55 protein-coding genes and 1 pseudogene (1 of these 56 running past the window's edge) are annotated in these 57,671 nt (G+C 29.2%); 39 read left to right on the top strand and 17 right to left on the bottom strand.

Features of this window, described 5'->3' with window-relative positions:
* From rseP to RDK80_RS04015, 33 genes are all read left to right on the top strand, one after another.
* On the top strand, positions 1-283 hold the 3' portion of the coding sequence (rseP, locus tag RDK80_RS04175; RefSeq protein WP_308523569.1) for an RIP metalloprotease RseP. Its footprint begins 725 nt before the window's first position; 283 of the gene's 1,008 nt are visible here — the last part of the coding sequence; the start codon falls outside the window, past its left edge; its stop codon occupies positions 281-283.
* A 12-nt stretch (positions 284-295) separates the two neighbouring features.
* Positions 296-1,345 (top strand): flavodoxin-dependent (E)-4-hydroxy-3-methylbut-2-enyl-diphosphate synthase, encoded by a 1,050-nt coding sequence (ispG, locus tag RDK80_RS04170; protein WP_094900113.1) that lies wholly within the window; start codon positions 296-298, stop codon positions 1,343-1,345.
* A 40-nt stretch (positions 1,346-1,385) separates the two neighbouring features.
* The gene (locus RDK80_RS04165) at positions 1,386-5,660 is read left to right on the top strand and encodes a PolC-type DNA polymerase III (RefSeq protein WP_308523568.1); all 4,275 of its coding nucleotides are present in this window, start codon (positions 1,386-1,388) and stop codon (positions 5,658-5,660) included.
* A gap of 136 nt (positions 5,661-5,796) precedes the next feature.
* Positions 5,797-6,261, top strand: coding sequence for a ribosome maturation factor RimP (gene rimP, locus RDK80_RS04160; protein ID WP_256310221.1), 465 nt, complete (start codon positions 5,797-5,799; stop codon positions 6,259-6,261).
* A gap of 13 nt (positions 6,262-6,274) precedes the next feature.
* Positions 6,275-7,321 carry a transcription termination factor NusA gene (gene nusA, locus RDK80_RS04155; RefSeq protein ID WP_094900116.1) on the top strand — a complete coding sequence of 349 codons (1,047 nt, stop codon included), beginning with the start codon at positions 6,275-6,277 and terminating at the stop codon, positions 7,319-7,321.
* An 11-nt stretch (positions 7,322-7,332) separates the two neighbouring features.
* On the top strand, positions 7,333-7,608 hold the full coding sequence (rnpM, locus tag RDK80_RS04150; RefSeq protein WP_094900117.1) for an RNase P modulator RnpM: 276 nt from the start codon (positions 7,333-7,335) through the stop codon (positions 7,606-7,608).
* Between the two features lie 37 nt (positions 7,609-7,645).
* Complete coding sequence (infB, locus tag RDK80_RS04145; RefSeq protein WP_308523567.1) at positions 7,646-9,793, top strand: translation initiation factor IF-2; 2,148 nt, start codon at positions 7,646-7,648, stop codon at positions 9,791-9,793.
* A 10-nt stretch (positions 9,794-9,803) separates the two neighbouring features.
* Positions 9,804-10,184 (top strand): 30S ribosome-binding factor RbfA, encoded by a 381-nt coding sequence (gene rbfA, locus RDK80_RS04140; RefSeq protein ID WP_094900119.1) that lies wholly within the window; start codon positions 9,804-9,806, stop codon positions 10,182-10,184.
* Positions 10,174-11,145, top strand: coding sequence for a bifunctional oligoribonuclease/PAP phosphatase NrnA (locus RDK80_RS04135; protein WP_308523566.1), 972 nt, complete (start codon positions 10,174-10,176; stop codon positions 11,143-11,145). The genes rbfA and RDK80_RS04135 overlap by 11 nt, the downstream gene beginning before the upstream one ends.
* A gap of 8 nt (positions 11,146-11,153) precedes the next feature.
* Positions 11,154-12,044 carry a tRNA pseudouridine(55) synthase TruB gene (gene truB, locus RDK80_RS04130; RefSeq protein ID WP_308523565.1) on the top strand — a complete coding sequence of 297 codons (891 nt, stop codon included), beginning with the start codon at positions 11,154-11,156 and terminating at the stop codon, positions 12,042-12,044.
* A gap of 10 nt (positions 12,045-12,054) precedes the next feature.
* Positions 12,055-12,969: a bifunctional riboflavin kinase/FAD synthetase gene (locus RDK80_RS04125; protein WP_308523564.1), complete on the top strand. Its 915-nt coding sequence runs from the start codon at positions 12,055-12,057 to the stop codon at positions 12,967-12,969.
* A gap of 124 nt (positions 12,970-13,093) precedes the next feature.
* Entirely contained in the window at positions 13,094-13,360 is a 267-nt protein-coding gene (rpsO, locus tag RDK80_RS04120; protein WP_072972299.1) for a 30S ribosomal protein S15, read from the top strand.
* A 238-nt stretch (positions 13,361-13,598) separates the two neighbouring features.
* Positions 13,599-15,695: a polyribonucleotide nucleotidyltransferase gene (locus RDK80_RS04115; RefSeq protein ID WP_308523563.1), complete on the top strand. Its 2,097-nt coding sequence runs from the start codon at positions 13,599-13,601 to the stop codon at positions 15,693-15,695.
* 103 nt (positions 15,696-15,798) lie between these two features.
* Positions 15,799-16,515, top strand: a complete 717-nt coding sequence (locus tag RDK80_RS04110) for a polysaccharide deacetylase family protein (RefSeq protein ID WP_308523562.1) — start codon at positions 15,799-15,801, stop codon at positions 16,513-16,515.
* Positions 16,516-16,653: 138 nt separating this feature from the next.
* A complete protein-coding gene (locus RDK80_RS04105) occupies positions 16,654-17,925 on the top strand; it encodes a pitrilysin family protein (protein WP_308523561.1) in 1,272 nt (423 codons plus the stop codon).
* A gap of 15 nt (positions 17,926-17,940) precedes the next feature.
* Positions 17,941-18,372, top strand: a complete 432-nt coding sequence (gene dut, locus RDK80_RS04100) for a dUTP diphosphatase (protein ID WP_094900125.1) — start codon at positions 17,941-17,943, stop codon at positions 18,370-18,372.
* Between the two features lie 87 nt (positions 18,373-18,459).
* Positions 18,460-18,699, top strand: coding sequence for a YlmC/YmxH family sporulation protein (locus RDK80_RS04095; protein WP_094900126.1), 240 nt, complete (start codon positions 18,460-18,462; stop codon positions 18,697-18,699).
* Positions 18,700-18,957: 258 nt separating this feature from the next.
* Positions 18,958-19,650: an ATP-dependent Clp protease proteolytic subunit gene (locus tag RDK80_RS04090; RefSeq protein ID WP_308523560.1), complete on the top strand. Its 693-nt coding sequence runs from the start codon at positions 18,958-18,960 to the stop codon at positions 19,648-19,650.
* A 217-nt stretch (positions 19,651-19,867) separates the two neighbouring features.
* Entirely contained in the window at positions 19,868-22,000 is a 2,133-nt protein-coding gene (locus RDK80_RS04085; protein ID WP_374041664.1) for a DNA translocase FtsK, read from the top strand.
* Between the two features lie 11 nt (positions 22,001-22,011).
* Positions 22,012-23,337, top strand: coding sequence for a 30S ribosomal protein S12 methylthiotransferase RimO (gene rimO / locus RDK80_RS04080; protein ID WP_308523558.1), 1,326 nt, complete (start codon positions 22,012-22,014; stop codon positions 23,335-23,337).
* Entirely contained in the window at positions 23,337-23,882 is a 546-nt protein-coding gene (gene pgsA / locus RDK80_RS04075; protein ID WP_308523557.1) for a CDP-diacylglycerol--glycerol-3-phosphate 3-phosphatidyltransferase, read from the top strand. The genes rimO and pgsA overlap by 1 nt, the downstream gene beginning before the upstream one ends.
* A 14-nt stretch (positions 23,883-23,896) precedes the next feature.
* Positions 23,897-25,126 (top strand): competence/damage-inducible protein A, encoded by a 1,230-nt coding sequence (locus RDK80_RS04070; RefSeq protein ID WP_308523556.1) that lies wholly within the window; start codon positions 23,897-23,899, stop codon positions 25,124-25,126.
* 88 nt (positions 25,127-25,214) lie between these two features.
* Positions 25,215-26,258 (top strand): recombinase RecA, encoded by a 1,044-nt coding sequence (gene recA, locus RDK80_RS04065; protein WP_308523555.1) that lies wholly within the window; start codon positions 25,215-25,217, stop codon positions 26,256-26,258.
* 41 nt (positions 26,259-26,299) lie between these two features.
* A complete protein-coding gene (locus tag RDK80_RS04060) occupies positions 26,300-27,298 on the top strand; it encodes a metallophosphoesterase (protein ID WP_308523554.1) in 999 nt (332 codons plus the stop codon).
* 1 nt (position 27,299) lies between these two features.
* Positions 27,300-28,742, top strand: a complete 1,443-nt coding sequence (locus RDK80_RS04055; RefSeq protein WP_308523553.1) for an AAA family ATPase — start codon at positions 27,300-27,302, stop codon at positions 28,740-28,742.
* 12 nt (positions 28,743-28,754) lie between these two features.
* Positions 28,755-29,003, top strand: coding sequence for a hypothetical protein (locus RDK80_RS04050; protein ID WP_094900134.1), 249 nt, complete (start codon positions 28,755-28,757; stop codon positions 29,001-29,003).
* Between the two features lie 4 nt (positions 29,004-29,007).
* Positions 29,008-29,661, top strand: coding sequence for an ATPase (locus RDK80_RS04045; RefSeq protein ID WP_308523552.1), 654 nt, complete (start codon positions 29,008-29,010; stop codon positions 29,659-29,661).
* 93 nt (positions 29,662-29,754) lie between these two features.
* Complete coding sequence (gene rny, locus RDK80_RS04040) at positions 29,755-31,356, top strand: ribonuclease Y (protein WP_308523551.1); 1,602 nt, start codon at positions 29,755-29,757, stop codon at positions 31,354-31,356.
* Between the two features lie 76 nt (positions 31,357-31,432).
* Complete coding sequence (locus tag RDK80_RS04035) at positions 31,433-31,693, top strand: stage V sporulation protein S (RefSeq protein ID WP_094900137.1); 261 nt, start codon at positions 31,433-31,435, stop codon at positions 31,691-31,693.
* A gap of 119 nt (positions 31,694-31,812) precedes the next feature.
* On the top strand, positions 31,813-32,628 hold the full coding sequence (locus tag RDK80_RS04030; RefSeq protein ID WP_308523550.1) for a PHP domain-containing protein: 816 nt from the start codon (positions 31,813-31,815) through the stop codon (positions 32,626-32,628).
* On the top strand, positions 32,629-33,012 hold the full coding sequence (locus RDK80_RS04025; RefSeq protein ID WP_094900139.1) for a PadR family transcriptional regulator: 384 nt from the start codon (positions 32,629-32,631) through the stop codon (positions 33,010-33,012).
* 40 nt (positions 33,013-33,052) lie between these two features.
* Positions 33,053-34,246: a pyridoxal phosphate-dependent aminotransferase gene (locus RDK80_RS04020; RefSeq protein WP_308523549.1), complete on the top strand. Its 1,194-nt coding sequence runs from the start codon at positions 33,053-33,055 to the stop codon at positions 34,244-34,246.
* A 643-nt stretch (positions 34,247-34,889) separates the two neighbouring features.
* Positions 34,890-35,864, top strand: coding sequence for a tyrosine recombinase XerC (locus RDK80_RS04015; RefSeq protein WP_094900141.1), 975 nt, complete (start codon positions 34,890-34,892; stop codon positions 35,862-35,864).
* Between the two features lie 74 nt (positions 35,865-35,938).
* Here RDK80_RS04015 and RDK80_RS04010 read toward each other — a convergent pair whose 3' ends face one another.
* Positions 35,939-36,247, bottom strand: a complete 309-nt coding sequence (locus tag RDK80_RS04010) for a LysM peptidoglycan-binding domain-containing protein (protein WP_308523548.1) — start codon at positions 36,245-36,247, stop codon at positions 35,939-35,941.
* Between the two features lie 181 nt (positions 36,248-36,428).
* Between RDK80_RS04010 and lexA the strand changes: the two genes are divergently transcribed.
* A complete protein-coding gene (gene lexA / locus RDK80_RS04005) occupies positions 36,429-37,046 on the top strand; it encodes a transcriptional repressor LexA (protein WP_308523547.1) in 618 nt (205 codons plus the stop codon).
* Between the two features lie 29 nt (positions 37,047-37,075).
* On the opposite strand, the gene RDK80_RS04000 is transcribed toward lexA, so the two are convergent.
* The 9 genes from RDK80_RS04000 to RDK80_RS03960 all read right to left on the bottom strand — a co-directional run bounded on the left by RDK80_RS04000 (position 37,076) and on the right by RDK80_RS03960 (position 47,389).
* Positions 37,076-38,380 carry a methionine gamma-lyase family protein gene (locus RDK80_RS04000; protein ID WP_308523546.1) on the bottom strand — a complete coding sequence of 435 codons (1,305 nt, stop codon included), beginning with the start codon at positions 38,378-38,380 and terminating at the stop codon, positions 37,076-37,078.
* 209 nt (positions 38,381-38,589) lie between these two features.
* Complete coding sequence (gene hfq / locus RDK80_RS03995) at positions 38,590-38,811, bottom strand: RNA chaperone Hfq (RefSeq protein ID WP_094900145.1); 222 nt, start codon at positions 38,809-38,811, stop codon at positions 38,590-38,592.
* A 13-nt stretch (positions 38,812-38,824) separates the two neighbouring features.
* Positions 38,825-39,778: a tRNA (adenosine(37)-N6)-dimethylallyltransferase MiaA gene (miaA, locus tag RDK80_RS03990; RefSeq protein WP_308523545.1), complete on the bottom strand. Its 954-nt coding sequence runs from the start codon at positions 39,776-39,778 to the stop codon at positions 38,825-38,827.
* A gap of 12 nt (positions 39,779-39,790) precedes the next feature.
* On the bottom strand, positions 39,791-41,677 hold the full coding sequence (gene mutL, locus RDK80_RS03985; protein ID WP_308523544.1) for a DNA mismatch repair endonuclease MutL: 1,887 nt from the start codon (positions 41,675-41,677) through the stop codon (positions 39,791-39,793).
* Entirely contained in the window at positions 41,670-44,291 is a 2,622-nt protein-coding gene (gene mutS / locus RDK80_RS03980; protein ID WP_308523543.1) for a DNA mismatch repair protein MutS, read from the bottom strand. The genes mutL and mutS overlap by 8 nt, the downstream gene beginning before the upstream one ends.
* 30 nt (positions 44,292-44,321) lie before the next feature.
* Positions 44,322-45,650: a tRNA (N6-isopentenyl adenosine(37)-C2)-methylthiotransferase MiaB gene (gene miaB, locus RDK80_RS03975; protein WP_094900149.1), complete on the bottom strand. Its 1,329-nt coding sequence runs from the start codon at positions 45,648-45,650 to the stop codon at positions 44,322-44,324.
* 559 nt (positions 45,651-46,209) lie between these two features.
* Positions 46,210-46,473 carry a hypothetical protein gene (locus tag RDK80_RS03970; protein ID WP_094900150.1) on the bottom strand — a complete coding sequence of 88 codons (264 nt, stop codon included), beginning with the start codon at positions 46,471-46,473 and terminating at the stop codon, positions 46,210-46,212.
* A 363-nt stretch (positions 46,474-46,836) separates the two neighbouring features.
* Positions 46,837-47,037, bottom strand: a complete 201-nt coding sequence (locus RDK80_RS03965) for a helix-turn-helix transcriptional regulator (RefSeq protein WP_094900151.1) — start codon at positions 47,035-47,037, stop codon at positions 46,837-46,839.
* Position 47,038: 1 nt separating this feature from the next.
* The gene (locus tag RDK80_RS03960) at positions 47,039-47,389 is read right to left on the bottom strand and encodes a DUF3796 domain-containing protein (protein ID WP_308523542.1); all 351 of its coding nucleotides are present in this window, start codon (positions 47,387-47,389) and stop codon (positions 47,039-47,041) included.
* 552 nt (positions 47,390-47,941) lie between these two features.
* Between RDK80_RS03960 and RDK80_RS03955 the strand changes: the two are divergent.
* A pseudogene (locus RDK80_RS03955) lies at positions 47,942-49,063 on the top strand (IS3 family transposase).
* On the opposite strand, the gene RDK80_RS03950 reads toward RDK80_RS03955, so the two are convergent.
* The 4 genes from RDK80_RS03950 to RDK80_RS03935 form a co-directional block, all read right to left on the bottom strand.
* Positions 49,047-49,418: an HIT domain-containing protein gene (locus RDK80_RS03950; protein WP_308523541.1), complete on the bottom strand. Its 372-nt coding sequence runs from the start codon at positions 49,416-49,418 to the stop codon at positions 49,047-49,049. The pseudogene RDK80_RS03955 and the gene RDK80_RS03950 overlap by 17 nt on opposite strands.
* A 988-nt stretch (positions 49,419-50,406) precedes the next feature.
* The gene (locus RDK80_RS03945; RefSeq protein ID WP_308523540.1) at positions 50,407-50,679 is read right to left on the bottom strand and encodes a hypothetical protein; all 273 of its coding nucleotides are present in this window, start codon (positions 50,677-50,679) and stop codon (positions 50,407-50,409) included.
* Positions 50,672-51,328 (bottom strand): TetR/AcrR family transcriptional regulator, encoded by a 657-nt coding sequence (locus RDK80_RS03940; RefSeq protein WP_308523539.1) that lies wholly within the window; start codon positions 51,326-51,328, stop codon positions 50,672-50,674. Before RDK80_RS03940 ends, RDK80_RS03945 begins: the two co-directional genes overlap by 8 nt.
* A gap of 296 nt (positions 51,329-51,624) precedes the next feature.
* The gene (locus RDK80_RS03935) at positions 51,625-51,981 is read right to left on the bottom strand and encodes a hypothetical protein (RefSeq protein WP_308523538.1); all 357 of its coding nucleotides are present in this window, start codon (positions 51,979-51,981) and stop codon (positions 51,625-51,627) included.
* Between the two features lie 251 nt (positions 51,982-52,232).
* Here RDK80_RS03935 and RDK80_RS03930 point away from each other — a divergent pair, with 251 nt between their 5' ends.
* Complete coding sequence (locus RDK80_RS03930; protein WP_308523536.1) at positions 52,233-52,373, top strand: hypothetical protein; 141 nt, start codon at positions 52,233-52,235, stop codon at positions 52,371-52,373.
* 862 nt (positions 52,374-53,235) lie between these two features.
* Here RDK80_RS03930 and ymfI read toward each other — a convergent pair.
* Together ymfI and RDK80_RS03920 are read right to left on the bottom strand one after the other, a co-directional pair.
* Entirely contained in the window at positions 53,236-53,976 is a 741-nt protein-coding gene (gene ymfI, locus RDK80_RS03925) for an elongation factor P 5-aminopentanone reductase (RefSeq protein ID WP_308523537.1), read from the bottom strand.
* 254 nt (positions 53,977-54,230) lie between these two features.
* Positions 54,231-54,650 carry a hypothetical protein gene (locus tag RDK80_RS03920; protein WP_201260094.1) on the bottom strand — a complete coding sequence of 140 codons (420 nt, stop codon included), beginning with the start codon at positions 54,648-54,650 and terminating at the stop codon, positions 54,231-54,233.
* A 379-nt stretch (positions 54,651-55,029) separates the two neighbouring features.
* Between RDK80_RS03920 and RDK80_RS03915 the strand changes: the two genes are divergently transcribed.
* A complete protein-coding gene (locus RDK80_RS03915) occupies positions 55,030-55,239 on the top strand; it encodes a hypothetical protein (RefSeq protein WP_094904502.1) in 210 nt (69 codons plus the stop codon).
* A 175-nt stretch (positions 55,240-55,414) separates the two neighbouring features.
* Here RDK80_RS03915 and RDK80_RS03910 read toward each other — a convergent pair whose 3' ends face one another.
* Positions 55,415-55,564 (bottom strand): hypothetical protein, encoded by a 150-nt coding sequence (locus RDK80_RS03910; RefSeq protein ID WP_158220212.1) that lies wholly within the window; start codon positions 55,562-55,564, stop codon positions 55,415-55,417.
* 523 nt (positions 55,565-56,087) lie between these two features.
* On the opposite strand from RDK80_RS03910, the gene RDK80_RS03905 reads away from it, so the two are divergent.
* Complete coding sequence (locus RDK80_RS03905) at positions 56,088-56,228, top strand: hypothetical protein (RefSeq protein WP_308523536.1); 141 nt, start codon at positions 56,088-56,090, stop codon at positions 56,226-56,228.
* A 451-nt stretch (positions 56,229-56,679) separates the two neighbouring features.
* Positions 56,680-56,847: an aspartyl-phosphate phosphatase Spo0E family protein gene (locus RDK80_RS03900; RefSeq protein WP_094904454.1), complete on the top strand. Its 168-nt coding sequence runs from the start codon at positions 56,680-56,682 to the stop codon at positions 56,845-56,847.
* Positions 56,848-57,671 lie beyond the last annotated feature (824 nt).

Here is a 57,671-nt window from a genome sequence, read left to right as displayed (position 1 = left end):
TCCCGTTGGTGTAATTCATGAAGTAGGAGCAGCTGCAAAACTTGGAGTATATAATCTACTCTATATCTTAGGTTTTATTAGCATTAACTTAGGCTTCTTCAATTTACTTCCTATACCAGCATTAGATGGAAGTAGGATAGTATTTTTGTTAATAGAATTGGTCAGAGGAAAACCAATAGCTCCAGAAAAAGAGGGATTCATACATTTTGTTGGCTTTGTTCTATTGATATCACTAATGTTATTAGTAACTTATAGAGATATACTCAAATTTAATATTTTTTAGTAGGTGATAAAATTGATTAGAAAAAAAACTAAGGTAATCAAAGTTGGTAATGTACTAATTGGTGGAGACAACCCTATTTCAATTCAATCTATGACTAATACATTGACAAAAGATATTGTTTCTACTATTAGTCAAATAAAAAAATTAGAGGATGCAGGTTGCGACATTATTAGATCTGCTATTACGGATTTGGAAGATGCAAAGGCTATAAAAGAGATAAAAAGACAAATTAATATTCCAATAATTGCTGATATTCAGTATGACTATAGATTAGCCTTAGAATCTATTAAGTATGGAACTGATGGACTAAGGTTAAACCCAGGAAATATAGGTTCTTTAGACAAAGTCAAAGAAGTTGTAAAAGCCTGTAAAGAAAATAATATCTCTATTAGGGTTGGAGTAAATGCTGGTTCTCTAAAGAAGGAGTTTTTAGAAAAGTATAATGGTGTAAATGAGGATTCTATGGTTTATAGCGCTTTAGAACAAATCAGATTATTAGAAGATATGGATTTCTATGATATAAAAATTTCTTTAAAAGCAAGTAACGTACCTCTTACTATTAAAGCATATGAAAAGATGTCTAATATGGTAGATTATCCGTTACATTTAGGAATAACTGAAGCTGGACCAATTTGGAGGGGAACTGTTAAATCCTCTGTTGGAATAGGTGCTTTGTTGTCAATGGGTATAGGAGATACAGTAAGAATATCTTTGACAGGTGACCCTGTAGAAGAAGTAAAAGTAGGTAGAGAAATTCTTAAATCCCTTAACCTACTGAATGAAGGCTTAGAAATAATATCATGTCCTACTTGTGGAAGAACAAATATTGATTTAATTAATATAGTAGAAGAGGCTGAAAAAAGGCTTGAAGGAATTAATAAACATATAAAAGTTGCTATAATGGGATGTGCAGTAAATGGTCCTGGAGAAGCTAGGGAAGCAGATATAGGAATAGCTGGAGGAAAAGGTGAAGGACTTATTTTTAGAAAAGGTGAAATAATAAAAAAGGTGAGAGAAGAAAATTTACTTGATGAATTATTAAAAGAAATAGAAAAGTTATAATATATTCATATCCCAGGAGGAGAAGGGGGATAAATTATACATGAAGAATAATCAACTATATCTTTCAGAATTTATTACAAAAAAAGGACTAGAGGATATTAGGAACTTAAAAATTATCATTAATAAAATTCAGATATTAAAAAAAACAATGACCTTAATAGTATACCTTGAATCTTCTATCTTAATTAATAATATAATATCTAATAAAATAAATAAAGTTTTCAAAGATAAGTTTACTCAATTTAAAGTACAGATAAGATTTAGATATAATGTCATAGGAAGCATTGAAGACAAGATAAAGTTTTATGAAGACAATATTCTAGAAATTATTAAATTGGAAATTGAGTCTAGTAATTCTTGGATTAAAGGTTTAAAATGGGAGATCATTAATGACTCCCTTGTAATTTTTCCGCCGAATGAGGTAGCATATCACTCACTAGAAAAAAATGAAATTATAGAAAAAATTAAAAATGCAATTTTAGAAGAAATAGATTTAAATATAGACATCAAAATTTCTGAGCATCAATTTATGGAAGCGGAAGGCTTTCTTGATCAAAAGAGTGTTGAAGAAAAAGAAATTGCAAAGGATGCTATTATCAATATAGCTGAAAGTTCTAAAACCAATTCCTTTAATAATAGCTCAAACAGGCCTAATAAGTATTATATCTATGGAAAAGAAATAAAAGATTCACCTATTAAAGTAAGAGATATTAATATGAAAACTGGCTCTTGTGTAATAGAAGGTATAGTTTTTCAACTTGAAACCAGAGAAATTAGAGACAATAAGACCCTAGTCACATTCTATGTCTCAGATCTTACAGACTCTATTACTGTGAAAGTATTTTTATCAGAAGAACAAACATCTGAGTTTCTTATAAATGTAGCAAATGATTCTCATATAAAAATTGAAGGAGATGTAATGTTTGATAACTACTCTAAGAGTACAGTAATAATACTGAAATCACTTAATAAAATTGATAAATCCGGAAAAAAAGATAATACAGAGGAAAAAAGAGTGGAATTACATCTTCATACACAAATGAGTTCGATGGATGGAGTTACGCCACTGAAAAAAATCGCAACTAGAGCTAAAGAATGGGGACATAAAGCGTTGGCTATAACTGATCATGGTATTGTTCAAAGCTTTCCAGAAGCCATGGTTCTGAGTAAATCATTAGGTATAAAAATGATATATGGTATGGAAGGCTATTTAATAAATGATAAGAAAGAAATAATAACCAATTTTGATGAAAATAAAGATTATTCAACTTATATAGTTTTTGATATAGAGACTACTGGATTATCTGCTATAAATGATATGATAACGGAGATTGGTGCTGTTAAAATTAGAGATGGAGAAATTATAGATACTTATAGTCAGTTAATAAATCCTGAAAGACCAATACCAGAATTAATTATCAACATTACAGGTATTACAGATAATATGGTAAAAGACAAGCCAATTATTAAAGATGTAATTTTAGATTTTGTAAAATTTATTGGAGACGATGTTTTAGTTGCACATAACGCTTCTTTTGATATGGGATTCATTAGAGAAAAGATGAAGCTGGTCAATATAGAACTAAACAATCCAGTACTAGATACATTGGAGTTATCTAGAGCGGTGTTTCCATCTTTGAAGAGCCATAAATTGAATCTTGTGGCTAAACACCTGAATGTAGATTTAGTTAATCATCATAGGGCTGTAGATGATGCTACTGCTACAGCTAAAATATTTCTTAAGATATTAGATATTTTAAAAGAAAGAAATATAATAAACTTTAGACAGATAAATACTTTAAATTCTAGAAAGGATTTTTCAAAGGATGAAAGCTTTCATATAATTATATTAGCTAAAAATTTAATTGGTCTTAAAAATTTATATAAATTAGTATCAGAGTCACATATAAACTATTTCCATAGAAGACCGAGAATTCCAAAATCTCTTATAGAAGCAAATAGAGAAGGTCTAATAATTGGTAGTGCATGTGAGGCAGGAGAATTATATAAAGCAATAATAAAAAATAGAAGCCTAAATGAAATAAGAAAAATTGTAAAGTTTTATGATTATTTAGAAATTCAACCAATTGAAAATAATATGTATTTAGTTAGGGAAGGAATAGTAAAAGATAAGAATCAGTTGAGAGAAATAAATAAAAAAATATATAAATTGGGAAAAGAGAATAAAAAGCCTGTTGTAGCAACTGGAGATGTACATTTTCTAGATCCAGAAGATGAGATATATAGAAGAATACTAATGTCAGGTCAAAAATTTCAAGATGCAGATATTCAGCCGCCTTTATATTTTAGAACCACCGAAGAGATGCTAGAAGAATTTTCATACTTTGGTAAGGAAATTGCAGAAGAAGTAGTTATAAAAAACACTAATTTGATAAATGATATGATAGAGGAAATATTACCAATCCCAGAAGGAACTTTTCCACCAGTCATTGAAGGTGCTGAAGAAGAATTAAGAAGGATAACATATGATAAAGCAGTAGAAGTATACGGCAATCCTTTGCCAGAAATTGTGGAAAAACGTTTGGAAAGGGAACTTGGTTCTATAATGAAAAATGGTTATGCTGTTATGTATATAATTGCACAGAAACTTGTTTGGAAATCTTTAGAAGATGGATATTTAGTAGGTTCTAGGGGCTCAGTAGGCTCATCTTTTGTAGCTACAATGAGTGGTATTACAGAAGTAAATCCATTGGTTCCACATTATGTCTGTCCTAATTGTAAATATAGTGAATTTTTTAATGATGGATCTATAGCTTCTGGTGCAGATCTTCCACATAAAATCTGTCCTAAATGCCAAGTTAAATTGAACAAAGATGGTCATGATATTCCATTTGAAGTCTTTTTAGGATTTGAAGGTGATAAAGAGCCAGATATTGACTTAAATTTTGCAGGAGAATATCAGTCTGTAGCACATAAGTACACTGAAGAACTTTTCGGAGAAGGTTATGTTTTTAGAGCAGGAACTATTGGAACAATTGCTGAAAAAACTGCATATGGATTTGTTAAAAAATATTTTGAAGAAAGAGATATAAGTGTCAATGTGGCCGAGATTAATAGACTAGTTCAAGGGTGTACTGGAATCAAAAGGACTTCAGGTCAACATCCTGGTGGAGTTATGATTGTTCCAAAATATAAGGATATTTTGGATTTCACTCCCATTCAATATCCTGCAGATGATAAAAAGTCAGGTGTAATAACAACTCATTTTGATTATAATGCTATTAGTGGAAGAATATTAAAGTTAGATATTCTTGGGCACGATGTGCCTACTATAATCAGAATGCTCGGTGACCTAACGGGAGTTGATCCTACTAAAATCCCTCTAGACGAGCCAAAGACTATGAAGTTGTTTACCAGTACTGAATCATTAGGAATAACTAAAGATGATATAAATTGTGAAGTAGGAACTTTAGGAATACCTGAATTCGGTACAAAATTTTTAAGACAAATGCTTATTGATACCAAGCCTAGTACCTTTTCCGAACTAGTAAGAATTAGTGGATTATCTCATGGTACAGATGTATGGATAAATAATGCTCAAAGCCTTGTTAAAGAAAATATTGCACCATTAAGCAAGGTAATTTCTACTAGAGAAGATATAATGTTAAACTTAATTAACTCAGGGATGGATAAGAAGAAATCCTTTAAAATCATGGAAAAGGTTAGAAAAGGGAAAGGCTTATCTAAGGAAGATGAAGAGGAAATGAGAAGTTTAAATGTGCCGGAATGGTACATAGAGTCTTGTAATAAAATTAAATATATGTTTCCCAAAGCTCATGCTGCTGCTTATGTTATGATGTCTTTTAGAATAGCCTATTTTAAAGTATATTTTCCTGAAACGTTTTATGCCACTTACTTTACTATTAAGGCCAATGATTTCGATGCAGATTTAGTTATTAAAGGTAAAGAAACTGTTAAAAACAAGATTCAGGAATTAGAAAAACTAGGAAATAATATGACCGCAAAGGAAAAGAATTTACTAACAGTTCTAGAAGTTGTTTTAGAAATGTATGCAAGGGGTTATAATATCCAAAATGTAGATATTTACAAATCAGATAGTGATAGATTTATAATTGATGAAAATGGGATTCTACCACCACTTAAAAGCCTAGAAGGTCTTGGTGAAAATGTAGCCAGAAAAATTGTCGAAGAAAGAAATATCTCTAGATTTATATCTATAGAAGACTTAGTTAATCGTGGCAAAGTAAGTAAACCTGTATTAGAAGTATTAACTAATCATGGTTGTTTAGGTGATTTGCCATTAAGTAATCAAATAAGCCTTTTTAATATTTGATTTTTCCTTAATTTATGATATAATTAATTTGACAAAAATGAATTTTTTCTGGGAAAGAGTGGGTTAACCCACTCTTGATTTTTTATTGATATTGTTCTTGCATAATATTAAGTAAACATTTATGGAGGTGAATTGATTGAATAGAAAAGGCATAATAAGTATTGTCAAAGAAATATGTGAGCAGTTAGCAGATGAGTTAGGATATGAGTTAGTAGATGTAGAATTTTTAAAAGAGGGTTCAAATTATTTTCTAAGAGTATATCTTGATAAGCCAGGCGGAATAAACTTAGATGATTGTCAAAAGGTAAGTCAATTATTAAGTGATAAACTAGACGAGAAAGATCCTATCACTACGCCATATTATTTAGAGGTTTCATCTCCAGGATTAGATAGACCTCTAAAGAATGATAAGGATTTGAAAAGAAATCTAGGAAAAGAAATTGAAATAAAATTATATGAGCCACTGAAGGGTAAAAAGATAATAGAAGGTATTCTAGAGGATTATGAGGAAAAAACAATTGTAATAAGAACAGAGATTAATGAAATTGTTACAATACCTAAGGAAGGCATTGCTTTAATTAAATTGGCAGTTAAATTTTAAGGAGGTTTAATGAATGAATGGAGATTTTATTGATGCCCTTCGTGAAATTGAAAAAGAGAAGGGCATTTCTAAAGATGTAATATTTGATGCTCTTGAGTCGGCACTTATCTCTAGCTATAAGAAAAACTTCAATGCATCCCAAAATGTTGAAGTTGAAATGGATAGAGAAACTGGGAAGGTAAAAGTGTTGGCATTAAAAGAAGTAGTGGATATAGTAGAAAATGAATACCTTGAAATAAGCTTAGAAGATGCAAAAGAAATTGATGATAGATTTCAGACTGGAGATATTTTAAAAGTAGAAATCACCCCAAAGGATTTCGGCAGGATAGCAGCTCAAACTGCTAAACAAGTAGTTATTCAAAGAATAAGAGATGCAGAAAGAGATGTAATTTATGATGAATTTATAAATAGAGAGAATGAGATAATTACTGGATTAGTTCAGCGAATTAGTAAAAATAATGTATATATAGATTTAGGAAAGACTGAGGGGATATTGCCACCTTCTGAGCAAATGGAAGGTGAAGAGTATAATCAAGGAGATAGGTTAAAATTACTTATATCAGAGGTCAAAAAGACAACGAAAGGACCTCAGATAATATTATCTAGATCACATCCTAATCTTGTGAAGAGACTATTTGAGTTAGAGGTTCCAGAAATCAATGATGGAATAGTTGAAATATATTCTATATCTAGAGAAGCCGGTTCTAGAACAAAGATTTCAGTTTTCTCTAAAGATTCCAATGTAGATCCTCTTGGCTCATGTGTAGGTTTTAAAGGAAGTAGAGTAAAAGTAATAGTAGATGAATTAAAAGGTGAAAAAATAGATATTGTAATTTGGAGTAAAGATATAGGAGAATTTATTGCAAACAGTTTAAGTCCTTCTAAAGTATTAAATGTTATAACTAATGAAAAAGAAAAGTCCGCTGTTGTAGTAGTACCAGATTATCAACTTTCCTTAGCTATAGGTAAAGAAGGTCAAAATGCAAGATTAGCAGCAAAATTAACAAATTGGAAAATAGATATAAAATCTGAGTCACAATATAATCAAGAAAATCAATAAGAGGTGATTATTTGAAAAAGAAAAAGATTCCTCTAAGAAAATGCATTGCTTGTGGTGAAGGCAAACCAAAGAAAGAATTAATAAGAGTTGTAAGAAATAATGAAAAAGAAGTAAGTATTGATATAACTGGTAAAATGAATGGACGTGGAGCATATATATGCTCCAATCTTGAGTGTTTAGAACTTGCACAGAAAGGTAAAAAACTATCTAGAACTTTAGAAGTTGAAGTACCAAACGATGTATATGAAAGTTTAAAAGATATAATTCAATCAAAATTGGGAAAATAAGAAATATCACCTTTTAATATGATAGGGGGTATATAATATGAAAAAAATTAGAGTATATGAATTGGCTAGGGAATTAGGAATTAGCAGCAAAGATTTAATTGAAAAAATTGCTAGTTTAGACATAACTGTAAGCAATCATATGAGTGCTTTAGAAGATGAAGATGCAAGGATAATAAAATCATTATTATCAGAGGAAGAAGAGGAAAACATAGTTGGTGAAAAGTTTGATGATATTGATGAAAATATAAAAGATAGTAACAAGATTAGCAGTAAAAGAGATGTCGAAGAAGATGAAAAAATTGTTAAAGAAATAGAAAATAGGGATAATACAAAACAAAGGAATAAGAAACAAAGAAATAAAAATAAAGTGAAGAATAATAGTATGGGTAAAGAAAATACTATAATTAGTAAAGAAGGGAATGAGGTTGTTATAGAAATCGAAGATAATATCATTGTAAAAGATTTAGCTGATAAAATAGGTGTAAGTCCATCACAAATAATTTCTAAATTAATAGGGTTAGGAGTAATGGTAAACCAAAATCAATCAATAGATTCTGATATAGCGATTATAGTTGCTGAAGAATTTGGTATTGAGTTAACGATAAAAGAAGCTTCTAAAGAAAGTCAAGAATTAATAGAAGATGAATTTAATTTAGATTATGAAGATAATCCAGAAGATTTAAAATCTAGAGCTCCTATAGTAACGGTAATGGGACACGTAGACCATGGTAAAACCTCTTTACTAGATGCTATTAAAGAAACTAGTGTTACAAAATCTGAAGCTGGAGGAATTACACAGCATATAGGTGCTTATGCTGTGAATATTAATAACAGAAAAATATGTTTCTTAGATACACCAGGTCACGAAGCTTTTACGTCTATGCGTGCTAGAGGTGCACAAGTGACAGACATTGCCATATTAGTCGTAGCAGCTGATGATGGAGTTATGCCTCAAACCATAGAAGCAATAAATCATGCTAAGGCTGCTAAGGTTCCAATAATCGTAGCAATTAATAAAATGGATAAACCTACAGCCAATATAGATAGAATCAAACAAGAATTAGTAGAGAATGCTTTAGTTCCAGAGGATTGGGGCGGGGACACCATAACAGTGCCAGTATCAGCCAAAAATCGTCAAGGAATAGAAGAGTTGCTTGAAATGATATTACTTGTTGCAGAAATGCAAGAGTTAAAAGCTAATCCAAATAGGAATGCAGTGGGTACAATTGTAGAAGCTCAACTTGATAAAGGAAAAGGACCATTAGCTACTGTATTAGTTCAAAAAGGAACTTTGGAAGTTGGAGATATGGTTGTTTCTGGTTCTTCCTTTGGTAGAGTGAGAGCAATGCTTGATGATAAAGGCAAGAGAGTTAAAAAAGCTGGTCCATCAACGCCTGTAGTAATACTCGGATTATCTGAGGTTCCAAATGCAGGAGATTTATTGTATGCAGTAAATGATGAAAAAACTGCTAGATCATTAGGTGAGAAACATAAGGAAATCGTGCGAGCAGAACAAATGAAATCTGACCAAAAAGTATCTTTAGATGATTTATTTGAAAGAATAAAATTAGGTGAGATTAAAGATTTAAATATTATTATAAAAGGCGACGTTAGAGGTTCTATTGAAGCATTAAGGCAGTCCCTTGAAAAACTTAATACTGATGAAGTTAAAACTAATATTATCCATGGTGGTGTAGGAGGAATTACTGAATCTGATATTATGCTTGCCTCTGCATCTAATGCTATTGTTGTTGGCTTTAATGTTAGACCTAATTTAAACGCTATAGAAGTAGCTAAAAGAGAAAAAGTAGATGTTAGAACATATAGAGTAATTTATGAGGCAATCGAAGATATTCAAGCCGCAATTAAAGGTATGCATGCACCAAAAATTGTTGAAGAAGTAATAGGAAGAGCTGAGGTTAGGGCTACATTTAGATTACCTAATGGAAGCACTATAGCTGGTATTTATGTATTAGATGGAAAAATAGCTAGAAATGGGAAGATAAGACTTCTTAGAAATGATATTGTTATATTTGAAGGTGGGGTATCATCTTTAAAAAGATTTAAAGATGATGCAAGAGAAGTACTATCAGGATATGAAGCAGGATTAGGATTAGAAAATTATAATGATATAAAAGAAGGAGACTTATTAGAAGCTTACGTTCTAAAAGAAGTCGAGAAATAGAGGTGAAAAAATGAACAATAAAAGACTCAATCGAATTTCCGAAGAAGTAAAAAGGGTGGTTTCAGAACTGATTTATAATGGACTTAAAGATCCAAGAGTTAATTCCATGACAACTATAACAAAGGTGGAAGTAACTAGAGATTTAAGATACGCAAAGATTTATGTCTCAGTATTTGGAAATAAAGAAGAAAAAGAAAACACTCTATTGGGACTAGAAAGTGCAAAAGGATTTATTAGAAAAGAAATAAGTAGTAGAATAGATTTAAGATATGCTCCTGAGCCAATCTTTGTTTTAGATGAGTCTATAGAGCAAGGTATTTATATGTCTAAATTAATTGAAGAAGTAAATAAGGACTCTAATGTATATGAGGAAGAGAAATATGATGAATAATATTGAAAATTTATTTGATTTAGCAATCAAACAAATTCAAGAAAGTGAAAATATTTATATTGTTTCACATGTTCAGCCAGATGGTGATAATATAGGCTCAATACTTGCCTTATGGATGGCCCTCAAATATATAAAAGAAAGAGTTTTTATACTTAAAACTGATGAGATTCCCTCGGATTTTTTATTTCTTCCAAATATAAATATAATTAATGAGTATAACCATGATGATAATATAGATCTTTTGATTACTCTAGATACTAGTGATGAAAGTAGATTAGGAAAAAATAAAGATTTATTGAATCAAGCTAAAACAATTATTAATATTGATCATCATATTAGCAATATTAATTTTGGACATATAAATATTGTAGATAGCAATGCAGCTGCAACTGGTGAATTAGTATATAAACTAATAAATAGACTAAAAATTCCTATTAATAAAGATATAGCTTCTTGTATTTATACTGCAATAAGCTCAGATACTGGTAGTTTTATGTATGATAATACTAGTGCAGAAACTCATGAAATTGCTGCAGAATTAATAAGAACAGGAATTGACAAAGGTAATATAAATATAAATTTATACCAGAGCAGAAGTATAGAGAGAACTATGTTGTTTGCAAAAGCCCTTGAAACCTTAAAGCTATATTTTGAAAATAAGGTTGCTATAGTAAAGATAACTCGTAGTATGGTTGAAGAAGTCAATGCTAAAATGGAAGATACAGAAGGCATAGTTTCATTTATTAGGGAAATTGCTTCTGTAGAAGTTGCAACTATACTCAAAGAGTTTAATGAAGAAGAAATAAAAGTTAGTATGAGAAGTAAAAGATATGTAGATGTATCTTCCCTTTGTGCTAATTTGGGTGGTGGAGGACATATAAGAGCAGCAGGATGTACTATTAATTCTCCTATAGATATTGCCGAAGAATTGATTTTAAATGAACTAGAGAAAGTATTTTAGGTGATTATATGAATGGTATAATAAACTTTTTTAAGCCAAAGGGAATGACTTCACATGATGCCGTAAGTCTTTTAAGAAAAACATTAAAAACAAAAAAAATTGGACACACTGGAACTTTAGATCCAAATGCATCGGGAGTATTACCACTATGTATAGGAAAGGGAACTAGAATCGCAGAATATCTTCTTGATAGTGACAAGGAATATATTGGAGAATTAACATTAGGATCTAGGACAGATACTCAAGATATAGATGGTAAGATAATATCTTCTTCAAATAAAATCGTTAGTGAAGAAGATATTATCAATGCCATGTCAAGATATATAGGTGATGTATCTCAACTGCCACCTATGTATTCTGCTTTGAAGCATAAAGGTAAGAAACTTTATGAATTAGCACGTGAAGGTAAGACTATTGAACGTACTCCCAGGAATATTAGAATATATGAACAAAAAGTATTGAATATAGAAGATTGTAGAAAAATTATTTTTTATACAAAATGTTCTAGGGGTACTTATATAAGAACATTATGTGATGATATTGGTATGGATTTGGGTACATATGGTTATATGTCATATTTACTGAGAGTAGGTGCAGGAAGTTTTAAAATTGAAAGTGCTTATAGTATTGAGTATATTAGAAAATTGAATTTAGAAGAAGTTTCAAAAATCATAGTTCCTATGGATAAAGCTTTAGATCATTTAGAGGAATTTATTGTTCCAGAGGAATTATATTCTAAATTAATCAATGGTGTTGTGTTACAATTTAATCTTATAGATGAAATTAAGGTTAATAAATTGCTTAGAGTTTATTGTAAAAATATATTTATCGGAATAGGAAAGATTAGCAGAATTGACTCTCAATTTTACTTGAAAATGGACAAAGTTTTAATAATATAAGGTGGTATACATGGAAATTATCGATCTATTAAACTATAATGAAACAAGATTTAATACAGCTATTGCTTTAGGAAATTTCGATGGCATTCACATAGGTCATCAGCAATTAATAAAAACTATGATATCTAAGTCTAAGGAGTTAGGTATAAAGTCATCACTTCTATTATTTAAAAGTCATACCAAAACTATAGTAGATAATAATAGGCCAAATATGATAACCAATAATAAACAAAAATTTAAAATTGCTGAAGAATTAGGAATAGATATTATCTATCTATTAGATTTCGATGATAAGATAATGAAATTATCTGGACAAGAGTTCGTTAAAGATATCATTATAAATAAAATGAATGGAAAATTACTTGTAGTTGGATTTGATTATAGATTTGGATATAAAGCTTCGGGAGATTCTAATTACTTAATGGAGCTTGGTAAAAAATATGGTATAGACGTAATTGTATTAGACCCTGTTTATGAAAATAATGAGATTATCAGTAGTTCTAGCATAAGAGAGTTAATAGCTAATGGAAATATTATGGATGTTTTAAATATATTAGGCAGACCATATTCCATTATAGGAAAAGTTATCCCAGGAAAAAACAGAGGAAATAAATTAGGATTTCCAACAGCTAATATAGAACCTATTGATAACTATGTAATACCTAAAAATGGAGTATATATGACTAATACCATAATAGATAACAATAGATATATATCTGCTACAAATATTGGTTATAATCCTACCTTTAATGAAGATATATTGAAGGTAGAGACTTATATATTAAATTTTAAAGGAGATATATATGGTAAAACTTTAGAAATTGAGTTTTTAGAATTTTTAAGAGATGATATTAAATTTCAAACAAAAGAAGATTTGATAAAACAAATGAAAATAGATATAGAGATGATTAAATTAAGACATTAATATTTACATTTATTATTTATTATGATACTATTATATTGTTACATTACCTATGGCTATGTTTAACGTATCCTCGGCGTCTTACACAGCTATGGGAGTATATCAAAATTTTGGAGGTGTATTATTTATGTTAACAAAAGAAGTAAAAGAACAAATTATTAATGATTACAAATTGCACGAAGGTGATACAGGTTCACCAGAAGTACAAATTGCAATTTTAACACACAGAATCAATTCTGTAAACGAGCATTTAAAAGCTCATAAAAAAGATCACCATTCAAGAAGAGGATTACTTAAAATGGTAGGTCAAAGAAGAGGCCTTTTAAAATATCTACAAAATAATGATATTGAAAGATATCGTTCTTTAATTGAAAAATTAGGCATCAGAGGTTAATAAGAGCGGGGGTATCCCGCTCTATTGATTTATAACGAAGAGGAAATTTTTTAATATTATATATTACTTGACCTAAATGAGTCTTAAACAGATTGCCGAAATCTTTGATTTCGTGCAAGTTGTTTATGCAGTGGCCAAGAAAAGCTACATTTTATATTTTGTTAGAAGCTTTTCTTATTTTAGATATTTTTATTAAATAAGGATATAATAAATATATTAAAGATTAAGGAGGTATTGCATGGAAAGAAAATTCCAGTATAAATTAGCTGGTAGAGACCTCACTGTAACCATAGGCAAAGTGGCAGAACAGGCTAGTGGTGCTTGCATGGTACAATATGGAGATACAGTGGTTCTAGCGACTACTACAGCTTCTAAGGAACCAAGAGAAGGGATAGACTTTTTTCCCCTTAGTGTTGATTACGAAGAAAAACTATATTCAGTAGGGAAAATACCTGGAGGGTTTATTAAGAGAGAAGGTAGACCAAGTGAAAAAGCAATTTTAACTTCAAGGCTTATAGATAGACCCCTTAGACCATTATTTCCGGATGGATATAGAAATGATGTACAAGTTATAGCTACGGTCTTATCTGTTGATCAGGACCATTCACCAGAAATAGTTGCAATGATAGGCTCTTCTATAGCTTTATCTATATCAGATATTCCTTTTAATGGTCCTACAGGATCAGCTCTTATAGGACTAATAGATGGAAAATTTATTATTAACCCAACTAGCGAAGAAAGAGACAAATCTGAAATTCATCTTGTAGTAGCAGGAACAAAAGATGCTATAATGATGGTAGAAGCAGGTGCAAATGAAGTTACAGAGAAAGTTATGCTAGAAGGTATTTTAACGGCACATAAAGAGATTATAGAGCTATGTAATTTTATCGAGAATATTGCAAAAGAAGTAGGAAAACCTAAAAAAGAGTATAATTTATTTAAACCGAATGAAGAAATTAAAGAAAAAATCATTGACTTTGGTAGAGAAAAATTAATTGATGCTATAAGTACTTTTGAAAAACAAGAAAGATTAGATAATATTGATAAAGTAAATAAAGAAATTAAAGATGTATTTTTAGAAGAATACCCAGAATCAGAGCAGGATATAAATGAAATAATAGAAGATATGCTAAAAGAGGAAGTTAGAAGGCTAATTCTTGAAGAAGGATTGAGACCTGATAATAGAAAAGTAGATGAGATACGTCCTATTACTACTGATGTAGGCTTACTTCCAAGGACTCATGGATCTGGATTGTTCACAAGAGGTCAGACTCAAGTTCTAACAATTGCTACTTTAGGTGCTATTAGTGATGCCCAAGTTATTGATGGATTAGGAGAGGAAGAATCTAAAAGATATATGCATCATTATAATTTCCCACCATATTCAGTTGGTGATGCTAGACCTCTAAGAGGCCCAGGAAGAAGAGAAATAGGGCATGGTGCATTAGCTGAAAGGGCGCTTGAACCAGTTATACCATCAGAAGATGTTTTCCCTTATACTATTAGACTTGTATCTGAAGTTCTTAGCTCAAATGGATCTTCATCACAAGCTAGTGTTTGTGGGAGTACTCTAGCTTTATTAGATGCGGGTGTACCTATAAAATCTCCTGTAGCTGGAATAGCCATGGGATTGATAAAAGAAGATAGTAAAGTAGCTATTCTTTCTGATATACAAGGTATGGAAGATCATTTAGGAGATATGGACTTTAAAGTAGCTGGGACTAAAGATGGAATTACAGCTATACAAATGGATATAAAAATAGCTGGAATAGATAAACCAATTTTAGAGGAAGCTCTAGAAAAAGCTAGAAAGGGAAGACTTTATATTCTAGATAAAATGGCTGAAACTATTTCAATTCCAAGAGAAAATTTATCACCTTATGCACCAAAAATGTATACAATGCAAGTAAATCCAGATAAAATAAGAGATATAATCGGGCCTGGCGGTAAAATGATTAATAAGATAATCGATGAAACAGGTGTAAAAATTGATATTGACGATGATGGTAAGGTATTCATTGCTTCAGTAACTCAAGAAGATGGAGAAAAAGCAATGGATATGATAAATAAAATAGTTAAAGAAGTTGAAGTAGGAGATATTTATTTAGGTAAGGTAACACGCATAACTAGTTTTGGTGCTTTTGTAGATGTTTTAAATGGTAAGGAAGGTTTACTTCATATATCTAATATAGCTAGAGAAAGAGTAAATAAAGTAGAGGATGTATTAGCTATAGGAGATGAAATATTAGTTAAAGTCATGGAAATAGACAATCAAGGTAGAGTAAATCTATCTAGAAAAGTACTGTTACCTGAAGAAACTAAAACTGAAGAGTAATATACTAATGCATGAACCAAAATAAGGTTCATGTTTTTGTTTTTAGGATATTTTCTCAATCCCTTGAATATATATAGATATAAAAGATATTGGAGGGATATATATGAGATTAGTTGTCATAAATAAAAAGACTTTATTAACTATTTTAATTGTGTTAATATTAGCTATAATAGTCTTAGGTATTTCAGTAGTTTATAACAAATCAGAAGAAACTTTTAATTCTGACGTATATTATCAAGGAAATATTGATGACAAGATAATAGCATTTGCTTGTAATGTTGATTGGGGAAATGAGCACATTCCAAACATGTTACAAATTTTCAAGGATAATGATATTAAAATTACATATTTTGTAACAGGTCAATGGGCTGAAAAAAATAAGGATATACTAAAGACTATATATGATAATAACCATGAAATTGGGAATCATGGTTATAGCCACAAGGACTATGATAAGTTATCTTATGATAGAAACAAAGAAGAAATACTGAAAGCTCATAATATAATTAAAGAAACTCTAAATATTGATTCAAAGTATTTTGCCCCCCCATCAGGTGCTTATAATGATAATACGATAAAAGCGGCAAAGGATTTAGGGTATGAACTTATAATGTGGAGTATAGACACCATAGATTGGAGAAAGGATAGTACAAAAAATGTTATTATTGAAAGAGTTACTTCAAAAGCACATAACTCTGCAATTGTTTTAATGCATCCAACAGAGGAAACCGTTAAAGCATTGCCAGAAATAACAAAATATCTATACCAAAATGGCTATAAAATTGGTACAATAAGTGATGTAATAAAAAAAGCACCATAACTAATTGAAGATGGCTTTTTTGGCCACTGAATAAACGACTTGCATGAAATCAAAGATTTCGGCAATCTGCTTAAAACTCAATTAGGTCAAGTTCCTAATAAAGAAATAAAAAATGACTAGTAGTATTGGAGGAGAATAATGTATTTAATAGACAAACTAGATAATGGTATAAGAGTTGTCATGGAGAAGATTCCTTATGTCAACTCTGTTTCTATTGGAATTATAATCAATAATGGATCTATAAAAGAGGACAAGCATAATAATGGGATATCACATTTTATTGAACATATGTTATTTAAAGGTACAAAGAAACGAACTGCTAAAGATATAGCCGAAACAATAGATAACATAGGAGGTCAATTAAATGCCTTTACTAGTAAGGAAAGTACCTGCTATTATGCTAAGGTATTATATAATCATATAGATATTGCCATAGACGTATTAGGAGATATGTTGACTAATTCAATATTTTCAGAATCAGATATAGAAAAAGAAAAAGCAGTGATAATAGAAGAAATAAATATGTATTTAGACTCTCCAGAGGATATGGTTAATGATCTACTAAATGAGATAATGTTTGAAAACACATCCCTTGGTCGTCCAATCCTTGGTACAGAAGAAACAATTAAAAATTTAAGTAGAGAAAAAATTATTGATTATTTTATTAATAATTATAGGCCTGAAAATATAGTAATATCTTTAGCTGGTAATATTGATACCAAGGAAGTTTTTAAAATGTTAAATTATCATTTTGGGAACTTTAATAATTCAAATAAAAAGATTTATGAGATTAATAGTATTTATAATTTTACCAATAAAATGAAAGGAATTAATAAAAATACAGAGCAATTAAATTTTTGTATTGGCATGGAAGGAGTGCCAGTCACTTCTGAATATGTAGAAGGTCTATTGGTATTAAATAATATCTTTGGCGGCAGTATGAGTTCAAGGTTATTTCAAAAAATTAGAGAAGATTTAGGATTAGCTTATGCAGTGGAATCATATCCATCATCATATAAGGATATAGGTATATTAACTATATATGCTGGATTGCATCCATCTCAGTTATTAAAGACAGTAAAGCATATAGAAAATGAAATGAATGATATTAGAAATAATATAATTTCAAAAGATGAGTTAGATAAATCTAAAGAACAGCTGAAAGGTAGTTATGTTCTTGGTATGGAGGGAACTTTTAGCCGAATGTATGAAATAGGAAAATCTCTTTCTATTTTTAATATGGTTCAATCTCCTGATGAGATATTAAATAAAATAGATAAAGTGAGTATAGATAATATAAAAGAAATAATTGGTATTATATTTAATAGAGAAAAAATCAATATTGCATATGTTGGAGATATTGAAAATCAAAATATTATTGAAGATAAAATAAAAAATATATTATTTTAATGGAGTGTGATTAATTTGAAAGTAAATGTAATAAATAAATCTCAGTTTGAATTACCAAAATATGAAACGGAAGGCTCAGCGGGAATAGATTTACAGGCTAATATCGATGAGCCTATAGAGTTGAAGCCACTTGATAGAGCATTGATACCCACTGGTTTGTTTATCTCAATACCAAAGGGCTTCGAAGCTCAAATTAGAGGAAGATCAGGTTTAGCTTTAAATCATGGAATAACATTAGCAAATGGGATAGGAACAATAGACAGTGACTATAGAGGTGAAATTAAAGTTATTCTCATTAACCTTGGAAAAGAGTCTTATACAATCAATAAAGGTGATAGGATTGCACAGATGGTATTTATTAAATATGAAAAGGCCGATTTAATAGTAACTGATGAATTAGATAAAACTGCTAGAGGAAAAGGGGGTTTTGGGCATTCAGGATATTAATATCTAATAAGATGTTATCATAAATGACAACGCATAAAATAAAATTTCTAGAATATTATTTAATATATATAATTAGGAGGAGATCTTATGCGTTTACTCGAATTAGGTCAAAAAGAAATAGTAAATTTAAATAACGGAGGGAGACTTGGCTTAATAGCTGATAGTGATTTTTTAATTGATGAAGAAACTGGTAAAATTATATCCTTATTAGTTCCCGAAAAAAGATTAGGTTTCAGGCTTCTAGGATTAGAAAGCAATGGTACAGAAATACCTTGGAATACAATTAGAAAAATAGGCTATGATATGATTATAATAGAATTAGACTGATAAACGATGGCCACTATATATTTTATTACATATATTCTAAATTAGAATATATGTATTTTTTTTATATGCCTTAAAACCTTATTTACTTTTTATATAAAATCTTATAATTATTAAATTCATATAATATAGGTATTTAAACACATTGTGAAGTGTTTTACGATTTATATGGATTGACTTAGACGATAATTTATTTCTGAATAGAATATTATTATTTTTTTAAGCAAATGATATAGATATCAATTATTTTAGGAGGAAATTATGACCAAAAAAGATAACGACAAAGACTGCATGGAAAAAGAAAAATTAGAGAACATTAAAGAACTTGGAGTTGCAAATATTCCAGAGACAAAAAATAACATTCAATTTATATCTATTATTGGAGAAATAGAAGGACATACAATCTCTCCCAATGATAAAAAAGCTACAAAGTATGAGCATATTATTCCCTTGTTAATAGCTGCACAGCAAGATCCTAAAATTGAGGGAATTTTCATTATTTTAAATACTGTAGGTGGAGATGTAGAAGCTGGATTAGCTCTTGCTGAATTAATAAACTCAATTGATAAACCAAAGGTATCTTTAGTTTTAGGCGGGGGACATAGCATTGGAGTACCATTAGCCACTTCGACTGATTATTCCTTTATTGTTCCCACTGCAACTATGACCATACACCCAATTAGAACTACTGGTTTAGTTATTGGAGTACCTCAGACATTTAGGTATTTTCAAAAAATGCAGCAAAGAATAATAAACTTTATTCTAAGAACTTCGGAAATAGGTAATAAAATATTAACTGAGTTAATGTATTCAACAGATGAAATAGCCAATGATGTAGGAACAATATTAGTAGGAGAAGAAGCCGTTAAATATAAACTAATCAATGAAGTAGGCGGATTTTCCACAGCTTTAAAAAAACTTAATGATATCATAGAAAGTAAAAAAAGTCTCTAATAAAGCATTATAATATATAATTTTGAAACTCATATAAAAAAGATTCCATTAAAATCGAGAACTTTACTATGAGTTATAAAAATAAATAGAATAGAATTCCAAATTATGCTATAATAACTACAGTATGTACTTTAAAGGGGGGTATCTTAGGTACTACATAGTTAAAGAATTTGAGGTGACTTAATTGAATAAAAGTAGAAAGAAAACTACAAAGAAAATGGAAGACAAGAATAAATATAATAAGGATATTATGGGAGTCATTATTGTTGCAATAGGTATACTATCTATGATAAGTCTATTTAGTTTTAAAATGGGAATAATAGGCTCTATAATTAGAGGTACCACTTTTTCATTTATGGGCTTTGGATCTTACCTTTTCCCTTTAATTATAGTGGGATCAGGCATGGTTTTTATCTTGGATAAATTTAATCATCAAGAAGGAAAAATAATTTTATCTATGGGGTTTATACTTTTAAGTATATTAATTATACTTGACGGAATAAATCCTTTTGATTATACATTTTATGATAGAATTAGTAATTCTATTGCTTTAAGTAAAATTGGAAAAGGCGGAGGAATTATAGGTAGCTTTTTTGGATTCTTCTTCTACAAATTATTTGGTTCCATAGGCTCTTATTTAATTTTAGGACTTATTATATTAATAAATATACTCCTAATAACAAATATTAGAGTGAAGGATATTGTCTCCATATTTAAAAAGGAGTCGAAACCGGAAATTAATAAATCAGTTAAACCTAAGGTGATAAATAACTTAGCTAATGATATAAAGCAAGAAGTAAATAAAGAGGATATTAAGATATTAGACTATACGAAAAATTCTATTGCTAAGGATTCTCCAAAGGAGATAAAGATTAAAGAAGAAATAAATAGTATAGATACTGAAATTAAAATTAAACAAAGTAAAAACCATGTTTCTACATATAGTATTCCTTCATTATCATTACTAAAGTCACCAGCACCTAATCAGGATATAAACGATAAGAAGGAAATACTAAACAATGCTAAAATAATTGAAGAAACCATGAAAAACTTTGGAATAGATGCTATAATTACTCAAATTAATAAAGGTCCTACTATTACTTGCTATGAACTTCAACCTTCTCCAGGTATTAAACTAAGTCGAATAGTATCCTTGTCAGATAATATAGCTTTAAGTTTAGCATCCTCTGACATTAGAATTGAAGCTCCTATACCTGGAAAGGCTGCTGTAGGAATTGAGGTTCCAAATAAAGTAAAGAGTAGTGTATTATTTAAGGAGCTAATTACTTCTGAAGAATATAATAATATTAATTCATCCGTACCTCTAGCTTTGGGAAAAGATGTATCGGGTAATGTAATTGTATCTACTATAGATAAAATGCCACATTTACTTATAGCAGGAGCTACCGGCTCAGGAAAATCTGTTTGTATTAATACCATTATCATGAGCATTTTATATAAATCATCACCTGAGGATGTTAAGCTCCTATTGATAGATCCTAAAATGGTAGAATTAAGTATATATAATGGTATTCCACATTTATTAATTCCAGTTGTTACTGATGCAAAAAAAGCTGCTTTTGCACTTAATTGGGCTGTCGATGAAATGGAAAAAAGGTATAAGCTCTTTGCTCAAAACAATGTTAGAGATATGAATTCTTATAATAGCAAGGTAAAAGCTAGTAATGGAGAAGAACTTCCTACGATAGTTATAATTATCGATGAATTAGCTGATTTAATGATGGTTTCAGCTCAAGAAATAGAAGATTATATTTGTAGACTTGCTCAGATGGCCAGAGCAGCAGGAATGTATCTTATCGTAGCCACTCAGAGACCTTCTGTAGATGTTATAACTGGCACCATAAAAGCTAATATACCTTCGAGAATATCCTTTGCTGTATCTTCTCAGGTAGATTCCAGAACTATTTTAGATATGGCGGGAGCTGAGAAGCTTCTAGGAAAGGGAGATATGCTATTCTATCCTTCTTTCTATTCAAAGCCCTCTAGGTTACAAGGTGCTTTTATATCCGATGAAGAGGTAGAGGCTGTTGTTAACTCTCTCAAGGCTCAAGATATAACTGATTATAATGAAGATATTATTGAAATAGTTGAGAGTCCAAGAGAAATGCAGTTCAATGATAGTGACGATCTTCTGCCCACTGCTATAGAGCTAGTGGTTGGGGAAGGACAGGCTTCAATATCACTATTACAAAGAAGATTGAAAATTGGTTATGCAAGGGCGGCAAGAATAATAGATGAAATGGAAGAGAGAGGTGTAATAGGAGGCTATGAAGGGAGCAAACCTAGAAAAGTCCTATTATCACCTGAAGATTTAGATTCAATACTTTAAGGAGAGATAAGATGGAGTCAAGAAAAGTTTATATTATCACTTTAGGATGTTCAAAAAATGAAATAGATTCGGAATTAATGATAAGTATAATGAAGGACAATAACTATGAGGTAGCTGATACATCAGATGAGGCTGATATCATTATTGTTAATACCTGTGGATTTATAGAGAAAGCAAAGGAAGAATCCATAGAAACAATTTGGGAAATGACTAGATATAAAAATGAAGGTAATTGTAAATACTTAATATTAGCCGGCTGTTTAGCACAAAGATATTCCCAGGAGCTAATGGATGAAATCCCTGATATTGATGCAATAATAGGCACAGGAAATATTAGAGACATATCTTCTGTAGTCAAAGAACTAGATTTGAAGTCTGAGAAAATTAAAAAGATAGATAATATTGATACAGATTATCTAGAAGATATCAAAAGAATTAATTTTAATACTACTGAATATGTAAGAATATCTGAGGGTTGCGATAATTTCTGCACCTATTGTATTATTCCTAAGTTAAGAGGAAAACATAGGAGTAGGCAAATAGAGGATATAATAAAAGAAGTAAAATATTTAGCTGCAAACGGTGTAAAAGAAGTTATCTTAATTGGACAAAATACTTCTGATTATGGAATTGATTTATATGGTGAATATTCTTTATATAAATTATTAGATGAATTGAATTCTATAGATAGTATTTCTTGGATTAGGATACTATATTTATATCCTGACAATTTTAATGATAATCTAATTAACTCAATAAAAAATAATCAAAAGGTAGTTAAATATGTAGATATTCCTTTACAACATATAAATGATAATGTTTTAAAGAAGATGAACAGAAGAACAAGTAAAGAGGATATTACATCTTTAATCAATAAATTGAGAAAGGAAATACCTGAAATAGTCATTAGAACAACCTTTATTGTTGGTTTTCCTGGAGAAACTGATGATGATTTTAATGAACTCTTAAGTTTTATTAAGGATATAAGATTTGAAAGATTAGGAGTCTTTACTTATTCTAAGGAAGAAGATACACCTGCTTATAGCTTTCCTGATCAAGTTCCAGAAGAAATAAAAGAATACAGAAGAGATAAAATTATGGAGGCTCAGAAGGATATATCAGAGGATATAATGATGAGTAAAGTTGGTAAAGTATTTGATGTTTTAGTGGAAGAATATAGTGAAGGTCATACCTACATTGGCAGGGCATACATGGATAGTCCCGAAATAGACGGTGTGGTTTATATTAACTCTATGGAAGAAATAGAATTAGGTAGCTTTGCTGAAGTTAAAATTACAGATTATTTGGAGTATGACTTGATAGGGGAGGTAATCTAATGAATCTAGCTAACAAAATAACCATTTTAAGAGTATTTCTAGTACCAATATTCATGATTGTATTATATTCCAATATACCATATAGTACTTATGTAGCAGCAGGAATTTTTATTATTGCATCCTTAACAGATACTTTAGATGGATACATTGCTAGAAGTAGAAATATGATTACTAACTTTGGAAAGTTTGTAGACCCTTTGGCTGATAAAGTTTTAGTATCAGCTGCTTTGATCTCCCTTGTTGAGTTAGGTAAAGTTCCTGGTTGGGTTGTAGTATTGATTATTGCAAGAGAGTTTACTATTACTGGATTTAGAGTAATTGCAGCATCTGAAGGTGTAACTATAGCAGCAAGCCCATTAGGTAAAATAAAAACTATTACACAACTGATAGCTATAATTGCATTATTGCTTAATAATTTTCCTTTTAACCTAATTAATTTACCTTTTGCAAATATTATGTTATATATTTCCTTGTTTTTTACAATAATATCTGGAGTAGACTATATATATAAAAATAAATCTGCCCTTAAAATGGGGATTAAATAAAAGGTGATTATACTATGATAGCAGAAATTATTACAATAGGATCTGAAATTACTACGGGTAGTATTTTAAATACTCATAGTAAGTACATTTCAAGTAAATTGTTAGAACTAGGTATAGAAACTTATTATCATACATCAGTTGATGATAATAAACAAAGGGTAAGTGATATCATAAACATAGCATTAAATAGAGCTGATATTATTATTACCACTGGAGGATTAGGTCCTACTGATGATGACTTAACAAAGGAAGTTATATCTGAAACTTTAGGATTAGAATTAATAAGTGATAAAAATATTGAAGATAATATTAGAAATATATTTTCTAAATTAGACAAGACAATGCCCACTAATAATTTAAAACAAGCATTTAAACCAGAAGGAAGCCAATTCTTAAAAAATTCCATTGGTACAGCTCCTGGCATATTTTTATCTAAAGATAATAAAAAAATAATCATGCTTCCAGGCCCTTCTAAAGAAATGGAGCTAATGTTTAGCAATGAAGTAATACCTCTTATTCATGAGGATTATAATATCATAGTTAAATCTGTTAATATAATTGGTATAGGCGAGTCTCAATTAGAAATGAAAATAAAAGACCTAATAAATAAAGACTCAGATATTATAATTGCTACTTTTGCAAAAGAAGGAGAAGTTGAAGTTAAAATAATTGGTAAAGGAAAAAATAAAGACATTATTGAGAATAAAATCAATAATGTAATTAAAATACTCGAACAGAGATTTCATGAATATATATATGGATTTGATAATATTCCAATAGAAACCATTGTATTTAATTTATTAAAGGAAATAAATTATAAAATTGGATTTTGTGAGTCCTGCACAGGCGGCTTAATAAGTAGTCGTTTCAGTCGTATACCTGGTGTATCTCAAGTATTTGATAGAAGTATTGTTACCTATAGCAATAATGCAAAAATGGAGGAACTTGGGGTGAATTCTAATACATTAGAAAAATATGGTGCAGTAAGTGAGGAAACTGCCATAGAAATGGCTAATGGATTACTTAATAGAGATAACTTAGATTTATCGTTATCTGTAACAGGAATTGCTGGACCTGATGGAGGAACTGAAGAAAAACCCATTGGTTTAGTATATCTATGTATTTCTACTAAAGATCAATCTATACCTATTAAATGTAATTTTAATGGAAATAGGGAGTCTATACAAAATAAGACAGCTACAAGAGCGTTTTTTGAGTTGAGAAAATTTTTATTAAATAAATGATTGACTTAATTTAAAATATATTGTAATATAGAGTTAGAACTAACGTTCGCAAATTGAAAGGGGTGACTCCAGTTCAACTGGGATACTTATGATCGATAACATTGAGAAGAAAAAGGCTTTGGATTTAACCTTAAGTCAAATTGAAAAACAGTTTGGAAAAGGTTCTATTATGCGACTAGGTGAAGATGCAAAATTAAATATCGACGTAATACCAACTGGCTCCTTAGATCTTGATATTGCTTTAGGAATTGGTGGAGTACCACGTGGTAGGATAATTGAAATATTTGGTCCAGAATCTTCAGGTAAGACTACTGTATCTCTTCATATAATTGCAGAAGCTCAAAGGCTAGGAGGTATTGCAGCTTTTATAGATGCAGAGCATGCTCTAGACCCTGCTTATGCAAAAAAGTTAGGCGTAGATATTGAAAATTTGGTTATATCTCAACCAGATACAGGAGAACAAGCTTTAGAAATAGCTGAAGCTTTAGTACGAAGCGGTGCGATAGATATAGTTGTAGTTGACTCTGTAGCTGCTTTAGTACCTAAAGCAGAAATAGAAGGCGAGATGGGTGATAGTCATATTGGACTTCAAGCTAGACTTATGTCTCAAGCCCTCAGAAAACTAGCTGGTACAATTAATAAGTCAAATTCAACTGTGGTATTTATCAATCAGCTTAGGGAAAAAGTTGGAGTTATGTTTGGTAGTCCTGAAACAACAACAGGCGGTAGGGCATTGAAATTCTATGCTAGTATTAGACTAGATGTTAGAAGAATTGACTCAATAAAACAAGGTGATGAAATTATTGGAAATAGAACTAGAATTAAAGTTGTAAAAAATAAATTAGCACCACCTTTTAAACAAGCAGAATTTGATATTATGTATGGTACAGGTATATCTAGGGAAGGTAATATCTTAGACTCTGGTGTAGCTGCTAATATTGTCAACAAATCTGGTTCTTGGTATAGCTATAATGAACATAAGCTTGGTCAAGGTAGAGAAAATGCCAAGGATTTCCTAAAAGAAAATCCTGATGTATCATTAGAAATTGAAAATAAAGTTCGTGCGCAATTTGGTTTAATTGAAGACAATACTAACTCCATGGATATAACTAAAGATTCTGAGGAGAAATAATAATAAAGAAATATAGACCTCCTTTAATAGGAGGTCTATTTGTGAGGTGTTATATTTTGAAGCTATTATTTTTTACTGATACTCATATTAGAGGAACTACTCCTAAGAATAGAAAGGATGTATTTATAGATACCCTTGAACAAAAATTTATAGAAATTGTTAATATAGTTAAAGAAAACAATATAGATTTTGTTCTTCATGGAGGAGATTTATTTGATAGACCAGATGTATCAATAACTGTTGCCAGTAAATTTGCTATGATTTTAGACCAGATACCTGTTCCATTATATTTAATAAGTGGAAATCATGATATCTATGGCCATAATCCCGATACTATAAATAGAACTATGCTTGGATTACTAGATGTATTAGGAGTTATAAAATTAATTAAAAGTGGAGAAAAAATAATTCTTGAGAAGAATAATATTAGAGTGCAATTAACAGGGCAGCCCTATGTATATGATATTGATACTCCAAATCATTTAGATTACTATTTATTAAAAGAAAGAGATAACAATGTAAATTACTATATACATATAGTTCATGGTATGTTATTGGATAGACCCTTTATAAAAGGAATTCCTTATACCTTAATTGAAGACATAAAAGATACTTTAGCAGATATTACTCTTTCAGGTCATTATCATGGAGGGTTTAAGCTTACTAAAATTGATGAAAAATATTTTATCAACCCAGGTAGCTTAGTGAGAATAACAAATAGTTTAAAAGAGATTGAAAGAACGCCTCAGGTAATATTGATAGAGTTAGATGATAATATTACAATAAAACAACTTCCCCTAAAGACAGCATTGCCTGGAGAAGAAGTATTAGATAGAAAAGAAATTGAAAACAATCTATTTAAGAGTGAGCGAATATTTGAATTTAAGCAAACTATAGATGCTGCTTTAGATTTTGAAAAAATGGATATAAATGAAGTATTAATGGAAGTATCTACTGCAGAAAACGTAAATGACGAAGTTAAAAGAGAAGCTTTAAGGAGAATCGCTCTTATTCAAATGAAAGGCTTAACTGGTGATTAGTATGAAGTATATTGAAAAAGTAATTTTAGAAAATTTTCAATCTCATAAGAGTTCTATTATAGAATTCGATGATCAATTAAATGTTATTGTTGGTCCATCAGACAGTGGAAAAACTGCAATACTTAGAGGAATTAGATGGGCACTCTATAATGAGCCTTCAGGAGACTATTTCATCAGAGAAGGTACTGGTGAATGTAGTGTAACGGTTATATTTAATGATGGCACAAAAATAAAAAGATACCGAAATAAAAGTAAAAATATTTACTTTCTTTATGATTCTAATAATAATGAAACTAAATTTGAAGGTTTTGGTACCTCTGTTCCCCAAGAAATCATAGATGAAACTGGAATAAAAAAAATACTATTAGATAGTGATCTCTCAAATGCAATTAATTTAAGCGATCAGTTAGAAGGAGCTTTTTTACTATCAGAAAGAGCTTCAACTAGAGCAAGTTCCATTGGAAGACTTGTAGGGGTTAATATTATTGATGATGCATTACGAGAATCATTAAAAGATAGCCGTAACTTATCTAATAATAAGAAAAATACGGAAGACAATGTATTTCAACTAGAGAAAGAATTATCCGAATATAACTACTTAGACGAACTAGCCAATAGGATTAGCTATATTGAAAAAATTAAAGATGAAATACAAGAAAAAAATAAAACCATATGCAAATATCAAGATTTGTTAAACAAGTTTTTAACTATTTCACAAGAAAAAAAAGAATTAAGCTTTTATATGAAAAAACTCGAAAGTATAAATCTAGTAGATAATGTTTTAAACCTTATTTCTTCAGATATTAATAAGTTTAATTATCTAAATAAGCAGTTTAATTCAATGAATAAATTGGCTTTAAATAAAAATGAGAATGCTAAAATTATTACTTCACTAAAAAGTATTGATAAAGTTGAAAACAACATCGCTAAGATGATTTCATCATATGATTTGAGAATCAAGCTTATAGACTGTAAATCAAAGCTAGGAAATATACAATATGAAATGGATGGACTTAAAATTATATCTAGTAATTTAAGTAATCTTAATATTTTACAAAATAATATAAACATGATTTCTAACAGTATCATTGAACTTAAAAAGTTATCTGATATAAAAGATAAAGAACTTTCATTGAGAAAAAGCTTAGCTATTGGAATACGGTATGTTGAAAAATTACAGGAAATAGATTATATCTCTAAAATTCATATGGATTTACAAAAGAGGATTGTTCTCTTAAACCAATTAAAGAACTTACATGTTTCCTATAATTCCAATAAAGATGAAATTAAAAAATTGAATATATTACTACAAAGGTACAAAGATGAAGTAGATAAGCAGCTATTATATTATAAAGAACTATTATTGAAACAAGAAATTTGTCCTTTATGTTTTAGTATAATTGACAATGATAAAATTAATCATATTATAAGCCATTATAATTAGGAGGTATATTTTATGGACTATGAAAAAGAACTTAATAGCTTGAAAGAAAATCTAGAAAAAGCTAAAAATTTAAAGTATAAAGCTGAGGCAAGATTAGAACAATTAAATCAGCAAGAGGAAGAAATAATTAGAGAATTAGCAAGTCTTGGCATAAAGCCTGATGAATTAGAAAGTGAAATCAATAAGTTAACACTAGATATAGATAGATTGTTTAAAGAAGCTAATGAATTATTACCTAAAGATCTATTAGAAAAGAAGTGATGAGATGATAACAGAACTACAAGAGTTAGATAATTATTTAATTAAATCAAAGGAGTATCTTGCAAGAGAATCAGGAAAGCGAGACAAAATTAAAGAACAATTGGAAGTGCAAAAAGATGCTCTTCAAAATATTGAATATGAACTTGATTTGCTATCTAAAGTAAATATATTGTTTCAAAAAACTTCTGAATTTGCAAGAGAACAAGCTAAAAGTCAAATTGAATCTTTAGTTACTAAATGTTTACAATTTATATTTGAATCGGATATTGAATTTCTAATTGAGATTGAAGAACAAAGAGGGAAATCAAATGCCGAATTCTATGTAATTAATAAGATTGAAGATATATTGGTTAAGACTAAGCCTGAGTTATCTAGAGGTGGGGGTGTAGTCGATATAGTTTCTTTGGCTTTGAGAATTGCATTTTTGCAAATTCATAAGCCAAAAATCCAAGGTCCTCTAATTCTAGATGAGCCCGCAAAGCATGTTAGTGATGAATTTATCTTTAATGTTGCCGATTTTCTTAAGCAAACCTCTGAATTGTTTAACAGACAAATAATAATGGTAACTCACAATCATCATTTAGCTGCTATAGGTAGTAATGCTTATAGAGTGGATATAAAAGGGTCTGAAAGTACTGTAACAAGGATTACATCCTAATTACATCTTGACATTATCTAGTAAAAGTAATAGAATTGAATTATATGTATATTCTATACAGTTTATTATTTCAATTTTTTAAGCTTGTATCATATGCTTATATTTAATGAAAATGAAAATGCAGTATGGAACTTGAAAATTTTATACAATTGGAGGTGTTTAGTTATTGAAGCTTTAATTGCAATTCTAGGAGCAATTATTGGAATTCTCATTGGTTATTTTATAAGAAAGACTATTGGAGAAGGTAAGATAAATAATGCTGAAGAGTTAGCTAAAAAAATCATTGAAGATGCTGAAAAAGATGGAGAAGCTCGCAAAAAAGAGCTTTTATTAGAAGTAAAAGAAGAGATCCATAAGCTTAGAAATGAAGCAGAAAGAGAGAATCGTGAACGAAGAAACGAACTTCAAAAACTTGAAAGACGAATTCTCAATAAAGAAGAGAGTATTGATAGAAAAAGCGATGCAATCGAAAGAAAAGAAGAACTATTAGCTAAAAAACTTAAAGAAGTTGAAGATAAGGAAGCTCTGATAGATGACATTTATAAAAATCAAGTATTAGAGTTAGAAAGACTTTCTGGCTTAACATCCGAAGAAGCAAAGGAATTATTATTAGATGAAATTAGAAAAGAAATAGTTCATGAATCTGCTATTATGATTAAGGAAATGGAAAATAGAGCTAAAGAAGAAGCTGATAAAAAAGCTAGAGAAATAATATCTACAGCAATACAAAAATGTGCAGCTGATCACGTAGCTGAAACTACAGTTACAGTTGTGGCTCTTCCAAATGATGAAATGAAGGGTAGAATTATTGGAAGAGAGGGAAGAAATATTAGAACTCTCGAAACCTTAACTGGAATAGATTTAATTATTGATGATACTCCTGAAGCAGTAGTTCTGTCAGGATTTGATCCCGTAAGAAGAGAAGTTGCTAGAATTGCCTTAGAAAAACTTATAGTAGATGGCAGAATACATCCTGCTCGAATCGAAGAAATGGTGGAGAAAGCCAAAAAAGAAGTAGACAATATTATTCGCGAAGAAGGTGAACAAGCTGCTTTTGATGCAGGTGTTCATGGAATTCATCCAGAATTAATTAAGCTTCTAGGTAGATTAAAGTATAGAACAAGCTACGGACAAAATGTATTAAAGCATTCTGTTGAAGTAGCACATCTTGCAGGTATAATGGCTGCAGAACTAGGAGCTGATGTAAAAATAGCAAAAAGAGCAGGTTTACTACACGACTTAGGAAAAGCTGTGGATCATGAAGTGGAAGGTCCTCATGTTGATATTGGAGTAGACTTAGCTAGAAGATATAAAGAATCTAAAGAAGTATTACATGGTATTGCTGCTCATCATGGTGATTGTGAACCACAAACTGTCGAAGCTGTTCTAGTACAAGCAGCTGATGCTATATCTGCTGCAAGACCAGGTGCTAGAAGGGAAACACTTGAAGCTTATATAAAGAGATTACAAAAACTTGAGGAGATAGCAAATTCTTTTGATGGAGTAGAAAGATCTTATGCAATTCAAGCAGGGCGTGAAATTAGAATCTTAGTAAAACCTGATGAAATTTCAGAAAATCATATAATCCATACAGCTAGAGATATCGTAAAAAGAATTGAAGCTGAATTGGATTATCCGGGTCAGATAAAGGTAAATGTAATCCGAGAAACTAGGGCTATTGAATACGCCAAATAATAATTTTTTAAATAAACGGTAATTAAATAATATAAAAAGATATATTTAAAAAATTTAGTTAGAGGGGGCTATTTTAATGGATGTATTAAAAGTATCAGCAAAATCAAGTCCAAATTCTGTTGCAGGGGCATTAGCAGGAGTCTTAAGGGAAAAAGGTGCTGCTGAAATTCAAGCAATAGGAGCAGGTGCTTTAAATCAAGCCGTAAAAGCAGTAGCAATCGCAAGAGGATTTGTTGCTCCAAGTGGAATCGATCTTATTTGTATACCAGCCTTCACAGATATAATAATAGATGGTGAAGAAAGGACAGCTATAAAGCTAATTATTGAACCAAGATAATATTATAAAAAACCTGCCGTGCTGGCAGGTTTTTTATAATCTATACATGAAAATATTTGTATAATCTTATTCAGATATTGCAAATACTAATTCATTATATTATAAGGAGGGAGGATTTTATGATCTTTGATTTACATGTACATACAAATCATTCAGATGGACTATTTTCTCCAGAAAAAGTAATTGATCTAGCTATTGAACAAGGTTTAGATGGAGTAGCAATCACTGATCATGATACTATAACTGGAATAGAAACAGCTATTCAATCCAGTAATAGCTATGATAATTTTAGAGTTATACCAGGCATTGAATTTAGCTGCGTATTTAACAATGAAGAAGTACATATACTAGGATATTTCATAGATTACAAAGATCCAAATCTTATTAAAATAACTAATGAATTAAAACAATCTAGATTAACTAGAGGAATGGAAATGGTGAGCAAACTTAATCAACTAGGATTAGATCTTACGATAGAAGAAGTTAAAAAGTTTTCAGGTGAAAAATATATTGGTAGGCCTCATATAGCAAGAGCACTAATTAAAAGAGGTTATGTATCTGATATTTCGGAAGCGTTTTCTAAATACTTAGATAGGGGTAAACCAGCATATATTGAAAGGTATAAAATAACTATTGGCGAAACTATATCTTTGATAAAAACCATTGGTGGAATTGCAATTTTAGCTCATCCTGGTATTTTAAAAGATAAAAGTATTGTTGATTATTGTATCTCATTAGGTATAGAGGGGTTAGAATGCATACATTCAAAGCACACAAAAGATGATACTAATTCTTTGATTAGTAAAGCAAAGTCAAATAATTTGATAGTTACAGGTGGCTCAGATTTTCATGGAGACTTAATAAATAAAGACTTACTATTAGGTAAATATTTTGTTGATATCGATACTATTCCAGAGTTTAAGGAGAGGATATAAATGACTATTTATAAAGGAGAAAGGCAGAGACAATTTCCTACAAAAATAAGTACAACTTCTTTTGTAAAACTTTATATATTACATCTACTAAATGAGAAATCTTATTATGGTAATAAAATAAAAGATGAAATAAAGAGTAGGATGAGTAATAGATGGGAACCAAGCCCTGGAATGATATATCCTCTTCTTAGAGAATTAGAATCAGAAGGATATATTGAAGGATGGTGGGATGAACCCGACAAAAGATCAATAAGAAGGTATAGAATAACTGACGAAGGAATAAAACATTACAAAATATTATTGTTACAAAATAAAACTTCCTTCGAAGATTCTTTACTTATTGTTAAAAATGTGTTAAAAGATATATATGGAGAAAAAATATAATTATATAAAACAAAATACTATTGTGGAGGTATGATTATTTATGAACTTTAATCTATCAGCAAAAGGGTTAAGGATTGCCCCTTCAATTACATTGGAGATTACGGCAAAAGCAAAGGCTATGAAGGATTCTGGAATAGATGTTATTAGTTTTGGGGCTGGCGAACCAGATTTTAACACACCAGAAAATATTCAACAAGAAGGTATTAGAGCAATAAAAGAAGGTTTAACTAGGTATACTCCAGCTTCTGGAATAGTTGAATTAAAAAAAGCCGTATGTGAGAAATTTAAAATAGATAATGGTCTAGAATATAAACCAAGTAATATTATAATATCCAGTGGCGCAAAGCATTCTATACATAATGCTTTAATGGCAATATTAAATCCTGGAGATGAAGTTATATTTGCTACTCCATATTGGGTAAGCTATCCAGAGTTAGTAAGATTAGCTGATGGAGTTCCTGTTTATATAGAAACAAAGGAAGAAAATGATTTTAAATTCAATGTAGATGATTTGAATAAAGTTTTAACTGATAAAACTAAAGCAATTATATTAAATAGCCCTAGTAATCCAACAGGTTCCATTTATACTGAAGAAGAGCTAAGAGCAATAGCTGAATGGGCTGTTAAAAATAACATCTTCGTTATCTCTGATGAAATATATGAAAAATTGATATATGATGATAATAAACATGTTTGTATTGCTTCTTTTAATGAAGACATAAAGAGATTAACAATACTTATAAATGGTATGTCAAAATCCCATGCCATGACTGGATGGAGAATTGGATATGCAGCTGCTCATGAAGAAATAATTAAAGTAATGAGCAATATTCAAAGTCATGCAACATCTAATCCTTGTTCAATATCTCAATATGCCAGTGTAGTAGGTCTTACAGGAGATCAAAACAGTGTAGAAGAAATGAAAAAACATTTTGTAGAAAGAAGAAACTACATGGCTGATACAATCAATTCAATTAAAGGATTAAGCTGTAGAAAACCTCAGGGTGCTTTTTATATAATGGTTAATTTTACACAGTTATTAGGTAAGACTATTAAAGGACATGCTATAAACTCCTCTATGGATTTTGCCAATCTACTACTTGATGAAGGTAAGGTAGCAGTAGTTCCAGGAATTGCTTTCGGAGATGATAAATATGTAAGATTATCTTATGCAACATCTATGGAAAACATAAAAAATGGATTAGAAAGAATTAAACAGATAGTAGAGGAATAAAAATAAATTTAATAGAAGAGAAAAAGTTAACATAATGTATTTATGTTAACTTTTTTATTTTCTCTTCAACTTATCGAATCAAGTATACATAATTAAATTATGTATACTTGATTCGATGCTATAAAACTTTTTAAATCGCCCATGCAACAAATCGATCATCGTAATATACTCACAGTCATGGATGCATACTAACAAACAAAATAATTTTAGCAGGATAATGAATATCAAGCTCAAGTTTACATATTTAAATAAATTTTTTATACAACTTGAATTTTCGACCTCGTAGAATCGCTTTTAAGCTCTTTAAAAAGCACAACTAATGTATTTGTGTTAGCTTTAATCGAAATCAGTTATACAACCTCATTAGCAGCCTTTAGCTTTGAACTATATGTTTTACCATTCTGAATTTAATTGAACAGCTTATTTTTAGATAAAAAGCAGATTAATATATAGTTTATTTTATATTTATATATTCAGGGATAGAGATATATAAATATTTGCTTCAAAATTATATTATTTGTAGAAAAATAATTATATTATTTAAAAGGTTATTTAAATTGATTTTTGGATAATTTTGGTGTAAAATATTATTAGTCACAAAATAGTTATTTTGTGACTAATATAGTGCGAAAAGAGGGAGATAATGAAAGATATACCGTTAATCCTAGAAGATTACTTAAATTATATGGAAACCATTAAAGGGGCTTCCCCTAATACTGTAAAAGAATATTTTTTTGACTTGAGAACATTTTTTAGATTTATCAAATTGAGATATAAACTTGTTGACCATGATCAACCATTTGACGAAATTAACATCTCGGATGTCGAGCTAGATTTAATTAAAAAACTAAGCATTCAAGATCTACACGCCTATATCTCATACGCAGACAAAAAACGAGATAATAAGAACTTTACCAAATCTAGAAAGGTTGCATCCCTTAGATCTTTCTTTGATTATCTCTATTCCATAATAAACGTAATAGAGAAAAATCCTGCTGAAGCTTTAGAGTTTCCAAAAAGAGATAATAGGCATCCTGCTTATCTTACTTTAGAACAATCGGAACTACTATTAAATATAGTGTTAGAAAACAATAATGAGGAATATCGAAAAAGAGATTATGCAATAATTATGCTATTTTTAAATTGTGGCCTACGACTATCAGAATTATCTAGCATGGATATTGATAAAATTAAAGACAGTGATACTTTATCTATTATCGGAAAAGGAAACAAGGAAAGAACCATTTTCTTAAATGATGCTTGCATATCGGCCATAGAAGAATATTTAAAAGTTAGACCTAAAAATCCAATAGATGAAAAAGCTATGTTTATAAGTAAAAGAAAAAATAGAATGAGCAATCGAGCTATACAGCATATGATTGATAGATATTTGGAAAAAGCCGGATTAGATACTTCTATATATTCTACCCATAAGCTAAGACATACAGCAGCTACATTGATGTATAAATATGGCAATGTAGATATTAGAGCCCTACAAGAGATTTTAGGACATGAATCAGTATCTACAACCCAAATATATACTCATATCGATAACGAAAGGCTAAGAGATGCAGTAAAAAGCAATCCATTATCTACTAGGACTAATAAAAAGAATTGAGAATATATTCTCAATTCTTTTTTATCAAGTCATTTATTTTAAGTAAATTAACATATTATTTTTATGTCAACTCATCATTTATTTGTAATTGGAATTTTTATCATATCTCCAGGATATATGTATGAATTATCCATTTCATTAAATTCTTTAATATCATATATCATCTTCCTTATATCTGTTTTTTCCGGAAGATAGTTTAAAGCAATATTCCATAGTGTATCCCCTTCCACTACCTCAATCTCCCTATAGTTAACTCTATATACCGAACTATGAGCTTTATTATTTAATAGCAAAGTAAATAATAGGATTGATATAACTGCAAATACAGATGTAATAAAAAAGTAAAATCTTCTTCTGTTAACTATCTTATACCTCTTCTTCATAACAGCACCTCGCACATTAGTTCTGAACGACCGTTCTAAATACATTCTACACAAACATAGGTTCCTTGTCAACAGTTTTTTCCAAAAAAATCGAACCTTTGTTTGAAATATTTTTACTTATATGATATAATAAATAAAAAATCAGTATTATTATTAATTATATGAATGAGGGGTGTATTTTATGTACGAAGACTTAACTCAGAAACAAATTGAAATTTTATTATATATAAAATCAGAGGTTCAAAGGCAAGGTTACCCACCAGCTGTTAGAGATATTTGCAAAGGTGTTAATCTAAAGTCTACTTCAACGGTTCATAGTCATTTAGAAAAACTTGAAGCCAAAGGTTATATTAGAAAGGATCCTACGAAGCCAAGAGCTATCGAAATACTTGATAAAAATGATGATTTTTTACTGACTTCTAAAAAAACTGTCGATATACCTATTTTAGGAAAGGTAACTGCTGGCACTCCAATCTTAGCCGTAGAAAATATCGAAGATACTTATCCCATACCATTGGAATTGGTGGAAGGACATGATGTATTTATGCTCAAAATTCAAGGCGAAAGTATGATTGATGCAGGAATCCTAGATGGAGATCTAGTTTTAGTAAGAGAGCAGAAAGCTGCACTAAATGGCGACATTGTAGTAGCTTTGCTGGAAGACGAAGCTACAGTTAAGAGATTTTTTAAAGAAAAAGATAAAATAAGATTACAGCCTGAAAATCAATTTATGGAGCCTATATATACTAAGGATGTATCTATTTTAGGAAAAGTTATTGGATTGTTTAGAAGGATTTAAAAATAGCAGGATTAATATCCTGCTATTTTCTATTCTAATACCTTAGTCTTATCAATTAAATTTCCTCTATATAAATTATTTAAGGATTTCATGGTGCCTAGCTTGCAGTGTTCATATGTTAAACCACCTTGATAATATGCAAAATAAGGCTCCCTTATTGGTCCATCAGCACTAAGTTCAATAGATGATCCTTCTATAAAACCTCCCGCTGCCATAATAACTTTATCTTCGTATCCAGGCATATCCCAAGCTTCAGGGACAACATATGAATCTACCACAGAAGCAGCTTGAATCCCTCTACAGAACTCAATAACCCTCTCAGGACTATTTAACTGTACTCCTTGAATTATGTCAGACCTTAAATCATCAACATCAGGAACCACATTGAATCCTAATTCCTTATATACAGCTGCTACCAATAATGCCCCTTTAACCGCCTCCGATACTATATGAGGAGCTAAAAAAAGTCCTTGCAATGTAGATCTTGTAGTACCGAATGTAAGTCCACATTCTTTTCCAAGTCCTGGAGCTGTTAGTCTATTAGCCACTTGTTCTACTAAACTAGATTTACCTACAATATATCCTCCTGATAAGGCAATTCCTCCTCCTGGATTCTTTATCAAAGAGCCTGCCATAATATCAGCTCCTACCTCCGTTGGCTCTCTAAATTCAAGAAATTCTCCATAACAGTTATCAACCATAATAATCACATTTTTGTTATGCTCCCTAATACTTTTAATTGCAATTTCAATTTCTTCAATTGTTAATGCTCTTCTATCACTATATCCAGTAGACCTTTGAATCATAAGTATCTTAGTATCCGGAGATATATTTTTTATCACTTCTTCAATGTCTATAGTATTCCCTTTTAGAGGAATTTCTTTATATTTAACTCCATATTCCATTAAAGTACCAGACATATCGCCTTTAACTCCTATCACCTTTTGAAGAGTATCATAAGGAGACCCTGTTATGGCTATAAGCTCATTACCAGGTCTTAAAAGACCAGAGAGTGTTAAGGTAAGAGCATGGGTCCCTGAAGCAATAGCAGGCCTAACTAGAGCATCCTCCGTATTAAATACATTGGCATATATTTGCTCTACTTTATCTCTTCCAATATCTCCATATCCATATCCAGTTGTCCAGTTAAAGTCTGTAGATGATAATCTGCATTCTTGCATTGCATTTATAACCTTATATTGATTATATTCCTTAATCTCATCAATTTTATTAAACTTATTTAAAATTAACTTTTCTTTTTTATTAATAAATTCAATAATTTCTTTATCCAAATCAAATTGTTTACATAATCTATTTATGGTTAACTCGTTCATCTTATTTCACCTTTCTATTTTATAAAATACAAAAGCCCCTGATAAATTCAGAGACATTTGCAAAACTAAAAATATTTAAATAAAAGAGGCCTCATATGGGACCTTAATATATCTAATATATTAAGGAAGCCTTTTTTGAAATCCATATACGGAAAAATTCCAATCAAAAAACTGGTAAAAAAGAGAGCTTTCCTATGGATTATAAAAAATTAGTTATCTAAGTCTATCTGCTTCATAGGTATTATTGTTGAAATAGCATGTTTATATATTAATTGTTGTTTCTCTTCACTTTCCAAAATTATAGTGTAATTATCAAATCCTTTTACTTGACCTTTTATTTGATAACCATTAACTAAGAATATTGTTATTCCTATTCCATCTTTACGAGCCTTGTTTAAAAATACATCTTGTAAGTTTATATTTTGCTTCACCTATATCCCTCCCTTATTTATTAATTATAATCTTATCTTTAGAATAGTCAATTATATATTGAGTTAAATCATCAAGGGTAAAAAATTCATCTACATTCACCCATTTAATTCTATTATCTCTTCTAAACCATGTCAATTGTCTTTTAGCATAATTTCTTGTACCCTGTTTAATCATTTCTATAGATTTGGCCAATGAAATATTGCCTTCTAAGTACATGATAATTTCTTTATATCCAATACCTTGCATAGATACAAGTTCCTTACTATAACCCATCGATAAAAGTTTTTTTACTTCCTCCATAAGTCCTTCTTCAATCATTATATCTACTCTAAGATTTATTCTATCATATAATTCCTTCCTATCCATATTTAATCCAATCATTACTAAATTATAATCTTCTACTGGCTTTCTAAAATTCTCATTATACTCAGACATTAGCTTACCTGTTATTTCAAATATTTCTATTGCCCTGATTATTCTTTTTCTATCATTAACACTTATTTTCTCAGCGCTTTTCACATCTATTCTCTGTAGTTCTTGATGTAAATATTCATTTCCATATTTATCTCCTAGAGATTCAAGTTTATTCCTAATCTCATCATTTGGTGCCACTTGAGTGAAGTTTAGACTATACACTAGTGAATTAATATATAATCCTGTTCCACCTGCAACAATAGGAATCTTATTTCTACTATTTATATCTCTAATCAACTTAATTGCATTATCTTTAAAGTTTGCTACGGTGAAATCTTCATTGGGTAATACTATATCTATTAAATGATGAGGAATATCATCCATCTCTTCTTTAGTAATCTTAGCTGATCCTATATCCATATATTTATATATTTGCATAGAATCAGCTGAGATGATTTCTCCATTCATTTTCTTTGCTAATTCAATAGATAAAGCAGTCTTTCCAATAGCTGTTGGTCCTATTAAAATAAATAAATTATCTTTATTCTTCATTCTATCATCCTTTTACATGATCCTTAAAAACGCCTTTTCTATATCTGTCTTACTCATTTCTAGAACTGTCGGTCTGCCATGTGGGCAACTATGAGGATTATTGCACCTTTTCAGCTGCTCAAACAAACTAAACATCTCAATTTCACTCATATGATCTCCACTTTTAACAGCCTTAGTACAGGCTAATTTCATAATCTTTTCCAGCTTAGTATCATAATTACTTTTAATATTATTAATATTATCAAGTAAATCATAAAACAATTCTCTAATATTTGGCACTCCAAAGACTAAAGGAACAGATCGGATAACCACACTATTATTTCCAAACTCTTCAATGTCAAATCCCAGTTTTTTAAAAATCGATATATTTTCTAGGAAATCGCTCATTTCTGAGTTTGTTAATTCTGCAATTTCTGGAATTAAAAGTTGCTGGGCTATTATATTTTCATTGCTATATTCTTCTAAATATTTTTCATACATAACCCTTTCATGGGCTGCATGTTGATCAATAAAATATAATTTTTCATTAACTTTATCATCAGCAAGTATATAGGTGTTAAAGATTACTCCTATTGGCTCTATGTCTGAAAGAATATTTTTAATATCATCAGGACTGTCATCAACCTCTGATCTTATACTAGCTCCATGAGATTCATTTAGTTTTTCAATACTTTCGTTAGATGGAATTACCTCCCTGCCAATATCTTCCCTGATTAACAATTCATTTTCTAATCTCATACTAGATCCATGAGGTTCATTTAGCTTTTCTTCTTCAAATATTGATTTACGAGTAAAGTCCTTAACCACGATATCATCTTGTATATTAGCATTAGTATTCATAAATAATAGTGGAGGTTTTTCTTCCTTAATCTTTTCCTTAGTCTCCTTAAAACCTACTTTAGGTACAGATAATGAAGGATACAATGTGTCCTTAATAGCTTTATCTATTACTGAAAATATCTCGGATTGATTAGCAAATTTAATCTCTTGCTTAGTAGGATGTATATTTACATCTATAGTACTAGGATCTAGTTCTATAAAAAGAATAAAACAAGGAAATCTATTTAGTGGAATGAGAGATTTATAGTGATTTTCTATAGTATTCGATATATTAATATTATTTATATATCTTCCATTAATATAAATATACTGATGATTTCTATTGCTTCTATATAAATTATTATTAGATATATATCCATGGAGATGAATCCCATATTCTTCAAAATCAATTTGGACTAAATTATTAGAAAACTCCTTCCCTAAGATGCTATATATATGTGTTTTCATATCATTATTTTTTGAAGTCTTTAAAACCACTTTATCATCTCGTATAAATTTAAATGAAGTATTTAGATTTCCAAGAGCTACCTTATATACTATATCAGAAATTTGATTAGATTCAACCAAATCTGATTTTAGAAATTCTTTTCTAACTGGCAGATTGTAAAATAAATCTTTTACGATAAGTGTAGTACCTTTGGGACATCCTACAACTTCTTTAGATTTAATTTCCCCTTCTTCAACTATAGCATGAATACCTCCTACGGCATTACTGGTTTTAGTCATAACTTCCACCTTTGAAACATGAGATATGCTTGCTAAAGCTTCACCTCTAAATCCTAAAGATTTTATTCTATATAAATCCTCAATAGTAGATAGCTTTGATGTTGAATGTCTTTTAAAAGCTAAGTTCAAATCTTCGTCCTCAATACCATCTCCATCATCTGTAACTCGAATATAAGATTTTCCACCATTTTTAATTTCAATTATTATATTTTCTGAATTAGCATCTAGGGAATTCTCTATTAATTCTTTAACTATAGATAACGGTCTTTCAATAACTTCTCCTGCAGCGATCTTTTGTATAGTTATATTATCTAATAGTTTAATCTTACCCATTATTATCTCCCCTTAGTTTTTTTGCATCATCTCTTAAATTATAAAGAATGTTTAAGGCATCCCTAGGCGTGATACTATCTATATCTAAATTTAAAACCTTATCAAGATAATAATCTTTCTTATAATCTATTAAATTTAATTGTTTAGGCTCTTCTTTAGGTATATTATTAATATTAATTTGATGATTACCTTCAATCAATGACAATATCTCATTAGCTCTGTCAATAACATCTCTATTTATCCCAGCTAATTTAGCAACTTCTATCCCATAAGATCTATTAGTACTACCTTCAACTATTTTTCTTAAAAATACAATTTGATCTCCTTTTTCTTCTGCAGCTATTGTTAAATTCTTTATACCTTTATTTTTTGCTTGAAGCTGAGTTAATTCATGATAATGAGTTGCAAATAGAGTTTTTGCTTTTATAACATTAGTAATATGCTCTACTATAGCCCATGCTATACTTAAACCGTCATAGGTACTTGTTCCTCTTCCTACTTCATCTAAAATAATTAAACTATTCTTAGTAGCAGATCTTATTATATTAGACACTTCATTCATTTCAACCATAAATGTACTCTCACCTTGAGAAAGGTTATCTGCCGCTCCAATTCTAGTAAATATTCTATCTACTACGGATATATTTGCACTACTTGCTGGTACAAATGCACCTATATGAGCTAAAAGGGTAATGATAGCGACTTGTCTCATATAAGTAGATTTACCAGCCATATTTGGACCAGTAATTATCTGCACCATATTATTTTTTGTATCTAAGTAGGTATCATTAGGTATAAATAAATTATTTTCAATATTATTTTCTACTACGGGATGTCTTCCATCTACAATATGAATTATTCCCTTTTTATTGAAATTAGGTTTAACAAAATTCAATTTATATGCTACTTGAGCAAAAGCATTTAATACGTCAACTTGAGAAATTATCCTACTTGCATTTTGGATTCGTTCAATGTTTTTCTTGACTTTATTTCTAATATCACTAAAAATTTGGTATTCCAAATCTAAGGATTTAACTTCAGCACCTAATATCTTATCTTCCATATTTTTTAATTCTTCAGTATAATATCGTTCAGAATTAGTTAAGGTCTGTTTTCTAATAAAATAATCAGGAACTGAAGAAATATTAGATTTAGTAACTTCAAAATAGTATCCGTAGATTTTATTAAATCCTACTTTTAAATTCTTAATACCAGTCTTTTCTCTTTCCTTAGATTCTAAAGCTGCGAGCCATTCCTTTCCGCTTAAACAAGCTTCTCTAATTTTATCTAATTCAGAATCATAACCTTCCTTTATTAATCCACCATCTTTTAAAGATATGGGAGGATTTTCATTAATTCCCTTCTCTAATAATAAGTAAATATCCTCTAATGTATCAAGACTAATTCCCATATCACCTAATTCTATGTTATCACAGTTTTTTAATATTCTCTTAAAATCTGGTAAAACAGAAATTGAAGATTTTAAAGATATTAAATCTCTTGCATTGCAATTTCCATTAGATATTTTACTAGCCAGTCTTTCAATATCGTATATTTGCCTTAAAATTGATTTAATATCATCCATAATTACAATATTATTAAAAAAGTATTCTACAATACTATTACGCTTTTCTATTTCAGCTATATTTACTAAAGGCTGCTCTAACCACTTCTTCAAAAGTCTTCCACCCATAGATGTAGATGTTTTATCTAATAATCCAATTAAGGCACCTTTCCTATCCTTTTTTATGATTGTTTCATGAATTTCAAGATTTGCTCTAGTGCTTATATCTAATATCATATAGTTATTTGGCTTATAATAAGATATGCTGTTAATATGCTCCAGAGAAGACTTCTGAGTTTTATATAGATAATCTATTAATTTACCTGTAGCGATAATAGAATATAATCTATTATTTAATTCTATTTGCTCTAAGGTTTCAACATCAAAATGGCTCAAAACCATAGATTTCCAATCTTTCTTTGCTATCTCATCTTCTTTATAAATATTAATATATGGATTAATAGTATTTTTCAAAATCTTTAGAATCTTAGTATTTCTGCTAAATACATCATTACATATAATTTCAGATGGGAGTATTTTACCCAGTTCATCTATAAGAAAAGAATTGATTTCATCTCCTTCTCCTATAAGTTCAGTAGTATACATTTCCCCAGTTGAATTATCAACATAGGAAATTCCTAGTCCCAGATTATCCAAATAGATAGATACTAAATAATTATTAGATTTTTCATCTAGAATAGTTTGATCTGTTATAGTTCCAGGAGTAACAACCTTAATTACATCTCTTTGCACAATTCCCTTGGCTAATGCTGGATCTTCTATCTGTTCACAGATAGCTACTTTATATCCCTTTTCAACTAATCTAGATACATATGAATCCGATACATGATGAGGTACTCCACACATAGGAGCCTTTTCACTCATGCCACAGTCCCTTTGAGTTAAGGTTATTTCTAATTCTCTTGAAGCAGTCAAAGCATCATCAAAGAACATTTCATAAAAATCGCCTAATCTAAAGAAGAGTATACAATCTTCATATTGTTTTTTTATACTCATATATTGTTGCATCATTGGTGTTAAATTTTCCAAAAATTTTCCTCCTTTTTAAAGAGAACCATATTAAACTAAACTGCCCTCAAGTGTAAAAGTTTTAACATTTTCAATTTTTACACTCACTATAGAACCTATGAGATCCTCATTTCCTTTAAAATGCACAAGCTTATTGTTTCTTGATCTTCCTGTTAAGACTTCAGTATTATTTTTACTTACTTCTTCTACTAGCACTTCTAATGTTTCACCAACTAGTTTTTGATTTAACTCTAAAGCAATTTCGTTCAATGTATCTGTTAATCTTTGAAATCTACTATGTTTAACTTTGTCATCTATTTGATTTTCCATCTTTGCAGCTTTGGTACCCTCTCTAATGGAATATAAAAAAGTAAAAGCTGAGTCAAATCTTACCTCTCTTACTAATTCTAATGTATCATTAAAATCTTCTTCAGTTTCTCCTGGGAAGCCAATAATAATATCTGTTGTAATCGAGATATTTGGAACTAATTTTTTTAGGTTATTGATAATCTTTAAATAGCCTTCTCTAGTGTAATTTCTATTCATTTCTTTTAAAACCTTATTGCTGCCTGATTGGACCGGAAGATGCAAATGTCCGCATAGTTTATCTAAAGTAGCGTAACAATTAATCAATTCATCCGATAAATCTTTAGGATGAGATGTCATAAATCTAATTCTTTCAATACCTTCTATTTTATTGATATCCTTTAGTAGATCCGTAAAACTATAGTCAGTTTTTAAAGTTTTGCCATATGAATTCACATTCTGTCCTAATAAAGTAACTTCTTTACATCCATTCTTAGCTAATTCTTCTATCTCCTTAATTATATTTTCAGGCTCTCTACTATTTTCTCTTCCTCTAGTATAAGGTACTATACAATATGTGCAAAAATTATTGCATCCGTACATGATATTGACAAATGCCTTATATGAATACTTTCGATTGGAGTTGATATTTTCGATTATTTCTCTACCATCTTCAAATATATCCACAATAGTCTCGCCTGTTTGTAAATGATTATTAATCAGTTGTGGCAGCTTATGGATATTATGGGTTCCAAATATTATATCTACATGTTTATGCTTGGATAATATAACATTCCTAGCCTCTTCTCTTTGCATCATACATCCACAAACTGCAATCATCAAATCAGGTTTCTGCCTTTTTAATTGCTTTAAAGAACCTAAATTTCCGTACACTTTAACTTCTGCATTTTCTCTAACTAAGCAAGTATTATATATTATAAAATCGGCTTCTTCGATATTTTGAGTTTCAATATAGTTCATATTTTCTAATATCCATGAAATTTTTTCCGAATCATGCTCATTCATTTGACAACCATAAGTTTTTGTAAAGAAGGTTTTTTGCTTTTCTACCATTTTGAAATTCACCTCATAAAAATATTTGTATAATTATTATATCAAATATTAGAACATAAAAAAAGAGCTAGGAAAATCAAGGAGGGAAGTAATGTTATAAACGAGACAATAGGCTCTCTACCATTATTCTTTACATTAGATTTTACTTATATAGTTCAATATTCGAATTAAAACTCCTTCTTTTTAGAGAAAAATTTTTAAATAAAAAAATATTATTTTGAAATCTACTTTAGTATTAATCGTTATATTTATCTTCATATTTTATATCACATAATTCCATTAAATTAATACAATAGCATTAAGCATATATCTATATTTATTTAATTCTATCTCTAGGTCCTGTATGTTTTTCCTCCCAAAAAGAAAAACCCAAGGATTTAATTTTATTCTCCTTGGGCTTCTAAAGCCTCTATCTATAATTTTATAATTACAATATCAATAAAAATATCGTACAATTTTTTTCGCGATAATATAGTATTTCAATCAAATATTTAGTTTTGACAAGTATGACGTTTAATATAAATTATGTGTATTAGCACTATGTTTTTACCTATATATTTTATTTCTTGATTTCTTTGACTTCTTTAAATGATTTTATAAAATATAATGTAAATACTAAGATTAGAAAAAATTTAGAGATGCTATTTATGATTGCTTTTGTAGAATCTTGAAGGACTTGATGCAAATTATGCTTTCCAACATAAAACACGCTCAACCAACACGCAATTCCACACAATAAATAAAAATCTTTTCTATGTTTCCAAAACGAATAAAAAAAGAATATCATTGCAGGAAAGAAAATTAATATTCTACCAATATCCATAACAATCTACCCCCTCTAAGATTATCTTTAAAGATACAATTCCTTCTAGCCTTCGACTTTTTTACCGCACATAAAATTACTATTACGAATTACTTATGTGGATATTATAACATATATAATGAATTTATTTGGTATATTACGGTAGATACCTTTATTTTAAATACCCCATTATTCAGTTTTCAATGTTCAATTTTTTAATTATTACTTTACATAAATAGTTCTAGTTACTTAAAGTATAATATAAAAATACCGTAAGATTCGTTTCTGAATAATACGGTATCTCAATGAAATATTAAGTTCTAAAAATTATGATGTAAAATATAAAAAATATGACATGAAAATTAATAAAGTAAAATAATTAATCTAATCAAATATAAATATTTCTTCAATAGGAGTATTTACTGCTTTTGAAATATCTATAGCAAGTTTTAATGAAGGATTATATTTTCCAGATTCAAGTCTCATTATTGTCTCTCTTCTTACACCAACAATATCTGCAAGTTGCTCTTGTGTTAATTCTTTTAATTGTCTATATCTTTTTAGCTTGCAAACGAATTTAGCCATATTATTTTTCCTCTAATATATATAATTTTATACCATATACATTTAATAAAATTGCAGATAACAAGAAAATTAATACCCTAATTAATTCAATATCCCTTACAAGAACGGTAGAGCTCCATATAATAGCTACTGCAAGAATAGCTAATGGAGCAATAAAAGCCAATGCTGTTTTCCTATTTTCAACATATCGTTCATCTTCTTTACTCCCACTAATTTTACCAGTAAAAAAGTTAGCAAAGAAACCAAAAAATCCAATATACGCTAAATCTGATAAATTTCCTGTATGAAAGTATAGCAAACTCTTAAATCCTATTAAGCCGAAAAACCCAAAATAAAACTGTTTTTTTATCATAATGCCCCCCCTTTATGATATATATATGTATCATAATGATATATATATGTATCATAATGATATATATGCATCACATTGGGTTTACTTTGCTAATATTATAAAGTGATATATTTTTCACTACTATATTAATAAAAGATACTAACTAGTTGTTTTATCAATCATTTCCATTACGCTTAATTCTACAATTGTGTCAACTATCTAGCTGCTTTCAGTAGGATAACAAAGCTAGCTTCCTCGACAAGCTCAGAATAACAACACTAACGTTTCAAATTGCATTTTACAATGGTATTCTTGGACTTCCTTACTTATAGCATAATTCTTTTTAGTTTATGCTTATAAAGTTCTGCTGTTTCATGATAATCCATAATTATTCCTTCTTCTCTGACAAAGTTTCCATAGCCCGTCGTCTCTCCTTTTAATCGAGGGAGAAGTTGAAAATGTAAATGATTTCTTTTACCGTCACATATTGTACACATATTGGATAGGTTACTATAAACTAGACAACTAAAATAAGGTCATGTAAACTAATAGTAGAAAAAGGAGAGAGTTTATATGACAAAAAGAGAAAGAAGAACCTATACCCCTGAATTCAAAGAACAAATGGTAAAATTATACGAAAGTGGTAAGTCTAAGAATGATATTATTGCTGAATATGACTTAACACCTACTGCCTTTAATACTTGGATAAAAAGAAGCCAAACAACTGGATCTTTCCAAGAAAAAGATAATCGTTCCCCAGAAGAAAATGAGCTAATAAGGTTAAGAAAAGAAAATCAACAACTAAAGATGGATAATGATATTTTAAAGCAAGCGGCGCTGATATTAGGACAAAAGTAAATGTGATTAAGAATAATGCTCATAAATACAGTATATCAGCAATGTGTAAAGTCCTACAAATCCCTAGAAGTACTTATTACTATGAATCAAAAGCCAAAGAATCTACAGATGAAAAAAACACCAAAGGTTGCTGAAATATTTAAAGCAAGCAGAAACAACTATGGTACAAGAAAAATCAAAGTTGAGCTTAAAAAAGCAGGATATATAGTATCTAGAAGAAAAATAGGTAGAATAATGAAGCAAAATGGCTTAGTATCAAACTATACAGTTGCCCAGTACAAGCCACATGTGGATAAATGTAATGAATCAAAGATTGCTAATGAACTAAATAGAGAATTTAATACAGATGAACCTTACGCAGCTGTAGTCAGCGATTTAACATATGTTAGAGTTAATAAAAGATGGAATTATGTATGTTTCTTAGTCGACCTATTTAATAGAGAAATAATTGGCTATAGTGTTGGCCCTAATAAAGATACACCTTTAGTTTATAGAGCATTTGCAAGGGTTAAAACTAGATTAGATGATATTACATTATTTCATACAGATCTAGGTAACGAATTCAAAAATAAGATAATAGATGAAGTCCTAGATACATTCAAAATTAAGCGTTCTTTAGGTATGAAAGGCTGTCCCTATGACAATGCTGTAGCTGAAGCTACATTCAAGATATTTAAAACTGAATTTGCTAATAACTATCATTTTGAAAGCTTAGAACAGTTAGAAATTATGTTAGCTGATTATGTAAATTGGTTTAACAATATTAGAATTCATGGGGCATTAGAATATTTAAGTCCTAAAGAATATAAATTACATAACCTTAAAAAAACTGTCTAAATAAGTGTTGACAATCCATATATACTTTTTCTGCACCTATAATTTCTTTATGAAGTTTAATTATTGCATCTGATATTTTTAATATATGCACTCCTAATTCAAGAGGCATTTCAGAAATATCTTCATAATGTTCCTTTGCTACAATAATTGTATGTCCCGTTGCTCTTGGATATTTTTCAAATTGACACCTTACCTTTTCATCCTCGTAAAAAATTAAACCATCATCAGGAAATATATCTCCTGTAATAAAATTATAACATGAGAAACATGTGCCCTTTTCTTGCAGTTCTTTTATTTTTTCATATCTTTCATTTAGTGCTATTTTTTCGTTTTCGGATAATTGCTTAACGTACAATTTAACTCCTCCTTTATTTAGCATTAATAAATACATATTACTTTTGCCACTCACTTTTTCTATAATCCGACCAAGCAATCTTCGTAATAGAAATTTGAACCAGTCTCTTTTTTCATTTCTGAGATAAGGAAAAGCTCTGCATAGATTTATTACGTCTAATCTAAGTAGCCGACCTTCTCTAATTCATGTCAAAATGTAATTATAAAGCATAACTCCAGCTATTATAGCATAATTTTTTGTAATTTCTTCAGTAAGTCATCTCCACAATTTCATATAAATTTAAATTAAAAAGTTATCATTTATGAGTATATCTGCTTAGATTATAAAAAATCCACCAAAGAACTGATTCGATTTAATGTAAATCCTTATTTAATTTTGACATGTGATTTGAAATAAGTTTCTATATATATTTTAACACATTCAAAATGAATATGATGACATTTCCTCTTATACTTACATTCACTGTTTCCATTCTAGTCCATTTATACATCTTAATTTAAATATCTGTCTTACTAAACTATCACCTATATGTTTATATAATCATTAGCTCACCTCTTTCCATTTTCAATTCTCCTATCCTTTCATTTCCTCTACATAGATCTGATATTATTGTGACTGATATAACTTCTAATCTTAATATCTCTTTTGCTAATTCTACTCTATAATTTCTTTCAGCTATTGCTTTAGTCTTTCCTCTTTCTTTTATAATTGTAATAGCTTTATTAAGGTCACTTCTATATTTATTTAATTCTATCTGTAATTCCTACATGTTCTCCTTCCCAAAAAAAAGAAAAGCCCAAGGATTTTATTTTATTATCCCTAGCCTTCTAAAGCCTCTAACCGTTATTTAATAATTACAAAATCAATAAAGATACCGTACAATTCTTTTCTGAATAATAGAGTATCCAAAATTTTTTATACATTTAATTATATCTATATATTTTATTACTATAATTCTATAATTCTATAATTCTATAATAATCTGACTCTATGCCTGTAACTTTTTCATAGTTATAATGTTACTAATAATAGTTGTTGTTCCAGCAATTAGAGTACCTAGCGGCCATATTTGTTTTTTCATTAATAGCCCAATAATTCCACCCACTATAAGTATAGTTCCAATACCTAATCCCACTAAACAACCCTTATATTGAACTGCAGAGGATATCTTAGGTATTGCTCCTGTTCTTTCCATTGCTTTTTCTGTTTTAGTTAGTGCTTTTTTTGTTATTTGCAAAAGCTTTTCATTAATATTATTCATTTTTATCCTCCATGATATCTGAATGTCTTTTTAAGATTTGTTTAATGAGTTTATCACTTACAATATCAACTCCAAGTTGTTTCATTAACATTTGTAAAAGCTTTAATCTACTTAATGTTTCAGAAGTATTACGATTGAATAAAACTGGATTTATCCAAATATTAACAAGTAACATGAATATCTCAGCGCATTCATTTGGAAACTCTGTATTAATAGAACCATCCTCTATTCCTTCTTGTATTATTTCACTTAAAATGGGTGCGTCACTATTAATACCTGCTTTGATGCCCAAAACTACAAATTGTGGATTTTTTATTTGACTCATTAGTACATTATCTAAAGAATGTGCTTCTTCATCAGACATAGTAGCTTCTAATATACGTACAAGTTTTTCTCTACCATTATTCGCTTTTGTATCCTTTATTAATTTTTTTAACATCTGATTTGAATAACTTAATTGCTTTTTGGTTATAGCATCTAAAATTTCTTCTTTGGATTTAAAATGATGATAAATTGCACCTTTCGACATTTCTAGTTCATTAATAATATCCTGTATACTTGTTTTATCAAATCCTTTTTCGCTAAATAATCTTCCTGAGACACATAATATTTTCTCAATTGTTTGTTCTGGATATTTATTTCTTGACATTTAATCACTCCTTGCATACCAACCGTCGGTATATATAAGTTATAATATTAATCTTTAAATGTCAAGAACATTTTCTTCAGTTAATTAACTGTATTACTCAATTTTCAATGTACTCATTTTTTAGAATTTACATCACCACTAGTAATTCATAACTGCCATTATATAAAATACATTCTCTTAAGAGAACTTCCTAGTAGGTCTCTTTACTATTTTAAATCTATATTAAATTCTTCAATAAAAAAGACCAGAAAATTAATCCTGGTCTAATAACTCTATAGTCGTAATCACTTATTATATTAAATGATAGTACACAAAGGTACTCTAACTAGAACTAGACGATCAGTTGCATTTTCAACATTAAATACCAAGAATGCATTTTGACCTACTACAAACACGCAAATAAGATTTACTTCTCTTCCTGTAGGGATTGTATTAACTATTTGGCAACGCATGACTCCCGATGCTATTAGTGCTGCTGCTTGTGCTGCTGTTATCTCAAATATGATTACTTCTTCTCTCTCATTACCCATAACGTCTATTTCTATTTCTATAAGCAAGAAAAATCTTCCATCTATTTGGGCTACGCATGTTGCGCCTATCATAATTGGATCGTTGCATATTGGTTTTCCGCTAGCCACTTGTTCGTAATCCATTGCTTTCGCCTTCCTTATTTTGTATTGGGAATTTCTTTCCCAATATTAGTATATTATGAGTTTGTACAAGTGTTACTATAAAATAGAAAGAATGGACATATCCTTTAATATCAAGAATATTTATGTAAACCATCTCATAAAATAATATTAACACATACATTAACTATTTATTTTTCATATCCCTATCTAATTTAATCTCATCTCTATGAAATATTTAACTCATTTGAGTTTATATATAGGAGGTGATAGAAATGTTATTCTGGGAGAAACTCTTTAAAACTTTAACAGCTTTACTTAATTTAGTGGCCAGCATAAATACTTTTCATTCTACTAAAAAAAATACAAAGAACTCAACTACAAATGAAGAGTTCTTTGCACAAAAAGATGTTTAGTTTCATAGGGGAGCTGGCACCTCCCCTATAAATCTTCTTCCTTTCTATTATATAAATGTATTACAAAAATATTACAATTATTTGCTTATTTATTTGATTTTTTCTGCCTATTTTGAGTAATATTCTTTCAGCACCTTGGCCAGAATTGACAAAAATAAAAATAAGTACTAATGCTACAATAAAAGCATATAGTTTTACTACTGAATCACCAAGTTTCTTCTTAATGATTGACTGTATTACATTCGGTCTTAATTACAAATACAGAATATGTTCATTTCACTAGTCTTTGAATAATGAACTGTATACCAGCCACCAATAGCCCCGCAACCACTGAAACAAAAGTTTTGAAAACTATCATATGCTTTATACTTTCAACGAAGTATTCCAATTTTGAATTACCTATATAGACTGAACGATACGGTATTAAAGTAAATATTCTGTTATGTAATTATTACATTTTATATAAAACATTCACATATAAACTAAGATTTATTTTTTGACTTTGAACGTAACACCAGCGATACTATAAAGCATAGAATACTTGGTACCAAAAATATTATCCCATGAATTATATTATAAACAGATAATGGTGTAGAAGCATACGAAGTAATTGTATTAGTATAATAATCATCACGTATATATGCTAAACCTCCGAAAAAACATATCAGCAATACAATACCAATACCAAATAGGATTTTTTCTAAAGTATATTTCATTATTTCATATCCTTTCATAAATTTCTTAATTCTATATTATATTTTTTATTTAGTTTCATATATCCAGTAAGAAAACTATACCATATTTCCTATATTGCCGTAATAGAATCTTGATTTTTGATACCCTGTTATTCAGTTTTTAAGGTTCAAATTACAAAACCTCCATTTGGACTAATTATCTGCCCGGTTACAAAATCAGAGTATGAAGACGCTAAATAAAGTGCACATCCGGCTATATCATTAGGACTTCCTAATCTCATTAATGGTGTATTTTCTTTAAGAACACATAATTCATCCTCATTATATGGCGAAAGCATATCTGTCTGAATGACTCCAGGTGCAATACAATTCACTTGAATATTCGATGGTCCCAGTTCCTTAGCCAATGCTTTGGTTAATCCAATTATAGCAGCCTTTGAGGCAGAATAATGAACTTCACAAGAAGCTCCAACAATTCCCCATATAGAAGAAATATTAACAATTTTCCCCCTCTTATTAGGAAGCATATATTTTAATGCACTCTGAGAACAGTAAAATACACTTTTAAAATTAACATTCAAAATCTCATCTAAATCTTCATCTGTAATATCTGTAAATATCTTTTCTTGACTTATTCCTGCGTTATTTATGAGTACGTCAAGTCCTCCAAACTTTTCAACACAAAACTTCATCATCAATTCTACCTCATTCCTCTTAGAAACATCTGCCTTAAATATCTTTACAGATAATCCTTTATTTCTGAGTTTATTATATAAATATAAAGCTTTTTTTTCAGAGTGGTTAAAATTAATTAATACATTATATCCTTTATTGGCAAATAATTCTGCCATTGATCGTCCAATACCTCTCGAAGCACCAGTTATAATAACGGTTTTTAAATGCGACATATATTAAAGTCTCCTTCTATATTTAATTATATATTACCTACTAGCTTTTGTGACATAAATATATATTTGATTCAATTTATAAAGTTCCATTATTGCAGATTATTCATATAGACATTATAACATATATCATTAATTTATTCGGATTGTAGAATAAACATTTTTATTTTTAATAACCTATTACTTAAAACATAAAATACCATATAATTTTTTTGTAAATAATACAGTATTTTACAGGTTATTCGTTTTTTTATAACTTAGATAAATTTATAATATGGTTTTTCTTCTCCAAATATCCAATACCTTATATAGTCGTAAAGGATTATAGTTGGTAAAGAAAGAAAAAACCATAGAATGCTATATTTTAAACATATCTGCCCCATAAAGTTAAATTTTAAATTACTATAATCCCAAATATCTAATCCCATCCCTAAATTTAAAATTAACCCAAATACTAATTCTAATACTGTGATAATTAAACAAGATATAACTTGCTGCAGCAATAAAGACTTATTAAATGTGAAATAATGTTCACCTATTAAACCCACTAATATAAAACATAATCCACCTAGAATAAGCATTGTCATATGAGAGTATCCTCTCCACAATATCTCAATAAAAAAATAGGATATTCCTCCAATTATGAATAAGATTAAATATTTAATTAACTGCTTCATTTTCCTCATCCTTTATACTATTTAGAATAATACTTTTTACCTTATATAGTGTAAAAGATTTTTCTTTAAATATTCAGTTGAAGGTATTAAAGAAGATTATAAGATGCAGAATTAATCACTTTTATTATCAGATTTTATTATAATACTTTTTAATTCTTCTTAAATAATCATTATACATACCATATCTGTAAATATTAATGAAGTTTTAAGGCATGTTTTGAAAACATCGAACTCACAGTTAAAGAAAGGAATTCAACGTAGTTTTAGTTTTAACCTTATTAAGATAGTAACAATTCTATAAAAGCTTTTAAAATTTTTCTTTTTCGGATAATCCATCTTTAAGAAGAATATATTTTAATAAAATGTTAGGAGTGATAGTATGGATATAAAAAATGATCCTATTTACCAAGAGGAAACGATTAAAGAAAAAGCTAGGTTGGATGAAATTGAAAGAAGAAAGAAACTTGATGAGGAAAAGAAAAAAAGTGAACAGAATAAAAATCTTATTAAATATTTAATAATAGGAATAAGTTTTCTGATATTTCTATATATCACGGTATACATACCTTTTAGTAATATGTTCAAATAATGTAAAAAACGATAGAATTAAATCTTATCTGAAGTTCTGTCATACTGACATAAATTCCCCTGTTTTAACTTCTTATTATTTATATTCTATATGAAACTTGATTTTACTTTTTATTTTATAAGGAAACTTATACAAATCAGTCATATGTCACAAAAAAAGACTAGGATATCTAATCCTAGTTATTACTCTTGCTGAACTCAATAAGTAATATAAATACTGCTTTTCTGACTACTCTAATTATATAATCTCTTTCAGCCTGTGAAAACTTTGAAGACTCTGATTGAGCTAATAAATTTTTAGTTATAAATAACAGGTCCTCTACCATTATTTATCACCCTTTATATAAGATTTACTTATATAATTCTATATACGATTAAAGAAATCCTTCTTTTTTGAAGAAATTAAAATATAAAAATAAATGTTACTTTAATATTGACTATTATATTTTTCTTCATCTTTATATCACCTAATTTAATTAAGTTAATATAATATTATTAGGCATTAGAACATGTCTTATCAACAGTCTATCTGTTTATAAACAAAAACGCCCCCATATATAAAGAGACCTTTTATAGGGTCTCTTTGATATTTCAATTTAGTTAAGCTAACAATATTTTCTTAAATATAATCAATTACTTCTCATCTATTTCTATCTGTTATTATTATTCAATTTAGTAATTTTACTATATATCAACTTTATTAATAAAATAAGAATATTTATGTGAACACGCTCATAGAATAATATTGAGACATATATTGGCTATTTATTTCTTATATCCCTATGCAGTTTAATCTCATCTCTATGAAATATTTAACTCATTTGAGTTTATATATAGGAGGTGATAGAAATGTTATTCTGGGAGAAACTCTTTAAAACTTTAACAGCTTTACTTAATTTAGTGGCCAGCATAAATACTTTTCATTCTACTAAAAAAAATACAAAGAACTCAACTACAAATGAAGAGTTCTTTGCACAAAAAGATGTTTAGTTTCATAGGGGAGCTGGCACCTCCCCTATAAATCTTCTTCCTTTCTATTATATCAATATATTACAAAAATATTACAATTATTTATCTATTATTGCTTTATTTTTTACCATTAAATTTACTAACTACTGAATCTTATATATAGTAATTAGTATTATATTTAGAATACTTCTCTATCTTATCCTACCTTAATAAATATTAATGTTTTCCTCAGCAATTCGGTGATAATGATAACAAAATTTAAATTAATATCAATATTCTTGGTTGTTTACTCATCTGTAATTCCACTTCTTATCCATTTATGTATAACCATTAATTTTTTCTTCTACTCTCATTTATCTTTGCTAAGTCTTCCATTTTTTTTTAATAATGTCACTACTCACTTTATTTTTTTTGTAAACTTGTATCAGTGTAACAGGTTAAATAAATCCGCTACAGAAAAGGGGTATGCGACTTGCATGATAAAGATACTATTGAAAAACTTGTTAAGGAAATTGAAGAAACTAGAATTAAACTTCATAACTTAATATTGGATAAGAAATACGACCTTCTTGATTCAGAGGTAATCAAATTAAGTCAGTTGTTAGACAAACTCTTGTCTCAATATCATGATTTAAAATAGTTATTAATTAAATACATTTAACCTGTTGCACTTATTTGAATTTTTTTATAAATTTACATGAAAAAAGATATTATCTTAATACCTCTTTGTTTCTAGGCTTTTATTTATTCTAATTTACTAAGCTTTTGCTTTTGTAATTTTTCTATATAAATCTAAGTTATATACTTTCTAGTGTCTAAATATGTTTTAGAATTTATTTCGTCATTTTTCATTTAATTAATTATCATTTATAAGTATATTTATTAAGATAATAATCAAAAGTCTTTTTTCCTTATATTTATTTAGATAACACTAATTATTATTTGAATCATCCTCCATTCAATCTATAATTCAACATCTCTAATAAATAATATTAACACTTTACCACTATCATTCATATCCTATTGTAAGGATAATAAATCTCAATTTAATAGGAGGTGTCTTTATGGGTGGCTTGTTCGGCAGAAGAGGATGCGAGAGAGAATGTGGTATGGACGACTCTCTATTATTCTTCTTTCTAATTCTAGTGATTATTTTCTGTAACTGTGATTTCTTCTAAATTAAAATAATTGAGTCGGGGCTTGTACCCGATTCTTTTTATATTTATTGTCTTTATGAAATTTACTCATTATTTTACCCTACTAAGTAAATTAATAATTCAAAGTACTCTTTATAAAATTTTCTTCTGCTATATGCTCTATAAGACTATTTTCTATAGAGATCATTAGAATTTGAATACCTATTACTAAATCTAAAACATCATGTTCTACATCAATTGCTAGATTTTTTTCTTTTTATAATAGATAATTTCCGTATACTTTGAATACTATTACTCTATGCTGCAT

It is taken from the genome of uncultured Tissierella sp. (assembly GCF_902479755.1).
GTDB lineage: Bacteria > Bacillota > Clostridia > Tissierellales > Tissierellaceae > Tissierella > Tissierella carlieri.
Note: the sequence above shows the minus strand (reverse complement) of the source record. Positions and strands in the feature narration are given on the sequence as shown.

Coding starts and splice junctions, on each gene's coding strand:
- RDK80_RS04045 (WP_308523552.1), top strand. CDS start 29,008: ATGATAACAGAACTACAAGAGTTAGATAATTATTTAATTAAATCAAAG.
- RDK80_RS03920 (WP_201260094.1), bottom strand. CDS start 54,650: ATGAAGCAGTTAATTAAATATTTAATCTTATTCATAATTGGAGGAATA.
- RDK80_RS04135 (WP_308523566.1), top strand. CDS start 10,174: ATGATGAATAATATTGAAAATTTATTTGATTTAGCAATCAAACAAATT.
- rimO (WP_308523558.1), top strand. CDS start 22,012: ATGGAGTCAAGAAAAGTTTATATTATCACTTTAGGATGTTCAAAAAAT.
- ymfI (WP_308523537.1), bottom strand. CDS start 53,976: ATGTCGCATTTAAAAACCGTTATTATAACTGGTGCTTCGAGAGGTATT.
- infB (WP_308523567.1), top strand. CDS start 7,646: ATGAAAAAAATTAGAGTATATGAATTGGCTAGGGAATTAGGAATTAGC.
- RDK80_RS04110 (WP_308523562.1), top strand. CDS start 15,799: ATGAGATTAGTTGTCATAAATAAAAAGACTTTATTAACTATTTTAATT.
- RDK80_RS03930 (WP_308523536.1), top strand. CDS start 52,233: ATGTTATTCTGGGAGAAACTCTTTAAAACTTTAACAGCTTTACTTAAT.
- RDK80_RS03910 (WP_158220212.1), bottom strand. CDS start 55,564: ATGGTAGAGGACCTGTTATTTATAACTAAAAATTTATTAGCTCAATCA.
- lexA (WP_308523547.1), top strand. CDS start 36,429: ATGTACGAAGACTTAACTCAGAAACAAATTGAAATTTTATTATATATA.
- RDK80_RS03965 (WP_094900151.1), bottom strand. CDS start 47,037: ATGGCTAAATTCGTTTGCAAGCTAAAAAGATATAGACAATTAAAAGAA.
- RDK80_RS03940 (WP_308523539.1), bottom strand. CDS start 51,328: ATGTCAAGAAATAAATATCCAGAACAAACAATTGAGAAAATATTATGT.
- RDK80_RS03935 (WP_308523538.1), bottom strand. CDS start 51,981: ATGGATTACGAACAAGTGGCTAGCGGAAAACCAATATGCAACGATCCA.
- RDK80_RS04085 (WP_374041664.1), top strand. CDS start 19,868: ATGGAAGACAAGAATAAATATAATAAGGATATTATGGGAGTCATTATT.
- pgsA (WP_308523557.1), top strand. CDS start 23,337: ATGAATCTAGCTAACAAAATAACCATTTTAAGAGTATTTCTAGTACCA.
- nusA (WP_094900116.1), top strand. CDS start 6,275: ATGAATGGAGATTTTATTGATGCCCTTCGTGAAATTGAAAAAGAGAAG.
- RDK80_RS04015 (WP_094900141.1), top strand. CDS start 34,890: ATGAAAGATATACCGTTAATCCTAGAAGATTACTTAAATTATATGGAA.
- RDK80_RS04115 (WP_308523563.1), top strand. CDS start 13,599: ATGGAAAGAAAATTCCAGTATAAATTAGCTGGTAGAGACCTCACTGTA.
- truB (WP_308523565.1), top strand. CDS start 11,154: ATGAATGGTATAATAAACTTTTTTAAGCCAAAGGGAATGACTTCACAT.
- RDK80_RS04010 (WP_308523548.1), bottom strand. CDS start 36,247: ATGAAGAAGAGGTATAAGATAGTTAACAGAAGAAGATTTTACTTTTTT.
- mutL (WP_308523544.1), bottom strand. CDS start 41,677: ATGGGTAAGATTAAACTATTAGATAATATAACTATACAAAAGATCGCT.
- recA (WP_308523555.1), top strand. CDS start 25,215: ATGATCGATAACATTGAGAAGAAAAAGGCTTTGGATTTAACCTTAAGT.
- RDK80_RS04030 (WP_308523550.1), top strand. CDS start 31,813: ATGATCTTTGATTTACATGTACATACAAATCATTCAGATGGACTATTT.
- miaB (WP_094900149.1), bottom strand. CDS start 45,650: ATGGTAGAAAAGCAAAAAACCTTCTTTACAAAAACTTATGGTTGTCAA.
- RDK80_RS04090 (WP_308523560.1), top strand. CDS start 18,958: ATGACCAAAAAAGATAACGACAAAGACTGCATGGAAAAAGAAAAATTA.
- RDK80_RS04020 (WP_308523549.1), top strand. CDS start 33,053: ATGAACTTTAATCTATCAGCAAAAGGGTTAAGGATTGCCCCTTCAATT.
- RDK80_RS04165 (WP_308523568.1), top strand. CDS start 1,386: ATGAAGAATAATCAACTATATCTTTCAGAATTTATTACAAAAAAAGGA.
- RDK80_RS03905 (WP_308523536.1), top strand. CDS start 56,088: ATGTTATTCTGGGAGAAACTCTTTAAAACTTTAACAGCTTTACTTAAT.
- RDK80_RS04000 (WP_308523546.1), bottom strand. CDS start 38,380: ATGAACGAGTTAACCATAAATAGATTATGTAAACAATTTGATTTGGAT.
- RDK80_RS03915 (WP_094904502.1), top strand. CDS start 55,030: ATGGATATAAAAAATGATCCTATTTACCAAGAGGAAACGATTAAAGAA.
- RDK80_RS03960 (WP_308523542.1), bottom strand. CDS start 47,389: ATGATAAAAAAACAGTTTTATTTTGGGTTTTTCGGCTTAATAGGATTT.
- RDK80_RS04095 (WP_094900126.1), top strand. CDS start 18,460: ATGCGTTTACTCGAATTAGGTCAAAAAGAAATAGTAAATTTAAATAAC.
- miaA (WP_308523545.1), bottom strand. CDS start 39,778: ATGAAGAATAAAGATAATTTATTTATTTTAATAGGACCAACAGCTATT.
- RDK80_RS04035 (WP_094900137.1), top strand. CDS start 31,433: ATGGATGTATTAAAAGTATCAGCAAAATCAAGTCCAAATTCTGTTGCA.
- RDK80_RS04055 (WP_308523553.1), top strand. CDS start 27,300: ATGAAGTATATTGAAAAAGTAATTTTAGAAAATTTTCAATCTCATAAG.
- RDK80_RS03945 (WP_308523540.1), bottom strand. CDS start 50,679: ATGAATAATATTAATGAAAAGCTTTTGCAAATAACAAAAAAAGCACTA.
- rny (WP_308523551.1), top strand. CDS start 29,755: ATGCTTATATTTAATGAAAATGAAAATGCAGTATGGAACTTGAAAATT.
- RDK80_RS04125 (WP_308523564.1), top strand. CDS start 12,055: ATGGAAATTATCGATCTATTAAACTATAATGAAACAAGATTTAATACA.
- RDK80_RS04050 (WP_094900134.1), top strand. CDS start 28,755: ATGGACTATGAAAAAGAACTTAATAGCTTGAAAGAAAATCTAGAAAAA.
- RDK80_RS03970 (WP_094900150.1), bottom strand. CDS start 46,473: ATGGATATTGGTAGAATATTAATTTTCTTTCCTGCAATGATATTCTTT.
- RDK80_RS04105 (WP_308523561.1), top strand. CDS start 16,654: ATGTATTTAATAGACAAACTAGATAATGGTATAAGAGTTGTCATGGAG.
- RDK80_RS04070 (WP_308523556.1), top strand. CDS start 23,897: ATGATAGCAGAAATTATTACAATAGGATCTGAAATTACTACGGGTAGT.
- rbfA (WP_094900119.1), top strand. CDS start 9,804: ATGAACAATAAAAGACTCAATCGAATTTCCGAAGAAGTAAAAAGGGTG.
- RDK80_RS04025 (WP_094900139.1), top strand. CDS start 32,629: ATGACTATTTATAAAGGAGAAAGGCAGAGACAATTTCCTACAAAAATA.
- rpsO (WP_072972299.1), top strand. CDS start 13,094: ATGTTAACAAAAGAAGTAAAAGAACAAATTATTAATGATTACAAATTG.